A 56,783-nucleotide genomic window follows, 5' to 3' on the forward strand; every position below is an offset into this window, starting at 1 on the left:
GCTGCGCGGCTCGTACGCGGCCCTGGCGCACCCGGCGATCATCGACCATCTGGTGGAACTGGGCGTCACCGCGCTGGAGCTGATGCCGGTGCACCAGTTCGTGAACGACCACCGTCTCGTCGACGCGGGCATGAGCAACTACTGGGGCTACAACACGATCGGTTTCTTCGCCCCGCACAACAGCTACGCGTCGTGGGGAGACCGGGGCGAGCAGGTCCTGGAGTTCAAGACGGCGGTCAAGGCCCTGCACGAGGCGGGCATCGAGGTCATCCTCGACGTGGTCTACAACCACACCGCGGAGGGCAATCACCTGGGGCCGACCCTGTCGTTCCGGGGGCTGGACAACCAGTCGTACTACCGCCTCGCCGACCACCCCAAGTACTACATGGACACCACGGGCACCGGGAACTCGCTGCTGATGCGCTCCCCGCACGTGCTCCAGCTCATCATGGACTCGCTGCGGTACTGGGTGACGGAGATGCGGGTCGACGGGTTCCGCTTCGACCTCGCGGCGACCCTGGCCCGGCAGTTCCACGAGGTGGACCGGCTGTCGTCGTTCTTCGACCTGGTGCAGCAGGACCCGGTGGTCAGCCAGGTGAAGCTGATCGCGGAGCCCTGGGACGTGGGCGAGGGCGGCTACCAGGTGGGCAATTTCCCGCCGCTGTGGACGGAGTGGAACGGAAAGTACCGGGACACCGTGCGGGACATGTGGCGGGGCGAGCCGCAGACCATCGCGGAGTTCGCGGGGCGTCTGACGGGCTCGTCGGACCTGTACCAGGACGACGGTCGCCGCCCGCTCGCCTCGATCAACTTCACCACCTGCCACGACGGCTTCACGCTGCACGACCTGGTGGCGTACAACGAGAAGCACAACGACGCGAACGGCGAGGGCAACCGGGACGGCGAGAGCCACAACCGGTCGTGGAACTGCGGCGCGGAGGGCCCCACCGACGATCCGGACGTGCTGGCGCTGCGCGAGCGGCAGATGCGCAACTTCATCGCGACGCTGATGCTGTCCCAGGGCGTGCCGATGCTCAGTCACGGCGACGAGTTCGCCCGCACCCAGAAGGGCAACAACAACGCCTACTGCCAGGACAACGAACTGGCCTGGGTGCCCTGGCCCGGCCCGGACGCCGACGGGGACGGGGAGGGCACGCTGCTGCAGTTCACGCGTGCCATGGTGGCGCTGCGGCGCGAGCACCCGGTGTTCCGGCGGCGGCGCTTCTTCCACGGCCGGCCGGTGCGGGGCACGCACGACGAGCTGACCGACATCGCGTGGTTCACCCCGGACGGTGAGGCGATGACCCAGGAGGACTGGGAGGCGGCGCACGCGAAGGCGCTGACGGTGTTCCTGAACGGTGAGGCCATCTCGGAGCCGGGGCCGCGCGGCGAGCGCATCACCGACGACTCGTTCCTGCTGATGTTCAACGCGAGCGCCGAGACCCTGGACTTCATGGTTCCGGCGGACCACGGGCGGCAGTGGCAGGTCGTGGTCGACACCGCGCGCGAGGACGGCGTGCCGCCCGGCACGGGCGCCAAGCACGGCGCGGGCGAGTACGTCACGCTGATCGGCCGGAGCCTGACGGTTCTTCAGCGTCCCGCGTGACGCGGTTCGTCGTACCTCTTGCGGCGGTACGCCCCGGTGCGGGTCGGGTGCGTACCGCCCAGGAGAGCCCGGCGCACAGCAGCGCCGCGCCGACGGCCACGGCGAAGGCGGCGGGCGGGCCGCTGCTCTCGGCGAGGCGGCCCGAGACGGCGAGCGCGAGGGCCTGCCCGGCGACGATGCCGCTCATCAGGAAGGCCATGGATTCGGCCAGTCGGGTGGCGGGGACGACGCGTTCGGTGAGTCCGAAGATCGTGATCATGTGCGGGGCGAGCGCGATGCCGACGACGACCACGACGACGTACAGCTGCCACAGGCTGCCCACGAACACGAGCGGCACCGAGAGGACCACCAGGGCGGCGGTGGCGATGCGCCAGCGGGTGTGCAGCCCGATGCGGGCGGGGACGGCGGCCATCGAGAGGCCGGCGACGGCGCTCATCACTCCCATGGCGGCATAGACGAGTCCGGCCTGTTCCGGGTGGCCGAGGTCGTCGGTGAGGGCGGTGATGCCCGCCTGGCAGGCGCCGAACATCGCTCCCTGAAGGGCCATCGCCGTGCGCAGCGCGTAGACGGAACCGCGTGCTCTCGTACGTTCGACGGAGGCGGCGCGCGCGGCCGGGCGTAGCAGGGACGCCGTCGGATGCAGGGCGAACCAGGTACCGCAGACGGCGAGGAGCCCGGCGGCGACGAGGAGGGCCGCGGCGGGGTGCGCGAGGGCCACGGCGAGGCCGACGAGGGCGGGGCCGAGGACGAACGTGACCTCGTCGAGGGTCCCTTCGAAGGACAGCACCGTGCCGACGAGGCGCTCGTCGGCGTCCTCGCGGCGGGCGAGCGCCAGGGTGCGGGTGCGCGCCATCGGGCCGATCTGCGGTACGGACGCACCCGCGACGACGGCGATCAGGGCGAGCGGCAGGGTGTCGGCGCGGGCGAGCGCGGCGAGGACGAGAGCGGCGACGGAGAGGGCGTTGAGAAGGGTCGCGCAGAGCACCACGGGGCGCTGTCCGCGCCGGTCGGCGGCGCGGCCCAGCACGGGTCCGCCGACGGTCTGCCCGGCCGCCAGGGCGCCTCCGACGAGACCCGCGGTGGCGAGGCTTCCGCTCGTCTCGGCGACCAGCAGCAGGGTGCCGAGCTGGCACATCGCGAGCGGCAGGCGGCCGAGGAAGGAGACCAGGGGCAGAACGGGCCCGGTGAGGGCGATCGCCTCCCGGTAGCTCTCGCGGTACGTTCCCCAGGCGCCCGGAACGCGCCCGCGACGCCTCTTCCGCTTCTTCGCCGCCGCCCTGTTCTCTTTGTTCTCTTTCCTCGTGGCTCTGCTCTCTCCGGCCATCAGGTGAAATTAGCGCCGTGCCCGCGAGACGGTGCATGGGCCGATGACACAGAAGCCCCGAATACGGGTACGTAGCTTCGCATGACGCCGACCTCCACCTATCGCCTCCAGCTGCAGCCCTCCTTCCCGTTCTCGGCCGCCGAGGAGACGGTGCCGTACCTGGCCGCCCTCGGGGTCTCGCACCTGCACCTGTCGCCCGTACTGGAAGCCGTGCCCGGCTCGACGCACGGCTACGACGTGGTGGACCACGCGCGCGTGCGCGAGGAGCTGGGCGGCGAGGAGGGGCTGCGGTCGCTCTCGCGCACGGCCCGTGCCCACGGCCTGGGCCTGGTCCTGGACATCGTCCCCAACCACATGGCCGTCCCCGCCCCTGAACACCTCAACGGACCGCTGTGGGAGGTGCTGCGGGAGGGTCCGGCCTCCCGCTGCGCCGACTGGTTCGACGTGGACTGGGAGGCGGGCGGCGGGAAAGTGCTGTTGCCCGTGCTCGGCGGCCGGCTCGGCGACGAGCTGGAGCACCTGCACGTCGACGCCGAGGAAGGGGTGCTGCGCTACTTCGACCACGCCTTCCCGTTGCGCGAGGGCACCGAGAAGCTGCCGCTGCCGGAACTGCTCGACGCCCAGTTCTACCGGCTGGCGTGGTGGCGACTGGCCCGCACGGAGCTCAACTACCGCCGGTTCTTCACCATTTCGGACCTGATCGGGGTGCGGGTGGAGAATCCGGAGGTGTTCGCCGCCTCGCACGCGAAGATCCTGGAGCTGGTGCGGGACGGGGTCGTGGAGGGGTTGCGGATCGACCACCCCGACGGTCTCGCCGCGCCCGGGGACTATCTGCGGCAGCTGTCCGAGGCCACCACGGACGCGGTGGACGGCTCGGGCCGCACGGTGTGGACGGTGGTGGAGAAGATCCTCACCGGCGAGGAGCGGCTGCCCGCCGACTGGCCGGTCGCCGGGACGACGGGGTACGACGCCCTGCACAGGATCGACGGGGTGTTCGACGACCCCGTGGGGGCGGACGAACTCACCGATTTTTACCGCGCGTTCGCGGACCCGCTCGGCGACCGGGGCGGCTACTGGGCCGCCACGACCCGACGCGCCGCATACCGTGTCCTCACCCACGAACTGGCTTCCGAGACGGCCTACTTGGTGCGCACCGCGGCCCGGATCTGCGCGGCGGACCCGGGGTTGCGCGACCATGCTCCGTGGGCGCTGCGCACCGCCCTGCGCGAGCTGCTCGTGCGGATGCCGGTGTACCGCCCGTACGTCGCGGCGGGCGGGCCCACGCCGGAGGAGGCGGAGGCGACGCTGCCGCTCGACGCGGTCCGGGAGGCGAAGGCGGTGTTCGCCGTGCCGGAGGAGGCCGACGCGGTGGACGTCGTGCGGGAGCTGGCGCTCGGGCGGCTGGGCTCGGGCCCCGACCACCGGGCGTTTTGCGCGCGGTTCGCGCAGACCTCCTCGGCGCTGCGGGCGAAGTCGGTGGAGGACACCGCGTTCTACCGGTACGTACCGCTGCTGTCGGCGACCGAGGTGGGCGGGGACCCCGGGCGGCCCGCCGTCACACCCGAGGAGTTCCACGCGTTCTGTGCCCGGCTGGCCCGGGACTGGCCCGCCACCGGGACGGTCCTGACCACGCACGACACGAAGCGCAGCGGGGACGTACGGGCACGGCTGGCGGTGCTGACGGAGTGCCCGCGGGAGTGGGCGGGACTGCTGGAGCGGGTGGCGGGCGCCGCGGTGCCGCCGGACCCGCACGCGGCGTGGGTGGCGTGGCAGAGTGCCGCCGCGTTCCCGGAGGCGGGCGCTGACCGGCTGGTTCCGGCGCTGCTGAAGGCGGCGCGCGAGGCGGGACTGCACACCAGTTGGACGGAGCAGGACGCGGCGTACGAGCAGGCGCTGGAGACGTTCGTGCGGACGGGGCCCGGCGGCTCGGTGCGCTACGAACTGTCCCTGTTCTCACGTGAACTGGCCCCCTTCGTGCGTGCCAACGTCCTGGGCGCGGCGCTGGTGCACCTCACGATGCCGGGGGTGCCCGAGCTGTACCAGGGCACGGAGCGGGAGTACCTGGCCCTGGTCGACCCGGACAACCGGCGTCCAGCCGTGTTCGACGTCGCGGCGCTCGCACGGGCGGACGGGAAACCGGGTCCGTTCGGCGCGAAGGTGCCGGCCGGGCTCTCGGACGAGAAGCTGGCCCTGACGGCGGCGGCACTGCGGCTGCGCCGTGACCGCCCCGACGTCTACGGCGAGACGGCGACGTACACCCCGCTGTCCGCCCGTGGCGCGTCCGCCGGCCACTGTCTGGCGTTCGTCCGCTCCGGCGAGGCGATCACCGCGGTCACCCGGCTGTCGCGGCGACTGGCGGAGGCGGGCGGCTGGCTGGACACGGTGCTGGAACTGCCGGAGGGCCGGTGGGCGGACCGGCTCGGGGAGGGACGGGAGTTCGCGGGGGCGGTCCTGCTGGCGGAACTGTTCGCGGAGCGTCCGGTGGCGCTGCTGGTGAGGGCGGACACCGCCGCCTGAGGTACGGGACCGCCGCCCGAGCAGGGCGGGGGCCGGACTGCGTACGGGAGACGACCGGGTCAGGTCACGGACAGGCGGAAGGACATCCTGCCGAAGCTGACCTGGTCGCCGTCGTTGACGACGGCGGCCCCGGTCACGCGGCGTCCGTTCACGCAGGTGCCGTTGGTCGAACCGAGGTCGCGGAGGATCCAGATGCCGCCCTGCTGCATCAGTTCGGCGTGCCTGCGGGAGACGGTCTCGTGGCTGAGCCGCAGGCCGTTGCCCGCGTCGCGGCCGATGCGCAGCGGGATCGGCCCCGGCTCGGGGAACAGCAGCTTGGGGAGCCGTTCGGTCGTCCACGCCCGGCGCAGTCGCACGGTGAACGCGGAGGCACGGCTGACCGCGGTGAACATCTTGCGGGACCAGCGCCCGTCGGTGTCCAGGTCGCTGGTGAGGGCCGCGAGTTCGGCGGACTGGCGGGCGGCCAGGGCCAGTTCCATCCGGTGCAGGAAGGTGTCGTGGGACAGCTTGCCCTGGGCGGCCCCCTCGCGCAGCACCGCGAGCGCGCGGTCCCGCTCGGCGTCGGAGAGCCGAGCCGGGTACGTGTGGGGCTCGTAGGAGGGCGTCACAGGGAGATTGTCGGGCCGAGGGGGCTGAGGTGTCCAGCAGACAGGGCGTTCCCGCCCGGGGCGGGGGGCGGCTGCCCGTCGGCCGACGGAAAGGCGCGGTCGTCGGCAGGACGACCGCCGGACAGTGGCGGACAGCGGGCGGACCGCCGCCGACGGGCGGTTGGAGGGGAGCCGGAGGGCAGGGGGAGGAGGGCCGCCGTCCGTCCGACGCGACTAATCGGGTTCGCCGACTCGGGCGGGTTGTTATCGTCCGTTCGCCGATGTCACCCGCACGGTCCGTGCGGGCGTCCCGTTCGTGGCTCGGCTCCCTCACTCGCACTGGAGCACTGTGTCCATAGCTTTCCGCCCGCTCGCAGGTCCCGAAGAGCTCGACCTGTTCTGCCGGCTGTCCTACTCCCTCGACCACGAACTGGCCGACGACCTGGCGCAGGAACGCCGCCGTCCGTCCTGGATGTGGGTCGCGGTGCGCGAGGGCCGGGTCCTGGCGCGGGTGGCCTGGTGGTCGGGCAGGGGCGGTGACGCCCCGCTGGCCCTGGACTTCTTCGATCTGGACGACACTCTTCCGGAACCGGAGCGCAGCGGGATCGGGCGGGAACTGTTCGTCCGGGCTGCGGAGGCGGTCCTTCCGAAGGACGTCGGCACGTGGCCGGAGTACGGACGTTACCTCCCTGCCGACTGGCGCGAGAACGGGGCCGAGCGCGACCTCGTCGAAGCCCGGATGAGGATCCTGGAGTCGACCGGCGCCCGGCTGCTGGTGGAGCGTCTGCGGCTGGAGTGGCGGCCGGGCACTCCCGTCGCCGAGCCGTCGGGCCGTCTCGTGTTCCGCCCGGTGGCCGATCGCGAGGACCTGCTCGCGGTGATGACCCCGGTGATGGAGGGGACCCTCGACGCGCACGGCCTGGCCGATCTCGCGTCCGGGATGGACCGCCGGCAGGCCGCGGAGCTGCACTACGACGACGAGTTCGCGCACTTCACGTCGCCGCGGTCCTGGTGGCGGATCGCCGAACTCGACGACGGCGGCGGCCCGGTGGGCTTCGTGGTGCCGGCCCGCAACAACTACCACCCGATCATCGCGTACCTCGGCGTACTGCCCGCCCACCGCGGCAACGGCTACATCCACGAGATCCTGGCCGAGGGAACCCGCGTCCTGGCCGCCGAGGACGTGCCGCGCATCCGTGCGGCGACCGACCTGGGGAACGTGCCGATGGCCGAAGCATTCGCGCGCGCCGGTTACGTGAACTTCGAACGGGCACTGAATATGTCCTGGGGCCTGCCGGGCTGACCGGGCTCGTCGCGGCCCACGACGGAGAGGGAGCCGCCAGTGCTGTTCGAGGTGTGGGCGCCAGAGGCACGGGAGCGGGTCGAGCTGCACCTGCCGGGCGAGGACGCCGGTACGACGTACGCCATGCAGCGCGATCCCGTACGGGACGGCTGGTGGACCGTCCGCGCCCCGGCGTCCGACGGCAGCCGCTACGGGTTCGCGCTGGACGGCGGCCCGGTCCGGCCCGACCCGCGTTCGCGCCGCCAGCCCGACGGCCCGGACGGGCCGAGCGCCGTCGTCGAGCACGGCAGGTACGACTGGCGCGGCCCGTGGGAGGGGCGGGGGCTGCCGGGCGCGGTGCTGTACGAGCTGCACGTCGGCACCTTCACGCGCGAGGGCACCTTCGACGCCGCGGCGGGGCGGCTCGCGCACCTGGTGGAACTGGGGATCACCCATGTCGAGCTGATGCCGGTGTGCCCGTTCCCGGGAACGCACGGGTGGGGCTACGAGGGGGTGTCCCTGTGGGCGGTGCACGAACCCTACGGCGGCCCCGAGGGGCTGAAACGGTTCGTCGACGCGGCGCACGCCGCCGGGCTCGGGGTGGTCCTCGACGTGGTGCACAACCACCTCGGCCCGTCCGGCAACTACCTGTCCCTCTTCGGCCCGTACTTCACCGAGACGCACCACACCCCGTGGGGCGCGGCGGTCAACCTGGACGCGCCCGGTTCGGACGAGGTACGCACGTACCTCCGCGAGAGCGCGCTGTCCTGGCTGCGGGACTACCGGCTCGACGGCCTGCGGCTGGACGCCGTGCACGCCCTCGCGGACACCCGGGCGCTGCACTTCCTGGAGGAGCTGTCGACGGCCGTGGACACGCTCTCCGGCGAGCTGGGCCGGCCGCTGTTCCTGATCGCCGAGTCGGACCAGGGCGATCCGCGCACCACCACCCCCCGCGCGGCCGGCGGTCTCGGCCTGCACGCCCAGTGGAACGACGACTTCCACCACGCCCTGCACACCGCCCTCACCGGCGAGTCCCAGGGCTACTACGCCGACTTCGCGGCCGATCCCCTGCGGGCGCTGACGAAGACCCTGACCCGGGCGTTCTTCCACGACGGCACGTACTCGACGTTCCGGGGGCGCACGCACGGCCGTCCGGTGAACCGCGCGACGACGCCGGCCCACCGCTTCCTGGGGTACGCGCAGACGCACGACCAGATCGGCAACCGGGCGCTCGGCGACCGGCTGTCCGCCTCGCTCTCCCCCGGGCTGCTGGCCTGCGCGGCGGCGCTCGTCCTGACGAGCCCGTTCACGCCGATGCTGTTCATGGGCGAGGAGTGGGGGGCGCGCACGCCCTGGCAGTTCTTCACCGACCACACCGATCCGGAGCTGGCGGAGGCGGTACGCAACGGCAGGCGACGGGAGTTCGGCGCGCACGGCTGGGCGGAGGACGACATTCCGGACCCGCAGGACCCGCGTACCCGCGAGCGGTCCTGCCTCGACTGGTCGGAGCCTGACGGCGAACCCCACGCGCGCCTGCTGGCCTGGTACCGCGAACTGATCGCGCTGCGCCGTTCCCACCCGGACCTCGACGACCCGGACCTGGCGGCGGTACGGGCGGCGCACGCGACGAACGGGGCGGGCCGCTGGGTCGCGTACCGCAGGGGCGACCTCCGGGTCGCGGTGAACCTGGCCAAGGATCCGGCGACGATCGGCCTGGGCCGCAACGGACGTTGCCGGGTGCTCGCGGCTTGGGAGCCGGTGCAGGCCCCGGGCACGGACGGGGTGCTAGTGCTGCCGCCGGAGTCGTGCGTGGTGCTCGGCAGCTGACCCGTCCCCTTCGCGTCCGCGCCGTGTGCCGCACCACGGGGGCCGGACGGTGGGAGGCCCAGGTCGCCGCTACGGGGACGTCTCCGAGCGGCGACCTCGGCCGCAGGGCTCCGCTCTCCTCCCAGGGGTGGCCGCCGCCCCACGGGAGCCGCGCCCCTCAGCGGTGGCCGCCGCCCCAGGGGTAGAGGGCGAGCACCAGGACGAGCGCCGTGACGCCGAGGACGACCAGGGTGGCGAACCAGTCCCGGCCGGCGCCACGTCGTCGCCCCTCGGGCCAGGCCCGCCAGCCGTCGGGCTGGGCCGGTACCGGTTTCCGGCGGCGGCCCCAGCGCCGCCCCCGCCGCCGGGCGGCCTCTTCGTCCTGGAGGCGCAGCCTTTCGGCGACCATGCGGGCGCGGGCGGACGGCTCCTTGGGGGCGTCGGCCCGGATGCGGGACTCGCTGTCGCGCTCGAACTGTTCCCACACGTCGTCGGGCAGTGACGGCTCCGGCTGCTCCCTGCCGGTCGGGGTGCTGTCGCTCACGGCAGGGTCCTTTCGCCAGGAGAGGGAGGTGTTCGAACGAAGATGCGGAAATTCTATAGCGGGCCACTGACAAAGGGCAGGGAGATGTGCGCACGGGACGGGAAGGGGACGTCTCTCCCCCTTTCGTCTCAGCCTTCCGGAGTCCTCCCGTCTCAGCCTTCCGGAGTCGCGGGCGGCGGTCCTGTGCTCTCCCGCGGTTCCAGGTGCGGCAGCTCGCCCTGGAGGCTGCGCACCGGGGCGCCGTCGACGACGGCGAGCAGTTCCTGCGCGGCGAGACGGCCGAAGGCCGGGGTGTCGCGCACCAGGGCGGTGAGGCGGGGGTGGGTGACGCGGCACAGGGCCGAGTCGTCCCAGGCGACGATCGACAGGTCCCCGGGCACCGCGACGCCGCGCCCGGCGGCGACGGAGGCCCCCGCGACGGCCATCACGTCGTTGTCGTAGACGATCGCGGTGGGGCGGGTGTGCGGCGGCCCGTCCAGGATGCGGCGGGTTGCTTCGGCGCCTTCCGCGTCGGAGTAGTCGGTGGCCACCGAACGCACCTCGCTCCCGTCGAGGCCGCGGCGGGCCGCCTCCGCACGCAGCGAGAGGATGCGGCGCTCGGTGTGGGCCAGGCCCCGCATCCCGGCGACGTGCACGATGCGGCGGTGGCCGAGGGAGTGCAGGTGGTCCAGTACGGAGGCCATCGCACCGGCGTCGTCGGCCCACACGTTGGACACGGGCAGGGGGGCCCGGTCGCGGCTCTCGTCCGCCTCCAGTCCGCCGACGACCACGGCGGGCAGGCCCAGTGAGGCGAGCAGGGCGGGGCGGGGATCGTCGATGCGGGGGTCGACGACGAGGACGCCGTCCACGCGTCGCTCCGCCCACCACCGGCGCAGCACGGCGAGTTCCGTGCCGAGGTCCTCCACCACGAGGAACAGCAGGGCGACCTGGCGTGCGGAGAGCGCTTCCTGGATGCCGGAGACGAGCTGGAGGAAGAAGGACTCGACGCCCAGGGTGCGGGCGGGGCGGGCGAGGACGAGGCCCGCGCAGCCGGCGCGTTCGCCGGAGAGTGCGCGGGCCGCGCTGTTGGCCTGCCAGCCGAGTTCCTCGGCGACCCGCCGCACCCGTGCGCGGGTGCCGGGCGAGACGCCGGGGCGGTCGTTGAGCGCGAAGGAGACCGCGCTCTCGGAGACGCCGGCCCGGCGCGCGATGTCCTTCATGGTGGGCCTGCGCGTCGGCCGGGGCCGGATGCCGTCACCGGGCTCGGCAGCAGCGGTCATGGGACGGGGGTCCTCTCGGTGGCGGGGAAGGTACGGAGGGGCGAGGAGGTCGGGGGTGCGTGAGGGCAGGTGGTTCGCCGGGGGTGAGTTACTCGTACGTCGACGGCGGCGCGGTGGCCGAAACGACCCCGGCCGACCGCCTTGACCAGCAGCGTTGGTTGCCGGTCCGGGTGTCGGCGGGCGGTGGCGGGGTGAGATGGGCTTCGCCCGCACCGTCCGCCGCAACGTCCACGGCCGGCGGCCGGGGTCCCGGCAGGCGCCGACCACCGTACGGGGAAACCAGGATGGCCCCACACCGCAGGTCGCTGCGCGAAGTGTTCGATACGTGGACGGCGAGCGACGCACTCGTCCCCGCGACGAGGCGCAGTGGATTCGCGGCACGGACACCTCGATGCCGGGCGGAGGAACGAGGGTGTCCGAGGCGCCGTCGCGGCCGGGGCTGCTCGGGACGGTCACCGTCGGGTCCGGTCCCATGCGGCCCGCTCAGGTTCCGCGACGACCATGTCTGCCCGGAGACACGGCCTCGCGGGAGAGCGGTTCGCAGGCAGCGTCCACTCCCGCGCAGCCCCCTGCCGAGTCCTCCCGCAGCCTCCCAGGATCCCGCCACCCGGTCTCCCGCCTGATCCCCCACCCCGCCCCCGCCCCTCCCCGCCCTCGCGCCCGCCCCCGCGGAGGGACGGCGCTAAACCGCATTAGTGATCAGCGGGAAAGCCCTCGGCTAAAGCGCATTAGTGCGAGAAAGGATTACCGCGCGCCGTGCGGGCTGTCAACTCCCCGCTCAACCGCTTTAGTCGAGCTCACGGAAGCACAAAAACCAACGTGTGCACGCCTGTTGACGTATTGGTCTTCGCCGTTCCATCGTGTGTTCCGCAATCCGGCAGCGCGGCCGGTGCGAAGAGGAGGAACGACGATGTCCCGAGGGCGCCCGTCCCGCATCTCCATCGCCACCGCCATGGCGACAGCCCTGTTGTCGACGTCCGCCTGCGGCATGGGCGGCAGCGGCGATGACAACGATGCCAAGCAGCCCGAGAGGTCGGGCGAGGTGTCCGGCCGGATCACCTTCCGCACGCTTCAGCTCAAGCCGACCTTCACCACGTACGTCCAGGGCGTGATCGACGCGTTCGAAAAGAAGCACCCGGGTGTCAAGGTCAAGTGGGAGGACGTGCCGGGCGAGGGCTACAACGAGAAGCTCGTCGCGGACGCCCAGGCCGGAGCCCTGCCGGACGTGGTCAACCTCAACACCGACTCCTTCCAACTGCTCGCCGACCGGGGGATGCTCGCCGATGTCGCCAAGCTGGACCCTGCGGTGCAGAAGGAGTACGTGCCCGGCGCCTGGGACCAGTACAAGCTCCCCTCCAGGGACGGCGTGTTCGCCTACCCCTGGTACGTGACGCCGGAGATCCTCACGTACAACAAGGAGCTCTTCGCCAAGTCCGGACTGGACGTGAACAAACCGCCGACGACGGTGGAGCAGTTCTTCGACTACGCCGAGCAGATCACCGAGAAGTCCGGCGGCGCGTACACGGCGTTCATGGCCGATCCCAAGTCCCGGCTGCCCGGCGACTGGCAGAAGATGGGCGTGCCGATCCTCAACGGCGCCAAGGACCGATTCGCCTTCAACACGCCGAAGGCAGTGGGCTGGGTCGAGCGGATGAAGGAGCTGTACGCCAAGGGCGCGATGCCCAAGGAGTCCCTGACGAAGTCCGACGACATCAGCCAGCTGTACGGTGCGGACAAGCTCGTCTTCGGCCCCGGCTCCCCCGGCTTCATCCGCGACGTGAAGCAGAACGCCCCGAAGGTGTACGCGAAGACGCAGGTCGCCGGGGCGGTGACCGGGGTGCTGGGCCACATCGGCATCTACACCCAGTCGCTGGGCGTCCGCAAGGACACCAAGTCCCCCGACGCGGCGGCGGAGTTCGCGAAGTGGGTGACGAACGGGCCGAACCAGGTCGCCTTCTCCAAGGAGGTCGCGATCTACCCGTCGAACGCGAAGGGCCTGGCCGATCCGTACTTCTCGGACAGGGGCGACGGCAAGGACCCGGAGACCCTGGCGCGGGCGATCGGCGCCGAGTCGCTGAAGGAGGCGCAGCTCGACGCGAACACGCCCGTGGAGTGGACCAACCAGATCGGCGACGCGGTGGTCCGCGAGATGCAGAAGGCGATCAAGGGCGAGGTGGACGCGAAGACCGCCCTGGGAACGGCGCAGGAAGAGGCCGACAAGATCCTGGCCCAGCAGGCCGGGCCGAAGCAGAAGTAGGCGGCGCGGGAACATGTCGTCGCAGATCACGGGCCCGGGGACGCACCTCGGCCAGGACCCGGGAACCCGGGTCGAAGAAGAGGCCGCAGGCCCCGGTGCCGGACCGGACGGGCGCGCGACCCGGCGACTCCAGCGGGCCATGGGCACCGAGACCGGTCTCGTCCACCGCCGCTGGTGGACGCCGTACCTCTTCCTGCTGCCCGGCCTCGCCCTGGTGGTGCTGTTCAGTCTCTGGCCCTTCCTCAACACGGTCGTCCTGTCCCTGACGGACTCGCAGATCCTGCGCGGCGGATCGTTCGTGGGGTTCGACAACTACGTGCGGGCGGTGGCGGACGACACGTTCTGGCTCGCCCTGTTCAACAGCGTGCTGTACACGGTCGTCGTCGTGCCGTGCCTGGTGTTCCTGCCGCTGGCGCTCGCCGTCCTCGTGCAGAAGAAGATCCCAGGCATCGGCTTCTTCCGGTCGGCCTTCTACACGCCGGTGATCGCGTCGGCCGTCGTCGTCGGCCTGATGTGGCAGTGGATCCTGCGCAGCGACGGACTCGTCAACACCGTCTTCGTCGAGCTGCGCCTGATCAGCGAGCCGATCCCGTTCCTCACCGATTCCACGATGCTGCTCGTGTCGGCGATGATCGTGACCGTGTGGAAGGGCCTGGGCTACTACATGGTCTTCTACCTGGCGGCGCTCGGGAACGTGCCCGCCTCGCTGTACGAGGCGGCGGCGATCGACGGCGCGGGTCCCGTCCGGCGGTTCTTCAGCATCACCGTGCCGACCGTGAAGCCGATGATGCTGCTCGTCGGGACGCTGTCGGCCATCTCCGCCCTGCGCGTGTTCACCGAGATCTACATCCTGGGCGGCGAGAGCGGCGGTCCGGGCGGAGGCTCCCGGACGCTGCCGTTCCTGATCCGCCAGGTGGGCCTCGGATTCGCCGGCGAGACGGGGTACGCGGCGGCCATCTCCATCCTGTTGTTCCTGCTCACGCTGGTGTTCAGCCTGCTGGGGCACCGTCTCTCGAAGGGGGACGAGAGGTGAGCACCTCCACCGCTCCCACCGAGCCGCCGAAGGCCCCGGCACGCCCCAGGCGTGACAGCCGACGCGCACTGGCCGGACTGTCCGGCCGGTACCTGACCCTCTGCCTGATGCTGGTCGTCCTGATCGGCCCGATCGCCTGGCAGCTCCTGACCTCGCTGAAGGGACGCGGCGAAAGCGTCTACGAGGGCGTCCTGCCCAGCGATCCCACGCTCGACAACTACGCCCGGGTCGCGGAGGCCTTCCCGCTCTTCCAGTACGTCGGCAACACGCTGATCGTCGCCGCCCTCGCCATCACGTCGAACTGCCTGTTCGCCGCGATGGGCGGATACGCGCTGTCGCGGGCGGGGTGGCGAGGACGCAGGACGGTGTTCACGGTGCTCGTCGCGACGCTGATGTTCCCGTTCGAGTCCGTGATGATCTCGATGTTTCTGACGGTCCGTGAGATGGGTCTCGTGGACACGCTGATCGGAGTGTGGCTGCCGGGCGCGGTGTCCGTCCTCAACCTGATGATCATGCGGGCCGCGTTCCTCGCCGTACCGAAGGAGGTGGAGGAGGCGGCGGTGCTCGACGGCGCGAACGAGTGGCAGCGGTTCCTGCGCGTCTTCCTGCCGAGCGCCAAGGGCGCGCTGGCCGTGGTGTGCATCACCAGCTTCATGGGGGCGTGGGACGACTTCCTGTGGCCGCTGATCGTGCTGACGAACAGCGACAACTACACGCTCCAACTGGGCCTGAAGACCCTCGCCGGCGCCACCACCGTCAACGACCAACGGCTCATCGCGGCCGGCGCGATGGCCGCCCTGCTGCCGATGATGCTGCTCTTCTTCGCACTCCAGCGGTACTTCTTCAAGGGTGTCGGCGACGGCGCCGTCAAGACCTGACCGGGAGGCCCGTGCCGATGGATGCCGTACGTCCACAACCGCGCTTCGGCGCCAACTACACGCCGTCGGTGGGCTGGTTCCACCACTGGCTGGATTTCGCACTCGACGAGGTGAAAAGGGACTTCGACTCGCTGGCCGCCCTCGGCCTGGACCATGTGCGGGCCTTCGCCCTGTGGCCGCTCTTCCAGCCGAACCGGACGCTGGTCCGGGAGCGGGCCGTGGAGCAGCTGGGGCAGCTCGTGGACGCGGCGGGCGAACGGGGCCTCGACGTGACGGTCGACGCCCTCCAGGGGCACCTGTCCAGCTTCGACTTCGTACCGTCGTGGCTGACCACGTGGCACCGGCGGAACATGTTCACGGACGCGGACGTGGTGGACGCCGAGGCCCGGTACGTCGAGACGCTGGCGGCGTCGCTCGCGGAGCGGCCCCACTTCCTCGGCATGACCCTCGGCAACGAGGTCAACCAGTTCTCCGACCGGCCGCACCCGGACCCGGACCCCTGCACCTACGAGCAGGCCGGGCGGTGGCTGGAGCGGCTGCTCGCGGCGTGCGAGCGGGGCGCGCCCGGCAAGCTGCACGTGCACTCGGAGTACGACGCGGTGTGGTTCCGGTCGGGACACCCGTTCACACCCGCGCACGCGGCGCGGCTGGGCGGCGCGACGACCGTCCACTCGTGGGTGTTCAACGGGACGGCCCAGCGGCACGGGCGGGACGGGGCGGCGACGGTCCACCACGCGGAGTACCTGATGGAGCTTTCGCGGGCGTGGGCGACGGACCCCGCACGGCCCGTGTGGCTTCAGGAGGTGGGCGCCCCGGCCCCGCTGATACCGGCCGAGCACGCCGCGCGCTTCGTGACCGCGACCGTCGAGAACGCCCTCACCTGCGAGGACCTGTACGGGGTCACGTGGTGGTGCTCGCACGACGTGTCGCGCGAACTGGCGGACTTCCCCGAGCTGGAGTACGGCCTCGGACTGCTCACCTCCGATCGGAAGGTGAAACCGCAGGGCCGGGCGGTCGCGGAGCTGGCCGCGCGGGTACGGGCGGGCGAAGTGCCCCCGCCGGTACGGCGGACCACCGCGCTCGTCCTCGACGTCGGCCCGGACGAGTCGACCGCGGCGGGCCGGCCCACGTGCGCGCCGGGCGGGGCCTTCTGCGAGGCGTGGGCGAGGTTGGCGGCGAGCGGCGTCCGGGCGGGAGTCGTCCTGGCCGGACGGGCCACCGATGCGGGGTACCTCGCGGAACGGGGGATCTCGGACGTGGTGGCGGTGAGAGACGTGCGGTAGCCCGTGCGGGCGGCCGGGGGTTGCGGTTGTCCGCGGCGCATGCCCTCCCCGGGCGGGCAGTCGGTTGCGGTCGCCTGCGGCGCATGCCCTCGCCGCCCCTTCCCGGAACTGCTCGCCGCAGGGCGGGGGTTCTTCCCTGCGGGCGCACGGAAGAGCGCCCGCAGTTCCCCGCGCCCCCCCACGCAGCCCTGCGCCCCCTGCCTCACCCCCGGTAGCCCTCTCGGGCGACGGGGCCGCCCGCCCCCGCCGGGCGCGGGGGTACCTCCTTGCACGAGCGGAGCCGAGCACTCGGGGGAGGGCGGGCAAGGGCCCCACCCGAGGTGCACCCCCAACCCCACGCCCTCACCACGTCCACCTGCCACCCCCACCACTCCCCCAACCCCTGGAGATCCCATGCCCCTCCCCCGCCGCACCCTCCTCACCGCCGCGGCCACCGCCACCGCCCTCCCCTTCCTCCCCGCCACCCCCGCAGCCGCCGCCGAGCCCCCCGCCCCCTCCCCGCGCTCCGCGCCCGAGGACCCCACCACTCTCCAGCCCTACGCCAGTTACTGGTTCCCGGACACCTTCCCGGAGGGCAGGGAGCCCGACCCCGGCGCCACCTGGCGCAGCCTCAAGACCTGGCGTGCCGACGCCGACCCCGACCTCCCGTTCAACACCGCCACCGTGCCGCTCGCCGCAGAGCGCCGGTTCACGCCGCCGCCCGCCAACCCCAGCGCCCGCGCCGACCAGGCCAGGATCTCCGCTCTCGTCTCCTTCGGCGGGACCGCCCGCAACCCCTCCCAGGGCGCCCAGGGGCCCAGGGCCGCCGACTTCTACGCACTGACCCACTGGGCGTACCTCGAAGAGCTGGTGTTCTGGGGCGGTTCCTCGGGCGAGGGCATCATCCTGGCGCCGAACGCCCCCGTCGTCGACGCCGCCCACCGCAACGGCGTCCGCGTCCTCGGCAACGTCTTCCTGCCGCCGGTGGCCTACGGCGGAAGCCTGCGCTGGACCCGCGATCTCGTCCAGCGGGACGCCTTCGGCCGCTTCCCGCTCGTCGCGAAGCTGATCGAGGTGGCACGGGCGTACGGCTTCGACGGCTGGTTCCTCAACGGGGAGACCGACGCGGGCGGCGACGCCCGGCTGGCGGCGGAGTTCGTGGAGTTCGTCGCCTCCCTCCGGCGTTCCGCACCCGATCTCTCGATCACCTGGTACGACGCCTTCACCGTCGAGGGCCGGGTGGGCTGGCAGGGCGCGCTCAACGACAGGAACGCCCCGTTCTTCCGGCATTCGCGCACGATGTTCGTCGACTTCCGCTGGTCCCCGGCCCGGCTCGCCGAGTCCGCCGCCTACGCGAGGCGCCTGGGCCGCTCCCCGTACGAGCTGATGGCCGGGGTCGACGTGGAGGCGAACGGGTGGAACACCCGCGAGGACTGGGACGCCATCGTCCCGGCCACCCGCGACCACGTGGTGAGCGTCGGCCTCTACCGCCCCGAGTGGACCCTCCACTCCCTCCCGTCCGCCTCGCGCACCCCGGCCGCGTTCCACGCCCGGGACGACCAGTTCTGGACCGGCGAGCGCACCGATCCCACCGCCCCCGGCGGGCCCGGCGCCTGGCGGCCCGCCGCCCAGTACGTCGCCGACCGCTCCACTGTCACCTCGCTCCCCTTCGCCACCTCCTTCAACACCGGACACGGCGCGGGGTGGTACGAGGAGGGGGTCCGTACGTCCGACGTCCCGTGGAACCACCTGGGGCTCCAGGACCTCCTGCCCTCCCGGCGCTGGATCGTCCGCACCGCGGGCGCCCGCCCGGGGGTGGGGTTCGACTTCGAAGCCGCCTGGCGCGGCGGCAGCAGTCTGCTGGTGTCCGGGGAGTCCGTCCCGGTGGAGCTGGACCTCTTCCGGACCCGGATGCGCGTGGCGACGGCCGTGGTGGAGTTGGTGCACCGGGCGGACGCGGGCGGGCCCCGCGGCGTCGAGGTGACCGTGACCGGTGCCGACGGCGGGGTCCGTCACCTGCGTACCGCCTCCGTCCGTACCGTCAACGGCTGGACGGTCTCCACCGCCCGCCTCCCCCGCGGCTCCGTCCACGCCCTGGGCGTGCGGCTCACCGGCGGGAGCGGACCCACGGCCTGGCGGCTCGGCGCGCTGTCCGTACGCAGCGACAGCCGGCCCGCCGCCCCCGACCGGCCCCGTCGGGCACGCGTCACCGACCACCGCGCCACCTCCCCGCGCACCGCCGAGCTGCGCCTGCGCTGGCAGCCGGTGCGCGGCGCACGCCACTACGAGGTGCACCAGGTCCTCCCGGACGGCGCCCGGCGTTTCCTCGGCGGCACGGCGGGCAGCGCCTACTACGTCCCCTCGCTGCACCGCGCGACGGACAGCGAGCAGCGCACCACTCTCGAAGTCCGGGCGGTGGGCGACCTGTTGGTCTCCTCCCCGCCCGCTCCCCTCACCCACTCCTGGTAGCCGGCACCACCTCACACATACGGAGCCGCCCTCATGCACGACGACCGCAGCATCGTGGAGCACCGCCTCCGGCGGGTGCTCGCCGACCGCATCCGGCCCGCCGTCCACTCCCAGTCCGTCCCCCTGACCGTCGAGCGCTGGGAGGCGCCGGGCGAGCCGGTGCCCGTCGCCGAGGGCCTGGCCGCCGAGTACCGGCCGGCGTCCGCCGGGGAGGCGTGGGGTCCGGCCTGGGGCACCACCTGGTTCCGGGTCTCCGGCCGGGTGCCCGCCGAGTGGGCGGGAAGGACCGTCGAGGCCGTCCTCGACCTCGGCTTCGACCGGAACATGCCGGGCTTCCAGTGCGAGGGCCTCGTCTACCGGCCCGACGGGGAGGCCGTGAAGGCGCTCAACCCGCGCAACGACTGGGTGCGGATCGGCGGCGCACCTGTGGCGGGCGGCGAGGAGGTGCTGCTGTACGTGGAGGCCGCCTCGAACCCGATCCTCGTCGACCACGCCCCGACCCACGAAGGGGACAGGCTCACCGCACGGCAGGACCCCCTGTACCGCGTCGCGCGCATGGACCTGACCGTCTTCGAGACGGAGGTCTGGGAGCTGGTCCAGGACTTGGAGGTGCTCGGCTCGCTGATGCACCAGCTGTCGAAGGAGGACGCCCGCCGCTGGGAGGTCCTGCGCGCGATCGAACGCTGCCTGGACGCGGTCGACCTCACCGACGTCCCCGGCACCGCCGCCCGCGCCCGTACCGAGCTCGCCGGGGTCCTCGCCTCCCCCGCCAACCGTTCCGCGCACCGGATCAGCGCGGTCGGTCACGCGCACATCGACTCGGCCTGGCTGTGGCCGCTGCGCGAGACGGTACGGAAGGTGGCACGCACCTCCTCCAACATGGTCAACCTGATGGACGACCACCCGGAGTTCGTCTTCGCGATGTCGCAGGCCCAGCAGCTCGACTGGATCAAGGAGCACCGGCCGGAGGTGTTCGCGAAGGTCAAGAAGAAGATCGCGGACGGGCAGTTCGTGCCGGTGGGCGGCATGTGGGTGGAGTCGGACACCAACATGGTCGGCGGGGAGGCGATGGCCCGGCAGTTCCTGTACGGCAAGAAGTTCTTCATGGACGAATTCGGCATCGAGACGAACGAGGTCTGGCTGCCGGACTCCTTCGGATACACGGCGGCGATGCCGCAGCTGGTGAAACTGTCGGGGTCGAAGTGGTTCCTCACGCAGAAGATCTCGTGGTCGCAGGTGAACAAGTTCCCGCACCACACCTTCTGGTGGGAGGGCATTGACGGCACCCGGGTCTTCACGCACTTCCCCCCGGTCGACACCTACAACTCCGACCTGGGCGGCGCGGAGATGGCGCACGCGGCCCGCAACTACCGCGAGAAGGGACGGGCTTCGCGCTCACTGGTGCCCTTCGGGTGGGGAGACGGCGGCGGCGGTCCCACCCGGGAGATGCTGGCGCGGGCGAAGCGCCTGCGGGACCTGGAGGGTTCGCCCAGGGTGACGGTGGAGAAGCCCTCCGCCTTCTTCGCCGAGGCGGAGGCCGAGTACCCGGACGCACCGGTGTGGGCGGGTGAGCTGTATCTGGAGCTGCACCGGGGCACGTACACCTCGCAGGCGAAGACCAAACAGGGCAACCGGCACAGCGAGTCGCTGCTGCGCGAGGCGGAGCTGTGGGCGTCCACGGCGGCGGTACGCGTCCCCGGGTACACCTATCCGCAGGCCGAGTTGGAGCGGATCTGGAAGACGGTGCTGCTGCACCAGTTCCACGACATCCTGCCCGGTTCGTCGATCGCCTGGGTGCACCGCGAGGCCCGCGAGACGTACGCCCGGATCCGTACCGAACTGGAGTCGATCACGGTCGGCGCGCAGACGGCGCTCGCCGGGCGGGGCGAGGAGTCCCTCGTCTTCAACCCGGCCCCGCACCGTCGGCGTTCCGTCCCGGCCGGCGGCGCGGTCGCCGCTCCCGCACGTACGACCAAGGCCGTCACGGCGACCGCGCGCGACGGCGGTTTCGAGCTGGCCAACGGGCGTCTGCGGGTGAACGTCGACAGCCGGGGTCTGGTGGTCTCCGCGTACGACGTGGAGGCCCGCCGGGAGGCCGTGGCACCGGGGCTGGCGGCGAACCTGCTCCAGATCCACCCGGACTTCCCGAACATGTGGGACGCCTGGGACATCGACGAGTTCTACCGGCACAACGTGACGAATCTGGACGGGGTCGACTCGCTGGACCTCGCGGCGGCGACGGACGAGTCCGCGACGGTGGTCGTCACGCGTTCCTTCGGGGACTCGTCCGTCACGCAGCGCCTCACGCTGCGTTCCGGCGCGAAGGTCCTCGACATCGAGACGGACGTCGACTGGCGCGAGACGGAGAAGTTCCTGAAGGCCGCCTTCCCGCTGGACGTGAAGGCGGACCGGTCGGCGGCCGAGACGCAGTTCGGGCACGTCTTCCGGGCCACCCACACCAACACCTCCTGGGAGGCCGCCAAGTTCGAGATCTGCGCGCACCGCTGGATCCAGGTCGAGGAGCCCGGCTGGGGTGCGGCCCTCGTCAACGACTCCACCTACGGTCACGACGTCACCCGCGACGTACGCGCGGACGGCGGCCAGACCACCACCGTCCGGCTGTCCCTGCTCCGCGCCCCGCGCTACCCGGACCCGGAGACCGACCAGGGCGTCCACCGGCTGCGTTTCGCGCTGGCACCGGGCGCGACGGTCGTCGACGCCGTCCGCGAGGGCCACTGGATCAACCTCCCGGAGCGCACGGTCACGGGCGCGAGCGGCACACCCGTCGAGCCGCTCTTCTCCGTGGACGACGACCGCATCGTCGTCGAGGCGGTCAAGCTCGCCGAGGACGGCGGCGGCGACGTGGTCGTCCGGCTGTACGAGGCGGCGGGCGGCCGGGCGGTCGGCACGTTGACGGTCGGCTTCCCGGCGGCCTCGGTCACGGAGACGGACCTGCTCGAACGGCCCCTCGCCGACTCCCCGTCGTACGAGCTGAGTGCGGCGGGAGGCGTGCAACTGACGCTGCGTCCGTTCCAGATCCTGACGCTGCGGGTGGCGCGGGCGCGATAGCTTCGAACGGCGTGGGCGTCGCCCCGGTCGGGGCCCCGAGGAGGGGCCCCGACGCGTCACTTCGCCCGGCCCAGCTCCTTGCGGAACAGCTCCAGCACGTTGCCGCCGAGCACCTTGCGCACGACGTCCTCCGGCACGCCCCGCGTCAGCAGCGCCTCCGTCACCAGCGGCAGACCGCGCGGCCCGGACAGCCCCGGCAGCGAGAGCCGGAAGCCCTCGGGGATCTCCTCCTCGCAGCAGCGCGGCAGCGTGTCGTGGTCGACCTCCTCGATGAAGTCGGCGCCGATGCCGACATGGTCCGGGCCGACCACGTCCAGCACGTGCAGGAAGTGGTCGGCGAGCCGGTCCACCGTCTGCTCGGCCGGGTCCTTCGCCACGAACTCCGGGAAGAAGTTCACGCAGACGGTGCCGCCGGTGGCGGCGATGCCGCGCAGCTGGTCGTCGGTGAGGTTGCGGTGATGGTCGCGCAGGGCTCGCGCGGAGGAGTGGGTGGCCATGACGGGCCGGGTCGCGAGTTCCAGGACGTGGGCGACGCCGGAGGCGCCGAGGTGCGAGACGTCGTAGAGCATGCCGAGGCTCTCCATGATTTCCAGGGCCTCCACCCCGGCCCCGGTGAGCCGGCTGCCGGTGGCGTCCTCGCCGCTGCCGTCCGCGAGCGGGGTCCGGCTCCAGTGGGCGAGCGAGGCGACCCGTACCCCCAGCCGGAAGAGGGTCGGGAACAGCTCCACGCTCGCGTCCACGCCCGGCGCGCTCTCCAGGGCGAGGACGAGGGCGATCCTCCCGGCGGCGTGCGCGGCGTCGATGTCGTCGCCGTCCAGACACAGGCGTACGGAGTCCTGATTGCCCTCGGCGATCGTGTGGGCGCACTCGATCATGCGGAGGGTCTGCCGGAGAGCGCCCTCGGGGCGGTAGGCGTCCCCGATGAAGACCGGGAGGACCTGGAGGTCGACCCCGCCCTCCCGCAGCTGCGGCAGCCAGCGTTCGCGGAAGAAGGCCGCCCAGCGCTTCGGAGGCCGGGCGGTGACGGCTATGAGGAGGTCGTTGTGAGCGTCTGCGACGACGGCGTGGTGGTGCAGTTCGAGGGACACGGGAGCCAAGGTTAGGCGCGCCGGGCAGGTGCGTCGACGGGGATTTCTCACACCGCCCTGACCTCCGGTTCTTACCACCAAAACGGCTCTGACCTGCAAAAACACCGCTCGGCTGAATTCCGTGCGCGGCCTTGATCATGAGGCTCGGAGAGGTAGGGTCGGGGGTCTCCGACACCTCGTACGCCTCCCGGGCAGCTCTGTGCCCCGGGCCGCTTCGCCGTGCCGTACGCCCAGCAGCCCCTCCCCCTCGACGGAAGGCACGTACCCGTGGCCGATCAGCCGTTCACGCACCTGCACGTTCACACCCAGTACTCGCTCCTGGACGGTGCGGCCCGGCTCAAGGACATGTTCAAGGCGTGCGGCGAGATGGACATGTCGCACATCGCCATGACCGACCACGGCAATCTGCACGGCGCGTACGACTTCTTCCACCAGGCGAAGAAGGCGGACATCACCCCGATCATCGGCATCGAGGCGTATCTCGCCCCGGAGTCCCGCCGGCACAACAAGCCGGTGAAGTGGGGCGCTCCGCACCAGAAGGGCGACGACGTCGCGGGCGCGGGCGCGTACACGCACATGACGATGTGGGCGCGGAACGACACCGGTCTGCACAACCTCTTCCGCGCCCAGTCCCGGGCCAGCCTGGAGGGCTTCTTCCGCAAGCCGCGCATGGACCGGGAGCTGCTCCAGGAGTACGGGGAGGGCCTGATGGCCACCACCGGCTGCCCGTCCGGCGAGATCTCCACGAAGATCCGGCTCGGACAGCTGGACGCGGCCGTCGAGGCGGCCGGCGAGTTCCAGGACATCTTCGGCAAGGAGAACTTCTTCGTCGAGCTGATGGACCACGACATCGACATCGACCGGCGGGCCCGCGCGGGCCTGCTGGAGGTCGCGAAGAAGCTCGACGCGCCGTTCGTCGTCACCAACGACTCGCACTACACGTACGCGCACGAGGCCGCCGCGCACGACACCCTGCTGTGCATCCAGACCGGCTCGAACATCTCCGACACGGACCGCTTCAAGTTCGACGGCTCCGGCTACCACCTGAAGACGGCCGCGGAGATGTACGCGATCGACTCGTCCGACGCGTGGCTGGAGGGCTGCCGCAACACGCAGCTCCTCATCGCGGACCGGGTCGACACCTCGGGCATGTTCGAGCCGAAGAACCTGATGCCGAAGTTCGACGTGCCCACCGGGTACGACGAGGTGTCGTGGTTCCGCGAGGAGGTGCGCATCGGCATGAACCGGCGCTTCAACGGCCACGTGCCCGAGGACCGCCAGAAGCTCGCCGAGTACGAGATGGGCATCATCATCGAGATGGGCTTCCCCGGGTACTTCCTCGTGGTCGCCGACTTCATCATGTGGGCGAAGAACAACGGGATCGCGGTGGGTCCCGGCCGTGGCTCGGCGGCCGGTTCGATCGTGGCGTACGCGATGGGCATCACCGACCTCGACCCCGTGCCGCACGGCCTGATCTTCGAGCGCTTCCTCAACCCGGAACGCGTCTCGATGCCCGACGTCGACATCGACTTCGACGAGCGCAGGCGCGGCGAGGTGATCCGGTACGTCACCGAGAAGTACGGAGCCGACAAGGTCGCCATGATCGGTACCTACGGCACCATCAAGGCCAAGAACGCGATCAAGGACTCCGCCCGCGTCCTGGGCTACCCGTACGCGATGGGCGACCGCATCACCAAGGCGATGCCCGCCGACGTCATGGGCAAGGGCATCGACCTCAACGGCATCACCGACCCCAAGCACCCCCGTTACAGCGAGGCGGGCGAGGTGCGGGGGATGTACGAGAACGAGCCCGACGTCAAGAAGGTCATCGACACCGCGCGCGGCATCGAGGGCCTGGTCCGCCAGATGGGCGTGCACGCGGCCGGCGTCATCATGTCCAGCGAACCGGTCATCGACCACGCCCCGGTGTTCTCGCCGAAGAACGACGGCGTCGTCGTCACCCAGTGGGACTACCCGAGCTGCGAGTCGCTCGGCCTGCTGAAGATGGACTTCCTGGGCCTGCGCAACCTCACGATCATGCAGGACGCCCAGAAGGCCATCAAGGCGAACAAGGGCATCGACCTGGAACTGCTCTCCCTGCCCCTGGACGACGGTCCCACGTACGAACTCCTCGCGCGCGGCGACACCTTGGGCGTCTTCCAGTTCGACGGCGGGCCCATGCGGTCCCTCCTGCGTCTGATGAAGCCCGACAACTTCGAGGACATCTCCGCCGTGTCCGCCCTGTACCGGCCCGGCCCGATGGGTATGAACTCCCACACGAACTACGCCCTGCGCAAGAACAAGCAGCAGGAGATCACGCCCATCCACCCGGAGTTGGAGGAGCCGCTCTCCGAAGTGCTCGGCATCACCTACGGGCTGGTGGTCTACCAGGAGCAGGTGCAGAAGGCGGCGCAGGTCCTCGCCGGCTACTCGCTCGGCCAGGCGGACCTGCTCCGCCGGGCGATGGGCAAGAAGAAGAAGGAAGTCCTCGACAAGGAGTTCGTCCCCTTCCAGAAGGGCTGCCGGGAGCGCGGCTACTCCGACGAGGCGATCCAGGCGGTGTGGGACGTCCTGGTGCCCTTCGCGGGCTACGCGTTCAACAAGGCGCACTCGGCGGCGTACGGCCTGGTGTCGTACTGGACCGCCTACCTGAAGGCCAACTACCCCGCCGAGTACATGGCCGGCCTCCTCACGTCCGTCAAGGACGACAAGGACAAGATGGCGCTGTACCTCAACGAGTGCCGCCGCATGGGCATCAAGGTGCTGCCGCCGGACGTCAACGAGTCGGCCGGCAACTTCACCCCGCAGGGAGACGACGTCATCGTCTTCGGCCTCACCGCCGTCCGCAACGTCGGCCAGAACGTCGTCGACTCGATCGTCAACTGCCGCAAGGCCAAGGGGAAGTACTCCTCCTTCCCCGACTACCTCGACAAGGTCGAGTCGGTCGTCTGCAACAAACGCACCACCGAATCCCTGATCAAGGCGGGCGCCTTCGACGCCATGGGTCACACCCGCAAGGGGCTGTCCGGCGTGTTCGAGAACATGGTGGACGCGGTCGTCCAGGTGAAGCGGAAGGAGGCCGAGGGCCAGTTCGACCTCTTCGGCGACCTCGGCACGGACGGTCCCGACGACTCCCCCGGCTTCGGCCTGGACACCCCGATCGGCGACGTCGAGTGGGACAAGTCGTTCCTGCTCGCCCAGGAACGCGAGATGCTCGGCCTGTACGTGTCCGACCACCCCCTCTTCGGCCTGGAGCACGTCCTGTCCGACAAGGCCGACGCGGCCATCGCCCAGCTCACCAGCGGCGACTTCTCGGACGGCGCCGTCACCACCATCGGCGGCCTGATCACCGGCCTGCAACGCAAGATGACCAAGCAGGGCAACGCCTGGGCCATCGCGACGGTGGAGGACCTGGCGGGCTCCATCGAGTGCATGTTCTTCCCCGCCACCTATCAGCTCATCTCGACGCAACTCACCGAGGACACCGTGGTGTTCGTCAAGGGGCGCCTCGACAAGCGCGAGGACGTCCCCCGCCTGGTCGCGATGGAACTCCAGGTCCCGGACATCTCCGACGCGGGACGCGACGCCCCGGTCGTCCTCACCATCCCCACCGTGAAGGTCACCCCGCCCATGGTCGGCAAGCTGGGCGAGATCCTCTCCCACCACCGGGGCGACACGGAGGTCCGCATCAAGCTCCAGGGGCCGCGCAAAACGACGGTCCTGCGCCTGGACCGCCACCGGGTCAAGGCGGACCCGGCCCTCTACGGGGACCTGAAGGTACTGCTGGGACCGAGCTGCCTGCAGTAGGACGCATACGGGCACACAGAGGGGCCCGCACAGCACGGGCCCCTTCTCCCCCGGGGAACGCGCGGCCTCGGCCCCGCGGCCCCCTCGCCCGTCCGACGCGACACCCCCGCGATCACTCCGTCCGGCGCGATCACTCCGTCCGGCTCGCGATCAGCCGCGCGCACTCCATCGCCCCGCTGTGCGCGGTGTCCACCTCGACGTCGTACCGCACGCCCTCGTGCACCGGCTCGGCCTGCCCGGCGGCCATTCCGGCGGTACGGCCCCCACGGCCCGCCTCGCGTGCCGCCGCCACCGGGGCCGCGCACCGCACGCCGACCCACAGCACCTCGACGTCGTCGCCGATCGCCTTGAGCCACCGCGCCTGGGACGCGCCGCCCCCGAGGAACACCTCGTCGACGACGACCGGCGCCCCCGCCCGCGCCATCGCGACGACACCCGCGATCCACGCCTCCTCCAGGCGCCGGAACTCGGCCCCGACCGCCACCGTGCCGTCCGGCGCGAACCCGATCCCCGCGTCCCCCTCCCGCAGGGAAGCGGGCAGGGCGTCCACGAAGGTGTCCACGCCCAGGGACAGCCACGAACCCGGCAGCACCTCCTGGAGGCACCGGACGATGCTGGACTTCCCGGAGCTGGAACCACCGTTGAGAACGATCATCTGGGTCTTCATCGGGCCACGGTAGACCCCCGCGAGCCGCACCGGAGCGGGGACCCCGGCGCGCCGAAGCGGCTCGCACGGCGGCGGCCCGCGGGGTGCCGTTGACCGCCGTCACGCCCCCGAGAGGCCGCGTCCGTCGGGTCCGCGGCGCATCGCCGGGCCGTCGTGCGGGTCGTGTCACCCCTTCCGGGCATGAATATGCGCCAAAGGGCAGCAGGCGGCCCCGGGATCTGCTGGTATGGGTCCGGTCACGGGCGGAAGTGATCTTGGGTTGCGGTGTGCGGGGTAGGGGCCGGGGCGCGGTGTACGGCACCCTTACGGTTGCCGTCCCGAGTCCGACGCCCGACCCCGCACCACGCCACACGCGCCACGTACCAAGGGAGCGAACACACCGATGAGCCTGGCCCAGCTTCACTACACCGCGGCCTCCGGGTTCACGGCGGTCAGCCCCGAGGTCCCGCGCACACTGCTCGACGAGGCCGAGGAAGTACTCGCCGCCTTCCCCGCCTCCGCCTTCTCTCTCACGCAACTCTCCGACGGCAGCCGCCTGTTGAGCCGCACCACGACGGACCCGGAGACCGGTGCCGCCCACACCCACGCCGTCCACCTCCCGGCCGGAACCCGGCTGCCCGGGGGCGCGCTGCCGGTCACCGCGTGGGACTCGCCAGGTTGGGCCCCGCTCGCTCCCGCCTCCGGTTCGACCCCCTCCCCCCTGGAGGTCCTGACCCCGGCGGCGGGGTTCTTCGACCGGGAAGGGCTCGCCGACTTCGCGACGTGGCGCGGCCCCCGTCTGGCGGGCGTGCTCGCGGACGTCCGACGCCTCTGCGAGGATCCCGGGGCGGAACAGGTGGTGCTGATCGAGGAGGAACCGGCGGACATCGCCCGCTGGGTGGCGGTGGTGGGCGCGGCCCTCCCGCGCGAGCACGCGCACGCGCTGACCTTCACCACCTACGCGGAACGTCCCGAGCACGCCCTGCAACAGATCATCGGCACCTCACCGGACGTGGTGTTCCCCGCGGCGGAGTTCCGCGTGCACGGCTCCGGGGCCTCCGGCGTCTGCGAGGACGCCTGGGCCGTCGTGGCCGCCCAGGTCTGGCTGGCCGGCCGCCCCGAGCTCTTCAAGCGCGCCGCCGCGCAACCCTCCTTCCATGAAGGCGAGTTCGCGGCGGGGCCGCTCGCCGCGACGGCCCTCAGTGCCGGGGTCCCCCTCGACTCCCGGGGCCGCACCGCGGCCGCCGCCTGGGCGTGGGAGCACGCCGACGGGCTGGACGCGGGCGACTGGCCCGCCCTGCTCGGCGCGCTCTGCGCCCCGGTTCCCGGCTCGCGCCCGGACGGCGAACTGGCCGCGCTGGACCGCCTCGCGGCGCGCATCGACGGCAAGGTGGCGGCCGAGACGCTGGCTCCGCTCACCGCCCTGCTCGCCTCGGTGGACGACGACCCGGCCGCCGTCCCCGAGCTGGCCCGCAGGCTCGCCCACGAACTCCTCGCCGATCCGGACCGGGCCCGCGGCGCCGCCGTGCGCGAGGCGCTCGCCCAGCACAGTTCGCTGCACGCCCAGCTGCTCGTCCACCTGGACGAGTTGGCCCCGGACAATCCGTTCTCGCTGGTGCGTCTGCTGCACACAGCGGACCTGGTGCCGGGCGTGCCGGAGGGCCTGCCGCACCTGCGCATGTGCGCCGCGTACCCGGAGCCCGGCACGTCACGGACGGCCACGGAGGACCGCGAGTCGACCCTGCACACGGTGCTGCGCGCCGCGGGGGTCTCCCCGATGGTCGAGCCGCTCGTCCTGCGCACCGGTTTCCGGCTCGTCTGGCCCGGCGACCTTCTCCCCACCCCCCAGGAGGCCCGCTGGATCCTCGGCGAGACGGGCTCGGACGCGCACCGCACGGCGGGCACCTACCAGGAACTGATCCGGGCCGCTCTCGAAGGTCCCCCCGACGACCCGGACGTCACACCGCTGGCCGCCGACCTGATCCGCTGTTTCCCGCACGAGATCGACGCCCGTGAGCTGGGCGCGCTGCGTCTGCTGGTCTTCGCCGAGTCGCTGGCCGAGGGGCGGGCCGGAGCGGGCCCGGTGGCCACTGCGCTCACCCTGCGTTCCGCGGCCCACCCGGTCGAACCGCCGGTCCTCACACGGGTGTTCACCCTGCTGGCGCGCGACCTGCTCGCCGAGCAGCGGCCCCCCGGCGAGCTTTCCGCCCTGGCCCGCTCGGCCGACCCCGACCTCCTGGGCGCGTATGCGGCCACCGCCCGCAGCGCTCCCCAACTGGAGCGGCTGCGCACCGCCCCGTCGTACGCCGCCGACTGTTTCGTCGCCTGGACCTCGCACGTCGGCGCGAGCCCGCTGTGGGACGACACCCGTGCCGCGCTGCTGGAGGACGTGCTGCGTCCGGCGCTCCAGCACATGACGAGCCGTGAGATCGCGGCGGCCGAGGAGCATTTGAACCGTGCCGGCGGCAGCCACGCCTCGGACTTCCGCGCCTGGCACCGTCCGTCGGGCGGCACCCTGGGGAGGCTGGCGCGACGCTTCGGACGACGCTGACGAGCAGTCATGTCACGGACGACGGACCTCGGAACGCACCCCGCCCCCGTACCGGGTCGACCGATTCACGGGGGCGGGGCTGTCACCGCAGTGACAGTCGACTCAAGGACCGACGGGGCAGTGGCGCCGCCTCAGCGGTGTTCGTGTCAGTGGCAGTTGACGTTCTCTGCCTTGGTGCGTTGTCCCTTGCCCTTCCAGGTGCACGAGTCCACGCTCCTGCCCGACGCGTTCAGCAAGGTGGCGGTCTCCGTGCCGCTGTTGTTCCAGACGTACGCGGCGCGGCCCTTGTAGCGGTGGTCCCAGTGCACGTTGGCGGCCGTGTTGCGTCCGCTGCCCGTCCGCAGGGTCACCGTCTTGCCCGCGCCGAGCGAGAGGGCGCGGAAGGTGTACGTCCAACCGGCCCTGTCGCGTACTTTGTAGCCCTTGAGCTGGACCGCGTACCGGGTCCCGTTGTGAATCTGGACGTACTCCGAGTTGCGGCTGGCAAGCGAGCCGTTGTCCGCGCCCGGCCCGTTGTACTGGATCCACCCGAAGTGGACGCCCCCCTGGTGCCTCGGTGCCGCCTGGGCCGGAGCCACCGCACACACGAGCAGCCCGGCCACTCCTGCCGCGACCGGCACAGCCGCCCGTATGCCGTTCCCACGAAACATTCAAACCCCCATTCACGAAACCCACACGTTGCGGGCTTCGGAACCACATGTCACCACAAGGCGGCTCGCGCAGAGGGCGTTTCGGCAAAGAGGCGCTCCTGAGCGACAAAGAGGGCCCTTGCGGGTGACGCCTGCGCAGCTCCGCGCGTGCCCCAGCGGGGTCGACGAGTTCGGCGGCGGGGAGAAACCCGGCCCCGTGAGGGCCGTCCGTCCCCCGTCGGCTAGTACCGGGCCGGCCCCCGTACGTCGAACCGGATCGGCGTGCCCGGCACGGCCTGGGCCGCCGACGGGAGGTGGTCCTCGGGCACCACGCCGATCACCGGGTAGCCGCCGGTCACGGGGTGGTCGGCGAGGAAGACGACGGGCAGGCCGTCCGGGGGCACCTGGACGGCCCCCGACACCATCCCCTCGCTGGGCAGCTCGCCGTGGCGGGACCGCGTGAGGGCGGGACCTTCCGTGCGCAGGCCGATGCGGTTGGCGGACGGGGAGACGCGGTAGCCGGCACCGGCGAGAGTGCGCAGCGCGTCGCCGGTGAACCAGTCGTGGCGAGGGCCGAGGAACAGCGGAAGGACCAGTTCGGCGGGCGGAGCCTGCCAGGGCACCGAGTCCGGCGCGGGCGGTACGGCGTGCGGAGGACCGAGAGGGAGCACAGCCCCGGCGGCGAGGGGGGCGGGTCCGAGGCCGGAGAGCAGATCGGTGGAGCGGCTGCCCAGAACGGGCTCGGCACACACCCCGCCCGCGAAAGCAACGTACGTACGAATTCCTGCCGTTGGTCGGCCGATGTCGAGGAGCGCACCGTCGGCGACCCGCACCGGGGCGCCCCAGGGGGCGGGGCGGCCGTCGACCCGCACGGGTGCCGGCGCGCCGGTCACGGCGACGGTCACCGGCGTACGGGCACGGACCCGGACCGTCACGCCGTCCAGGGTCGTCTCCAGGACGGCGGCCTCCGCAGGGTTGCCCACGAGCCGGTTGGCCAGCCGGTGGGCGGGCGGGTCGAGCGCTCCGGAACGGGGAACGCCCAGGTGGGCGTGGCCGGGGCGGCCCGCGTCCTGCACGGTGGTGAGGGCTCCCGGGCGTACGACTTCCAGGACCGCGAGAGTTTCCGGAGTTTCGGCGGTGTCCTCGGTGCTCAACGGCCGGCCTCCTCGGTGAAGCGGACCCGGGTGCCGGGGGCGAGCAGGGCCGCTGGTTCCCGGCGCGGATCCCACAGGACGACGTCGGTGGTGCCGACGAGCTGCCAGCCGCCGGGGGACGAGCGGGGGTAGACCCCCGCGTACTCCCCGGCGAGGGCGACCGACCCTGCGGGGACGGCGGTACGCGGGGTGGCCCGGCGCGGCAGGTGGAGGGCACCGGGCAGTCCGCTGAGGTAGCCGAACCCGGGTGCGAACCCGCAGAAGGCGACGCGGAGTTCGAGTGCACCGAGAGTTTCCGGGACCCGGTCGGGCGACATGCCCCAGCGGTCGGCCACCTCGGCGAGATCGGGGCCGTCGTAGCGGACCGGGATCTCGATCAGCGGGCCCTCGTCCGCGGTGAGTGGCGGGATGTGCCAGGTGCGGATTTCGGCGGCGAGGGCCTGCGGGTCGGCGAGTCCGTCGAGCAGCACGGTCCTGGCGGCCGGGACGATGTCGCGGACCTCGGGCAGCACGCCGGCGGCGCGTCGCCGCAGCAGCTCCGCGTGAAATGCCTGCGCCTCGGCGAGACCGGCCAGCTCGACGAGCAGGGCACCGGGGCCCATGGGGCGGACGTGCAGGGGAGCGGACGAGGTATCGGTGGTGTGCGTACCGCCGGTGCTCATGCGAGAGCCTCCCGCTGCTTGCCGTCAGAGGGCGGCATGGCCGCTTCCGGCAGGCCGGGGGCTCCTGCGACCCGAAGGACCGCCTCCGGACTGCCTGCACGCGGCGGTGAGACCCTTCCGCGCGCGGCGGGTGCCGACGCGCCCCGTCGGCGGACTCGGGCAGAGCGCCTCGACGCCGAAGCCGAAGCTCCATGCTCGGTCACGCGAACGCCTCCAGCCTGGCTCCCGCGCGCAGCAGTTCGTCCCGTACGCGGCCGGCGAGTCGCGCCGCGCCCGGGGTGTCGCCGTGCAGGCAGAGCGAGCGCGCCACAACCGGGACGCTCTCCCCGGTCAGCGCGGTGACCGCCCCCCGCGTGACCATCGCGACCGAATGGGCGACCACCGCATCCGGGTCGTGGATCACCGCGCCTGGCTCGCGGCGGGGCACCAGGGTGCCGTGCGCGGTGTAGGCGCGGTCGGCGAACGCCTCGCCCACCGACCTGAGTTGCTGCCTCCCGGCCTCCGCGAGGAGTTCCGAGCCGGGGAGGCCGAGGACGGGGAGGTCGCCGCCCGCCATCCGCACCCCAGCGACGACGGCGGCGGCCTGCTCCGCGTCGGCGACGGTGCGGTTGTAGAGCGCGCCGTGGGGCTTCACGTAGGCGACACGGGATCCCGCCGCACGGGCGAAGACCTGCAACGCGCCGATTTGATAGGCGACTTCGGCCGCGAGTTCGTCCGGCGGGACGTCCATCGCGCGCCGCCCGAAGCCCGCCAGGTCGCGGTACGACACCTGCGCGCCGATCCGCACCCCCCGCTCGGCGGCCAGCTCGCACACCCGGCGCATCGTCACGGGGTCGCCCGCGTGGAAACCGCAGGCGACGTTGGCGCTGGTGACGACGGAGAGCAGGGCTTCGTCGTCGGTGAGGGTCCAGCGGCCGAAGCCTTCACCGAGATCGGCGTTGAGGTCGATCGCGCCGACCGGCTCCGGCTCGGCCGGTCCTTCCGCTGTGCCGGTCATGCTCGCTCCTTGGCCTGGGCGTCGAGTGTGTCGAGGATCAGTTGCCGCGAGTCGGCGAGATAGCTCGCCAACTCCGCCTCTGCGTTCTTGAGTTGTGCTCTCTGTATCAACTCGACGATGGTCCGGTTGCGTCCCACGAAGGGTTCGTGGAGGTGGGCCGGGGAGGGCATCTCCTGGAACACCAGGCGGAGTTCGGCGAGGATCGCGCTCATGTAGGAGTCGGTGCGCGGGCTGCCGGCCAGGGCGGCGAGCGCGCGGTGGAAACGGATGCCCGCGTCGGCGACGTGCGGCCAGTCACCGCTCGTGGCGGCCTTCTCTCCCTCCTCCACCGCCCGCAGCACCTCGGCGAGGAGTGGCCGCGATGCCTGGCCCGCCGCCCGTACGCCTGCCGTCTCCAGGGCACACCGCACCGCGTAGATGTCCACGATGTCGGCCGGGCCCGGGGTCCGTACGAACACGCCCCGGTTGAACTCGTGCACCACCAGCCGCTCGTGCACCAGCAGCCGGAATGCCTCGCGCACGGTGTTGCGCGAGACGCCGTACGCCTCGGCGAGCGACGCCTCGGGCAACTGCTCGCCGGGCTTCAGGCCGCCCTCGGCAATGCGGTCGCGCAGGGACGCGGCGACGCGCTGGGCGGTGCCGGTGCCGGGTTGCGCACCGGCGGCTTCGCTGAGCTTCACGGTTCCTCCTCGCTCGTTCGCCGTTCCACGTCCTCGGCGCACTCCATGGTCAGCAGTATCGCGTCCGCCGGAAGACCGTACTCCGGAAAGCATTGTGTGATTGTTGAGCAATACCTTACTGTCACCGGAATCCGCTAGTCCGTTGTTCGGCACTCGGCGTCCGGCAGTCCGTACCCCGCCGGAGCTACCGAGGGACCGCAGACGGACCCAGACCGACTGACTGGAAGGCGGGCGACTCGTGATCGTCCTTCTCGGCGTCGTCGTGGTGATCGCAGGTTTCGCCACCCGACGCAATCCCCTGCTGGTGGTCGGCGTCGCCGGCATAGCCACCGGCCTGCTCGGCGGCCTGTCGCCGCGCGAGGTGCTCGCCTCGTTCGGTGAGGGCTTCGCCTCCAGCAGGTCCGTGACGATCTTCGTGATCACGCTGCCGGTGATCGGCCTCCTGGAGCGTTACGGACTCCAGGAACAGGCCCGCCGCCTCATCTCCCGCTTCACCAAGCTCACCACGGGCCGCTTCCTCACCCTGTATCTCGGCCTGCGCCAGCTCACCGCCGCGCTCGGCCTCGTCAGCCTCGGCGGCCCGGCGCAGACCGTGCGTCCGCTCGTCGCCCCGATGGCGGAGGCGGCGGCCGAGAAGAAGTACGGGACGCTGCCGGAGAAGTGGCGCGAGAAGGTGCGTTCGCACTCCTCGGGCGCCGACACCGTGGGTCTGTTCTTCGGCGAGGACTGCTTCCTCGCGATCGGCTCGATCCTGCTCATCACGGGCTTCGTGAACACCACGTACAACCAGCACCTCGAACCGCTGCACCTGGCCCTGTGGGCGATCCCCACCGCCGTCTGCGCCTTCTTCATCCACGGCGCACGCCTGCTACGTCTCGACCGCCAGATGGCCCGCGAGCTCAAGGCCGGCCCCGCCGCCGATGCCGCCGCCGCCGAACAGGAGACGGCCAAGTGATCAAGGCAGAGTGGTTCTACTGGCTCATCGGCGCCGTCTTCCTGGTGATGGCGGCGCAGATGTTCGTGGACCGTACGAACCCGAAACGCTTCGGCACGGCCGCCTTCTGGGGCCTGCTCGGCGTCGGTTTCGTCTACAGCACCGGGGTGGTCGACGAGTCGCTGCCCGCCGAACCCCTGGGCGTCCTCGTCCTGGTCATGATCCTGCTGGCGGGCTGCGGCTTCACCGGACGCGGCAAGGTCAGCACCACCACCCCGGAACAGCGCACGGCCTCCGCCGTCCGCTTCGGCAGCAGACTCTTCATTCCGGCGCTGACGATTCCGGTCGTGGCGATGCTGTGCGCCACACTGCTGAAGAAGATCCACATCGGTGGGCAACCGGTCTTCCAGCAGGGCAGCGAGACCATCCTGGGGCTCGGCATCGGCGCGCTGGCCGCACTCGGCGTCGGAATGTTCCTGCTGCGCGAGAAGCGGATCAGCCTCCCCGTCCATGCGGGCCGCCACATGCTGGAGGCCATGGGCTGGGCGATGCTGCTGCCGCAGTTGCTCGCCGTGCTGGGCTCGATCTTCCAGGAGACGGGGGTCGGCGCACAGGTCGGCAAGATCACCGAGGCCGTGCTGCCGAGCGGAATGATCTACGTCTCGGTCCTCGTCTACTGCCTGGGCATGGCCCTCTTCACGGTCATCATGGGCAACGCCTTCGCCGCGTTCCCGGTGATGACGGCCGCCATCGGCTGGCCGGTCCTCATCCAGTCGGGCGGCGGCGACCCCGCCGTGGTCCTCGCGGTCGGCATGCTGTCGGGCTTCTGCGGCACGCTGTGCACACCGATGGCGGCCAACTTCAACCTGGTTCCGGCGGCACTGCTGGAGCTGAAGGACCAGTACGGACCGATCAAGGCCCAGATCCCGACGGCGGGTGCGCTGCTGGTCTGCAACATCGCCGTCATCTCACTGTTCGCCTTCTAGCCCGCGAAGAGGAAACCCCATGCCCACCCTCCCCCGCGTCCTGCTCACCGGCTTCGAGCCCTTCGGCGGCGAGGACGTGAACCCGTCCTGGCAGGCGGTCTCCCTGGTACGGGACGCCCCGCCCGAGGGCGTCGAGCTGCGCGCCGTACGGCTCAGCTGTGTCTTCGGCCGCGCCAACGACGAACTCCGCGCAGCGGTCGCCGACTTCGCCCCCGACCTGGTCCTGTGTGTCGGCCAGGCGGGCGGCCGCCCGGACCTTACCGTCGAGCGCGTCGCCGTCAACGTCGACGACGCCCGCATCCCGGACAACGCGGGCAACCAGCCCGTCGACGAGCCGGTGGTACCGGGCGGTCCGGCCGCGTACTTCGCCCCGCTCCCCGTCAAGTCCTGCGTGGCGGCGGTACGCGCGGCAGGCCTGCCCGCCTCGGTCTCGCAGACCGCAGGCACCTTCGTCTGCAACCACGTCTTCTACGGCCTGGCCCACCTCGCCGCCACCGAACGCCCCGGCCTGCGCGGCGGTTTCGTCCACGTCCCGTACGCCCCGGAACAGGTCACGGCCCGCGCGCTGCCCTCCCTCCCCGTCCCCTCCATGGCGGACGGCCTGCGCGCGATCATCACGGCGGCACTGACGACGGAGACGGACCTGCGGGTCGCGGAGGGGGCGACGCACTGAGCACCGCCCCAGGCTGACGGCCGCTGCTCAATGGAGGTCGATCTCAGCGCGTACGGTCTTGCCGCCGGGCTCCCGGTCGTGCACGGACCACCGGTCGGCCAGCGCCTCGACCAGCAGGAGGCCGCGCCCGGAGTCCGCGTCGGATCCGGGCGCGGGGAGCGTTCCCGGTGCCGGAGGCCGCCGCTCGCCGCGCGCGTCCGACACCTCGATGCGCAGGAGGGCGTCCGTGGAGTGGTCGAGCTGTACGAGGCGCAGCTCGAAGTCCCGCCCCCGCACCCGCCCGTGGGTCACCGCGTTCGCGGCCAGCTCGGCAACGATCTGCGCGACGGCGTCGGACACCTCACTGCCGTACGGAATGCCCCAGGCGTGGCACTGGTGCAGAGCGAGCTGCCGGGCGAGACGGGCACCGCGTTCGGTCGGGCTGAGCAACTGCGCGAACGTACGTACGGTGACTGCGTCCTGCTGGGTCGGAAGTGACGTCATGGGCTCAATGTGGCGGTGGCCGAGCACAGTTCACCAGATCAGCGACCCGTACGCTGCGGCAGCGTACGGGTACGCACCGTAGACGTGAGTAGTAACAGGCCGTAACCATGGCTCTGTTGATGATGCGCGGGGAGACGTACGGCGCGAGAGGTGAGCGGGATGACGTACGACACGGACGGTGCGGAGAACGGCGGCGAACCGGAGAGCACGGACAGCCTCAAGGCGTTCGGCGAGGTCGTCAAGGCCTTCAGGAAACGGGCGTGCCTCACCCAGGAGCAGTTCGCCCCCTTGGTCCGGTACTCGCTGCCGACCGTCGCCTCGATCGAACAGGGACGGCGCTTCCCGCCGGGGGCGTTCGTGGAGCGGGCGGAGGAGGTGCTGGATGCGTTCGGGGTGATCAGGGGCGCGGCAAAGCATCTGGCGCGGAAGCCGGGGCTGGCGAAGTGGTTCCGGCAGTGGGCGAAGCTGGAAGAGACGGCGATCAGTCTCTACACATACGAATGCCGCCTGATTCCGGGCCTGTTGCAGACGGAGGGGTATGCGCGGACGCTGTTCAACAACCAACTGCCACCGATGTCGGACGCTGTGATCGACGAGCTGTGGGAGGGCCGCGCTATGCGGCAGCGCCTGCTCCGCGAGCGGCCCAACACAGCATTTAGCTTCATCCTGGAGGAGCACCTGTTCCGCCGCCATACCGGCGGCAGGGAAACGACCCGCGACCTCATCGATCATCTTCTGGCACTCGCCGAACAACGCAATATCGAGGTCCAGATCATGCCGCTGGAGCGGGCCACCCACGCCGGGATGGCCGGCCCGATGCAGCTCCTGGAAACGCCGGACAACAAGCAGCAGGCATACTGCGAGGGGCAGCGCGGTGGCCTGCTCGTCACTGAGCCCAACGAGGTCAGCGTGCTTCACATGCGGTATGCCAGGATGCGTTCACAGGCTCTTACCCTGGAAGAGTCCTTGAGCCTGTTGCAGCGGATGCGAGGAGAAACATGAGCACCACCGAGCTCGCGTGGTTCAAGAGCAGCTACAGCGGCGGCGATGGCGACAGCTGCGTGGAAGTAGCCCTCTCCTGGCACAAGTCCAGCTACAGCAGCAGTGGCGACGGCGACTGCGTCGAAGTAGCCACCTGCCCCACCACCGTCCACGTCCGCGACTCCAAGCTCACCGACAGCCCCGAGCTGACCCTCTCCGCCGCCGCCTGGACCTCCTTCCTCGCGCACGCCTGAACCGGTCGGGACCGTGGAACAGGCCACCCCTCACGCCAGCGGCAGCGCGCCCCGCGTCTCCCCGGCCGGCCGGCGGCCCAGGATGCGGCGTTCCTCCGCGCGGATCGGCATGTCGTTGATGCTCGCCTCGCGCCGCCGCATCAGCCCGAGGGCGTCGAATTCCCACAGCTCGTTGCCGTAGGAACGCCAGTGCCCGCCGTCCGCGTCCCGCCATTCGTACTGGAAACGGACGGCGATCCGGTCGTCGCCGAAGGACCACAGCTCCTTGCGCAGGGCGTAGTCCAGTTCCCTGCGCCACTTCGCGGCGAGGAACGCGCGGATCTCCTCGCGCCCGTGCAGGAAGGTGCCGCGGTTGCGCCACACCGAGTCCTCCGTGTAGGCGAGCGCCACGCGGTCGGGGTCACGCGTGTTCCACGCGTCCTCGGCGGCCTGCACCTTGGCCAGGGCGTCGGCCTCGGTGAACGGCGGTACCGGAGGGCGCACGCGCGCGGCCGGAAGGGCGTGCGGGTCCCGTGCGGCGCTCATTCCTCCCACCCCGAGTTCTGGATGACGGTCACGAAGTCGGTGCGGACGAAGCCCGGGGAGAAGTGGGCGAGCACATCGGACTTGACGTTGCCGAACGCGCTGTGGGGGCGGTGCGCGATGCCCTCGGTGAAGGCTTCAAGGATGCGGCGCTTGAAGTCGGGCCGGGGGAGCGCGGCCACCACGGCGTCCCGCTGTGCGTCGTCCACCTCGTCGAACCCGAGTCCCAGGACATCGACTTCGACTCCCGCGGTGACCAGGGCTACTTCCGGCTCCATCCGATGCGGGATCTCGGGAGTGGTGTGCAGGGCGATCGCGGTCCAGGCGAGCCGTGCGCGTTCGGGTGGCAGGCCGTGCCGCAGCAGGAAGTCGTGCGCCGCCTCCGCGCCGTCGATCTCGAAGCGCTGCCGGGACGCGGAGTACTTCCGCGTGAGTCCCAGGTCGTGGAAGAGGGCTGCCACATAGAGGAGTTCCGGGTCGAAGGCCAGCTGCCGGTATCTGCCGCGCAGCGCCCCGAAGAGGAAGACGCGGAGGGAATGGTCGTACAGGAGTGGGCCTGCGGTGTCGCGGACGAGGTCGCTCGCTTCCCTGGCGAGTGCGCTGTCGGGGATCTCGATGTCGGCGATGCGTGTGCTCATGGTCGGCTCCTCTGCGGTTGCCGCGGCCCGTCCGTTGGCGGGTACCGCGTTGCCTCCACCCTGCCGCTCGCACGCCGTCCGCCCCATGTCCGTCCGGCCAGGAATCCCACACATCCGGACATCGCGTGCCGCTAGCCTGGGAACATGAGCAGAGACCGCAACACCCACCCGCGGACCATCGGCGTGCTCGCCTACGACGGTGTGAGGCTGCTCGATGTCACCGCTCCGCTGGAGGTGTTCGGTACCGCGGCCCTTCTGGGCGCGCGCTACTCGGTGGTGCTGCTCTCCGCGCACGGCGGGCCCGTCACCACCTCCTCGGGGACCCGGTTGCTCGCGGACCCCGTCGACGGCCTGGCCGGACGGCTGCACACCCTCGTCGTGCCCGGCTCCCCCGCCCTGCCACGGCAGATGCCGGCCGGGCTCCTCGACACCGTCCGCGCCTTGCACTCGTGCTCCTGGCGCACCGCGTCCGTCTGCACGGGTGCCTTCGCACTCGCCGAGGCGGGACTGCTGCGGGGCCGGCGCGCCACCACGCACTGGCGGTACGCCCACGCGCTGGCCCGGCGCCACCCCGAGACGGAGGTGAATCCCGACGCGATCTTCGTGCGGGACGGCCGGATCTACACCTCGGCAGGCGTGAGCGCCGGACTCGACCTCTCGCTGGCCCTCGTCGAAACCGACGAGGGCCCCGACCTGGCCCGGGAGGTTGCGCGTGACCTGGTGGTCTTCCTTCAGCGTCCGGGCGGGCAGTCACAGTTCTCCGTCGTCGCCCGTACCCCCGCGCCCCGCCGCGGTTCGCTCGCCGCGCTGCTCAGGTCGATCGCCGCGGACCCGGCGGCGGACCACTCGCTGCCGGAACTCGCCCGCCGGGCCGGCCTCAGTGCCCGCCATCTCACCCGGCTCTTCCACGAGGAGGTCCGCGACACGCCCGGCGGCTACGTGGAGTCGGTCCGCCTGGAGGCGGCCCAGACCTTCCTCGACCAGGGCGAGAGCGTCACCTCCGCGGCCCGCCGCAGCGGCCTGGGCAGCGACGAGACCCTGCGCCGGGTGTTCGTGCGCCACCTCGGGGTGACCCCCTCGGCCTACCGGGCACGCTTCCGGACCTCGGCCCCGGCGGCCCCTGAGCCCTGATGCACGGCTCGCGCCAGAACGCAAAGATGCCCGCACAGAACTTCCTGTGCGGGCATCGAGCGACGTCAGCCGGTGAAGGCCAGCCCTTGGTCGGCGTCAGCCCTCGACCGGCGTCAGCCGCAGCGAGATCGAGTTGATGCAGTACCGCTGGTCCGTCGGGGTCGGGTAGCCCTCGCCCTCGAAGACGTGGCCCAGGTGGGAGCCGCAGCGGGCGCAGCGGACCTCCGTGCGGACCATGCCGTGGGAGGTGTCGGAGATCAGCTCGACGGCGTCCGTGTCCTTGGGGTCGTAGAAGGACGGCCAGCCGCAGTGGGACTCGAACTTGGTGGTGGAGGTGAAGAGTTCGGCGTTGCAGGCGCGGCAGGAGTAGACGCCGGTGGTCTTCGTGTCCGTGTACTCGCCGACGAAGGCGGGTTCGGTGCCGGCCTGGCGCAGGACGGCGTACTCGGCCGGGGTCAGTTCCTCGCGCCACTGCTCGTCGGGCTTCTCGATGTCGTACGGCATGACAGGTGTCCCCTTCTTGCTCGGTGCTGCGCGTGGCCTACTTCTGCGCGTGGCCTACTTCTGCGCGAGGCGGTCCAGGATGTGGGGTCCCAGGTCCGTCACGTCGCCCGCGCCCATGGTGAGAACCACGTCGCCGGGGCGGGACATTCCCGCGATCACGTCCGGGACGGTGGAGGCGTCGGAGACTGCCGTCACCTCGGCGCCCGCCTCCTTCGCCGCGTCGATGATCACGGCGCTGGTGACACCGGGGATCGGGTCCTCGCGGGCCGGGTAGATGTCGAGGACGACGGAGGCGTCCGCGAGGGCGAGTGCCTCGCCCATCTCCGTGCCGAGTTCCTGGGTGCGGGAGAAGAGGTGGGGCTGGAAGACGACCAGGAGGCGCGAGTCCGAGGAGTCGGAGGCGGTGGCTCCGCGCATCGCCTCCAGGTCGGCGGTCATCTCGGTGGGGTGGTGCGCGTACGAGTCGACGACCTGGACGCCCTGCTCCTCGCCCTTGAGCTGGAGGCGCCGCTTGACGCCGGTGTACTTGCCGAGCGCGGAGGCGAGGTTGTGCGCGGGCAGGCCGAGCGCGACGCCCGCGGCGAGGGCGGCGACCGCGTTGTGCGCGTAGTGCGCGCCGGGGACGGAGACCGTGAAGGTGAGGAACTTGCCGTTCATCAGCACGGTGACCTCGCTGGACAGGCCGCGCGGGGTGATCTTGTGGACCCGTACGTCGGCCTGGGCGGAGTCGCCGTAGGTGACGACGTTGAGGAGGTCGTTGCCGTGCAGGCGCTGGGTCAGTTCGACCGCGCCCTGCTGGTCGGCGTTGATCACGAGCGTGCCGCCGGGGACGATCTTGCCTGCGAAGGTCTCGAAGGACTCGTAGATCTCGTCCATGGAGGCGTAGTTGGCGTGGTGGTCGAGTTCGACGTTGAGGACGATCGCGACCTGGGGGTCGTACTTCTGGAAGCTGCGGTCGCTCTCGTCGGCCTCCGCGACGAAGATGTCGCCCTCGCCGTGCAGCGCGTTGGTGCCGGGGCCCGCGAGGTCGCCGCCGATGGCGTACGAGGGGTCCAGGCCCATCTCGGTGAGCGCGACGGCGAGCATGGAGGTGGTGGTGGTCTTGCCGTGGGTGCCTGCGACGGCGATGGCGCGCGTGCCGTCCATGAGGGAGGCGAGCGCGTCGGAGCGGTGGACGACGGGGATGTCCAGCTCGGCGGCGCGGACGAGCTCCGGGTTGTCGTCGCGGATCGCGGACGACACCACGACACTGGTGGCGTCGTCCGCGAGGTTGCCCGCCGCGTGCCCGATGTGGACGGTGACGTCCAGCTCGCGCAGGGACTGGGCGGTGGCGGACTCCTTGGCGTCGCTGCCCGCCACCTTCGCGCCGCGCTGGGCGAGGATCTTCGCGATGCCCGACATTCCGGCGCCGCCGATGCCGATGAAGTGCGGTCGGTCCAGGGCGGTGGGGATGCCGGGTGCCATGCGTTCTCCAGGATCTAGCTTCTTGGCGGGAGGCCCAGCCTATTCGCTGTGCGAGAAGAGCTTGAGCACCGGTACGCCGACCTTGTGGCGCGCCCTGGACGCCCAGTCGCGGTGGAAGAACTCCTCCACGTAGTGGGGCGCCGTCAGGACGATGACCTCGTCCGCCCCGGTCTCGTCCACCACCGACTTCAGCACGTCGAGGGGGTGTTCCTCGACGAGCCTGCCGACTGCTTCGCTGCCCGCCGCGCGCAGGGCCTCCAGGGAGGCGTCCAGGGCGGCCTGGGCCGGCAGCCTGGCGTGGACGCCCTCGGGTTCGTCGCCCTCCTTGACGGCCTCTTCGAGTTCGCCGAGTGCGACGTCGTCGATGGCTCTCAGCAGGACGTCGGCCTGGTCGCCACGCGGTTGCATCAGCACCAGGAACGAGACCGCCTCGTCGCCGTGCAGGGTCGTGACGAACTCCACGTCGGTCGCGGTGAGGAGCTTCTCGATCATCAATACGCTCGTGAACATCTCCGGCGCCCTTTCTCCTTCTCCGACCCGTACCCGTACGCCTGTGCGCACCAGCTGCTGCGAATCCTTGCGGCAGGCACCCTTCCCCGTGCCGTGACGAGCACCGCGAGGTAAGTGTGCCCAGCGAGAGCTAACCGGAACGACAAATTCCGCCGTTTGTCGACTCCGGACGGCGCACCGGCCCGGTGATCACCCACGGCATCAGTCCCGACGGTACTGGGTGAACAGGAACCCGGCCTCCTCCAGTACGGACGACAGGGCGAACCGGTCGGGAACCGCGAGCCCCGGCCCGTCCGCGATCCGCTGGGCGCGGCCCGCGGTGAGCATCGGCGACACGGTCAGACACAGCTCGTCGAGCACGCCGTCCGCGACGAACCGGGCGAGCAGACGCGGGCCGCCCTCGGTGAGCTGCCGGGTGAGCCCGCGCTCGGCCAGGGCCCGCACCGCTCGGCCGGACTCCACCCGGGCGCCGTCGCCGCAGACCAGCACTTCGGCTCCGGCCTCCCGAGCGGCCTCGACGCGGTCCGGGGGCGCGGTGGCCCCGGTCAGCAGCAGGGTCGGCACGAGTGGCGAGGAGAAGAGCGGAAGCGAGAAGTCCAGGTCGCAGCTCGCGGTGACGACGGCGATCGCGGCGGCCGGCCCCTGCCCGGCCGCCGCGCGGCGGGCGGCGAACGCCTCGCGTGCGCGGGCGGGCCGGTAGCCCTCCTGGCGTACCGTTTCCGCACCCACCACGATCACGTCCGCCAGGCCGCGCAGGGTGCCGAAGACGCGCATGTCCGTGGCGGAGGAGATCGGCTGGGAGCGGCCGTCGTGCTGGGCCGCTCCGTCGAGCGTGGAGACCATGTTGGCCCGCAGCCAGACCTCGCGGTCCGGGGGGTACGCGTAGGCGTCGGCCAGCTCGTCGAGATCCCACTCCCCCACGGGGGAGGGGCGTGTTTCGTCGGTCACAGGGAACAGGCGTCGCATGGAGGGCAGTGTGGCACGGAGCTTAGGGTGGACGGTTGTGTCGTCCTCCTCACTGCCGCCCGCACCGAAGTCCGCCGCCGCGTCCCAGCCCGGCGCCTCGGACCCATCCGCCGCGTCCCGGCCCGGCGCCGCGGATCCCGCTGCTTCCGGGCCCGGCGCGCCGGATCCCGCCGCCGCGTCCGGGTCCGCCGCGCCCCGGTCCCCCGCTGCCGGAGCCGCCGCTTCGGGATCCGCCGCGTCCGGGTCCGCCGACGCGGGCTCCGGCGCGATAGCGGGGGCGCACCCGCTCTCGCTGTGCGCCCGTGAGCCGCGCGTCCCCGCCGATCGGCTCGTCGCCGAGATGGTGCCGCCGCCGCGCTTCGACTCCGTACGGTTCGACACGTACGTACCGGACCCGAACCAGCCCAGCCAGACCGAGGCGGTCCGGGTGCTGAGCGACTTCGCCGCCGGGCTCGGGGGCGCCCCGGACACCGGGAAGCGACGCTGGTTCGCGAAGAAGGCGCCCGCGAGGCCGGCCGGGCCGCGCGGGGTGTACCTGGACGGCGGGTACGGCGTCGGCAAGACCCACCTCCTCGCCTCGCTCTGGCACGCGACGCCCGCCGAGCCGTCGCTGAAGGCCTTCGGCACGTTCGTGGAGCTGACCAACCTGGTCGGCGCTCTCGGCTTCCAGCAGACCGTGGCCACGCTCAGCGGTCACCGGCTGTTGTGCATCGACGAGTTCGAGCTGGACGATCCGGGTGACACGGTGCTGGTCTCCTCCCTGCTCAGCAGGCTGGTGGAGGCGGGGGTGGCGCTCGCCGCCACCTCCAACACGCTGCCGGGCAAGCTCGGCGAGGGCCGCTTCGCCGCCGCGGACTTCCTGCGCGAGATCCAGGGGCTGTCCGCGCACTTCCGGCCGCTGCGCATCGACGGCGAGGACTACCGGCACCGGGGCCTTCCTCAGGCGCCGCCGCCGTACACCGACGCGCAGGTCACCGAGGCCGCGCACGCGACCGGGGGCGCCAGCCTGGACGCCTTCCCGGCGCTGCTCGACCACCTGGCGCAGGTGCATCCGAGCCGGTACGGCGCGCTGACCGACGGGCTGACGGCGGTCTGCCTGACGGGGGTCACCCCCGTGCCGGACCAGTCGACGGCGCTGCGGCTGGTCGTCCTCGCCGACCGGCTGTACGACCGCGAGGTGCCCGTGCTCGCGTCCGGGCTGCCGTTCGACGAGCTCTTCAGTGACGAGATGCTGAACGGCGGCTATCGGAAGAAGTACTTCCGGGCGATCTCCCGGTTGACGGCGCTGGCGCGAGACGCAAAGGGGCTCGTGGCGCGGTAGGCCGACGGCGCGTCGGGCCCGGCGGCGCAGTAGGTTCGGTGGCGTAGGGCATTTTCCGGTTTCCGAAGGGATTCACCATGGCCACCACCCGTCACGCGCACACCGTCTGGACCGGCAGCCTCATGGAGGGCGAGGGCACCGTCTCCCTCGACTCCTCCAAGGTCGGCAGCTACCCCGTGTCCTGGCCGTCGCGCGCCGAGGAGGCGAACGGCAAGACCAGCCCCGAGGAGCTGATCGCCGCCGCGCACTCCTCCTGCTTCTCCATGGCGCTCTCCCACGGCCTGGCCGGCGCGGGCACCCCGCCGGAGCGGATCGAGACCTCCGCCGAGGTGACGTTCCAGCCGGGCACCGGCATCACCGGCATCCACCTCACCGTGCGGGGCGAGGTGCCCGGACTCGACGAGGCCGGCTTCGCCAAGGCGGCCGAGGACGCGAAGGCCAACTGCCCGGTCAGCCAGGCCCTTACGGGTACGACGATCACGCTGAGCGCGTCGCTCGTCTGAGCCGACCGGATTCTCCGGGCGTCCGTACGGACGAACCCCTGGGGCTGTTGTGGCCCGCACTGTTCACGTGACACCAGTTGCGTGGTACACACGTGCGGGTCACATTCCTGTCCGCCAGCAGGGAGTTGCCTCATGTCCTCGACCTCGTCCGAGATACCGACCGGGCCGTCGCCCGAGACCGCGTCCGGATCCTCGCCCGACCCGTCTCCCGACACGACACGCCGTCAGGCCCTGGCCCGTGCGGGTGCGTTGGGGGCCGGCATCGCGTTCACCGGCGCCCTCTCCGAAGTCTTCGCGGGTACGGCGCTGGCCGCACCCCGGGGCGGCGGCCGCAGACGCGCCGGATACGGCCCGCTCGTCCCCGACCCGAAGGGACTGCTCGACCTCCCGAAGGGGTTCCGCCACCGGGTCCTCTCCCGCGAGGGCGAGCCGATGCGCTCCGGCGAGGGTCCGGTGCCCAGCAACCACGACGGGATGACCGCCCTGCGCGGCCGTCGTGGACGCGTCCACCTGGTCCGCAACCACGAGAACCGGATGTCCGCCGCGTTCGGCGTCCCCCCGGTCAAGGGTCTGACCTACGACCCGGCCGCCAAGGGCGGCTGCACCACGCTCACCCTCGACGGCCGCGACAACGTCCTCGACGAACGCGTCGGCATCGCCGGTACGGCCGTCAACTGCGCGGGCGGGCCCACCCCGTGGAACACGTGGCTCACCTGCGAGGAGAACGAGGACAAGGCCGGTACCGCCGGCTACACCAAGGACCACGGCTTCATCTTCGAGGTCGACCCCGCCGATCCGCACCGCACCGGCGCGGTCCCGCTGACCGCGATGGGCCGCTTCCAGCACGAGGCGATCGCCGTCGATCCGCGGAGCGGAATCGTGTACGAGACGGAGGACGCGTTCGCGCGCCCCTTCGGCCTCTTCTACCGCTTCCTGCCCAGGAGGCCGCTGGGCGGCGTCGGTTCGCTGCGCGCCGGGGGCACGCTGGAGGCCATGCGGGTGCCGGGCGTGCCGGACCTGTCGGCCGTGCACGAGACCGGACGCAGCTTCCGCGGTGTCGAGTGGGTGCCGGTGCCGGATCCGCTCGCGGCCCACACCCCCGTCCGCCACCAGGACTTCGGGCCGAAGGGCATCACCCACGCGCAGAAGCTGGAGGGCTGTTACTGGGGCGACGGCGCCGTCTACTTCGTCTCCAGCTTCGCCCGCTCAAAGGAGGGCTCGGCGCGCGACCACTTCGGCCAGGTGTGGAAGTACGAACCGCACCGTCGGCGTCTGACGCTGGTCGTCGTCTTCGGTCCGGCCACCGACATCCAGTTGCCCGGCGAGTCCCCGGACAACATCTGCCTCGCGCCGAGCGGCGGGCTGATGGTGTGCGAGGACGGGGACGGGGTACAGCACGTGTACGGCCTGACCAGGCGCGGTCAGGTGTACGCGATGGCCCGCAACCGGCAGAACCTCGGAACGCCCGAAGCGCCGGAGTGGGGCGAGTTCGCGGGCGTCACGTTCTCGCCGGACGAGTCGACGATGTACGTGAACTGCTACACGCCGGGAACGACGTTCGCGGTGCGGGGGCCCTGGGCGGACTGAGGGCTCCCGGGGGCGGGGCGGCGCGGCCGGTGAGCGACAGGTGTGCCCCGGCGTCCGCCTCGCCCCGCTCGCCCCCCTCCCGTACCGGCGCGCGATCGGGTCAGGGGGCAGGCCGCGTAGGGACCGATGCGATACGAGAAGAGGTGTGCAGTGCCCCAGCAGGACGAGCAGAGCCAGGGACCCCGTCCGGTGGGGCCCGCTGTCCCGCCGACATCGGTGAGCGACGCCCTCCGCGTCCCGGTCTCCTCCCCCGTCGCCCTCGCCTCGTACGCCTCCGACGCCCTCCCGGTCGGTCCCCGGGAGAAGTCCGCGGGGGTGGCCGCCACCGCGGCGCTCGCCCCGCGCCTGGGCAGACTCCAGGAACGGCTGTACGCCGCCGGCACCGTCGGCGACCCCCGGCGGCTGCTGCTGGTCCTCCAGGGCATGGACACCAGCGGCAAGGGCGGCACGGTCAAGCACGTGATCGGTCAGTTCAACCCGTCCGGCTGCCGCATCCGCGCCTTCAAGGCCCCCACCGAGGAGGAGCGCGCGCACTCCTTCCTCTGGCGCATCGCCAAGGCGCTTCCCGAGGCGGGCGAGATCGGCATCTTCGACCGTTCGCACTACGAGGACGTCCTGATCGGCAGGGTGCGCGGGCTCGCCCCTCCGGAGGAGATCGAGCGCCGCTACGACCACATCAACAACTTCGAGCAGTCGCTGGCCGGGAGCGGGGTCACCGTCGTCAAGGTCTTCCTGCACGTCGGCCACGACCGGCAGAAGCGCCGCCTGCTGGAGCGTCTGGACAACCCGGACAAGCACTGGAAGTTCGATCCCGCCGACATCGAGGACCGCGCCCTGTGGCCCGCGTACCAGGAGGCGTACGAGCGCGCGCTCCAGCGCTGTTCCTCGCCCGCCTCCCCCTGGTACCTGGTCCCCGCCGACCGCAAGTGGTACCGCAACTGGGCGGTGAGCAGCCTCCTGCTCGAACACCTGGAGGCGCTGGACCCGCAGTACCCGAAGGCCGACTTCGACGTGGCGGAGTGCAGGCGGCGGCTGCTGGAGAGCCCCTGACCGGTGGGGAAGGGGCCCGGGGAAGGGGCCCTACGGGGTCGGCCGGACCACGAGCAGGGCGCGGTCGTCGGGGTAGTCGTCGCCGGGCCGGTGGTCGAGGAACAGCCGGCACAGGTCGTGCACGTCCAGGCCGGTGCCTGCGCGGGCGGCCCGGGTCAGCCGGTCCAGGCCCACGTCCAGGCCCTCCCCCCGGCGTTCGATGAGACCGTCGGTGTAGAGCAGGAGGGTCTCGCCCTCGCCGAGGACGGTCGAGCCCTGGCGGTAGCGGGCGTCGGGGATGGGCCCCAGGGGCGGGGAGATGGGACCGTCGAGAAAGCGGCTGGAGCCGTCGGCGGCGAGGACGAGCGGCGGAGGGTGTCCGGCCTTGACGTAGGTGAGCGTCCGGGACGGCCGGTGGTATAGCAGGTAGGCGGCGGTGGCCATCTGGCCGGGGTGGTAGAGGTGCAGGTACTCGCTCAGCTCGGTGAGGACCTCCTCCGGGCGGGTGCCGCAGCGCAGGACGAGTCCGCGCAGCACGGCGATGATCTGTGCCATGACGGCGGCCTGGGGCAGGCCGTGGCCCGCGACGTCGCCGATCGAGAGGCCGATGTGGTCCTCGTCGAGGTGGTAGACGTCGTACCAGTCGCCGCCGACGCGCACCATGTCGCTGGCCGGCGCGTAGGCGGTCGCCACCTCCAGGCCGGGTACCTCCGGCAGTTGGGGCAGGAGGCTGAGCTGGAGGCGTTCGGCGACGCGGTGCTCGTGCTCGTACAGCCCGGCGCGGTGGACCGCCTGCGCGATCTGCTGGGCGACGGCCGTCAGGTGTTCCGGTTCGGGGGGCCCGCTCGTCCCGGGGTGGACGTTCAGGGCGCCCAGCACGGCACCGTCGGCCTTCAGGACGATCCGTGCCGCGGAGGCGGCGGCCACGGCCGGTGCGCCGTCGGCGGGAAGATCGAGGTCGTTCCAGTCGCGCCCGGTGAGAGCGCCCCGGTCCTCATCGGGTGCCAGGGCGGGCACCAGGTGCTGGGAGTGCAGTTCCAGGCTCACGCCCTCGACGTCCAACGCGCGCGCGGCGGTCCTCGCGACGGCCTCCGCGACCTCGGCCAGGGTCGCCGAGGACGCCAGCGCCTCGGTCAGCCGGTAGAGGCGCTGGAGCCGGGCGCGGGCGGCCTGCTCGGCGATCAGCAACCCCTCGCGCTGGGCCTCCGCGGTGCGGCGGATGGCGATCTCCCGGTTGAGCGCGGTGACCTGCTGGCTGAGAACGGCGAAGCGGTCGTCCTGGCCGAGGCGCCGCAGGGTCAGCTGCACCACCGGGCCGGGTCCCTGCCACCAGGTGGCGCGGACGCCTTGGCAGCGGAACCTGGCCGGACTGCCGTCGCTGCCCTTCAGGGTGAGTGCGCCCGGCAGCGGGCTGCCGCTGCGCAGCCAGTTGCGCAGGTGGCCCGTCAGGACGCCGGCGTCGTCCTGGGCGAGTCCGTAGAGGTTCGCCCCGGCGCGCAGTTCCGGGACCGCGGCGGTGGCGGCGGGGTTCGCGGCCAGGATCGTGCCGTCTGCCGCGCACAGGGTGACGGGGTGGGGCAGGGTTTGGGTGATGGCCTCGAAAAGGCCAGGGCTCATGCAGGCACCACATCAGCGGGAGGGGCGGCCGGCAGGTCCGCGTCGCCGAAGTACTCGCGTCCGTCCGCCGGACCGCCGGCCGGGGTCAGGTGCACGACGACCCGGCAGCCGGCGTCGCCGCGCGCGATGGTCTCCTGGAGTTCGACGCGGGCGTAGCCGAGGTTGCGGGCGGCGATCGTGCCGAACACGTTCGACGTCATCATGCACATCGACTCACGGCCCAGGACCTTCTCGGCGAACGGGCAGGCCCGGTTGCCCAGGACGATCTTCGTGTCGTCCTGCTCGATGACGTGGAAGTCGCCCTTGATCCGCCGCTTGAGGTCCACCAGCGCCTCCGCGACCTGCTCCGCGGACAGCCGGTCGACGCCGAGCGCCCTCAGGTACATGTCGTCGATCTGATTTCCCACCGCCTGCCCCACCAGGCTGATGTAACCGGACGCCTCCTCCATGCCGACGACCGCCTCCAGCGAGGTCGCCAGCTCCCGCACGAGCGTCCTCAGGAACACATCGCGGTCGAGGTCGATCTGCGCGTTCACCGGATGGCCCACAGCGCCGCCTTTCGTCGCCCCGTCGCACCGCGCGAGCGCCCGGCACCATTCAGCCTAGAGGCTCCGCCCGCCTCGGGGCGACCCGCTCGGACGTACTGCGGTCCACCCGGCGGGCGCCTCCCGGGCGCCTCGGCGCACAGCGAGGACCAGCTCCGGCCGGTCCCAGCACACGGCGGGCGGGTTCGCGGGGACCGTACCGACGGGCTCGGCGCCCACGCTGCGGTAGAAGCCCTCCGACGGCGGGTGCGCGACGACGCGCACCTCGGTCAGGCCGGCCGCCCGCGCCCGGTCCGTGAGGTGCGCGGCCAGCCGGCGGCCGATACCCAGGCCCTGGGCGTCGTCGGCGACGAACATCAGGTCCAGCTCGGGCGGATCGAGGATCAGCGCGTAGAAGCCGAGCACCCGATCGTCGTCGGCCGACACCGCCGCGTAGACCTCGTGGGTCTCGATGTAGTCCGGCCCGACCCGGTAGCCGTCGACCATCGGCGCGTAGGGGCCCTCGTAGGCGCGGGAGGCGCGGACGAGGCGGGTGAGGCGCTTGGCGTCGCGGGCGGTGGCACGGCGCACGGAGACGGCGGGGGCGCGTGTCGGGGGTGGGGTCACTGCGCGAGTATCACCCATCCCTGGGCGGCCGTGCCGTTTCCCTGAGCTTCGCATCTCATCGGATACGTTCCGTGAGTGACCACTTTTGTACGAAGAATGATCGCGGCGGCGGTACTGGGCGCGGCTCTCACGGGGTGCGGGAGCGGGGCCGCGCACGACGGCGGAGGCGGTGCGGAAGCCCGCCGCACCCCGACCGCACCCGCACCGTCGGAGTCCGCCGCGCCCCCGCGCTCACCCGCCGCCCCGGCCCCGCCGACCGTCGCCGCGGGACCCGAGGGGCTGACGCCCGTCTTCGAGCGGGCCCGCAAGGGGAACGCCGAGAAGGTCGTCGCGCTCACCTTCGACGCGGACATGACCGCCGACCAGGGTCCGCGCGCGGCCCGCGGCGAACGGTTCGACAACCCCCGGCTCGTCGCCGCGCTGCGCACCCTGAAGGTGCCGTCGACGATCTTCATGACCGGACGGTGGGCCGAGGAGTACCCGGACCAGGCACGTGCGATCGGCACCGATCCGCTCTTCGAGATCGCCAACCACTCCTACAGCCACCACGCCTTCAAGTCCCCCTGCTACGGTCTGCCGACGGTCGCGCCGGACGCGATGCGCGCGGACGTGGACCGGGCGTTCGCCGCGTTCCGCAAGGCGGGGGCACGGAACGTGGTCCCGTACTTCCGCTTCCCCGGCGGCTGTTACGACGACCGAGCGCTGAAGAACCTGGGGCCGGCGAAGGTGACGGCGGTCCAGTGGGACGTGGTCAGCGGGGACGCCTTCGCCACGAACGCCGACGCGGTGGCGGAACAGGTGCTGGCGGGAGTGCGGCCCGGGTCGCTGGTGGTCCTGCACTGCACGCGCAGCGCGGCCCCCGTGACGGAGCAGGCGATCCGGCGGATCGTGCCGGAGCTGCGCGAGAAGGGCTACCGGTTCGTGAAGGTGTCGGAGCTGATCGGGCAGCGGTAGAGGGGCGGGGAGCGGCCGTCTACGGGCGCCGCGCCGCCCTGCCGGCCGGGGTGACCGCCATCGCCGCCGCCCAGCCGCTCGTCCGCCGCCACCCAGCCGCTCGTCCGCCCCGCAGGGCCGTCGACCGGCCCCCTACGTTCGGCCCCACCGCCTCAGCCCCGCCGGGCGGCCAGCACGCGGGTCAGCCCCGCCGGGCGGTCAGTGCGCGGGTCAGCCCCGCCGGGCGGCCAGCGCGCAGGTCAGCCCCGCCGGGCGGTCAGTGCGCGGGTCAGCCCCGCCGGGCGGCCAGCGCGCAGGTCACCGCGGTCGCGGCCCCCGCGAGCAGCAGGGCCGCGGCCGACGGCAGCAGCGCGAATGCCACCGTCCCGCTGTCCGAGCCGCTGACCAGGCCCGTCACGGCGCTGCGGGCAGGTGAGCCGGCGGTGACCAGAGCGAGCAGCGCACCGAGCGCCGTGAGCGCGACGGCCCAGCCGGTGGCGCGCAGCAGCGGCCGGTTGCAGAGCGCGCCGACGGTCGTGCCGACGAGCGTGCAGGCGAGCACGGCGAGCAGGCCCGCGGCCACGGCCGCGAGCGGAGGGACCTCGACCGAGCCGCTGGTGCTGGTCCGTCTGCTGATCAGCACGATGACCACCGTGCCGATCGTCCCCGCCACGGCCGTGCTCCCGAAGGCGGTGAGCAGGGCGGCGAGGTGGACGCGGCCGGGGCCGACGGCGGCCGACGCGCAGTGCCGGGCGGCCGGCGGCTCGTTGGTGACGCAGACCCGCACGAGCCAGGCGGCGACCGGCAGCAGGGCGGCGGCTCCGTAGCCGAGCGAGTCGAGGACTGGCTGGCCGCTCTGGATGCCGACGGCGAGGACGGCGACGTACAGGAGCCCGGGGGCGAGCCACCTCTGCGACCGGGCGAGCAGGGCGAATTGGTAGCCGAGCAGGGCCGTCACGCCTGGTTCCGTTCCCGTACCGGCGTCGGCCGCTGCACGTGGTCGGACGCGGGAGAGACCGCTCGTACGTGGTCGGACGCGGGAGAGACCGCTCGTACGTGCCAGGCGGGCCGGGCGCCGAGGAGGGCCCGCAGCACCCCGTCGGAGTGCACCGACGCCACCGTCAGCTCCGTGGTCCCGTCCGGGCCCGCGGTCACGGACGGCGTCCCGGGGAGCCCTGCGGGGGCGGTCGCCCCGACCGGTCCGACCGCCACGATCCGCACCCGCGGACCCGCACTCTCCTCGGGCGAGGGGGACCCGGCGGGAACGAGGCCGTGCGCCTCCAGCCGGTACGCCGCGTCCACCGCCCCCGCGAGCCGTTTCGGATCGTGGTCCACGAACGCCACCGTCGCGCCCGCCGCGACGCGCTCGGCGACGGCCCGGTCCAGCTCGTCCCGGGCCGCGGTGTCGAGCCCGGTCCACGCCTCGTCGAGCACGAGCAACTGCGGTGCGGCGACCAGGGCCTGGGCGACGGCGACCTTCTGCGCGGTGCCCTTCGACAGCGCGGAGAGCGGGGTGCGGGCGTGTCCCGCGGCGCCGAACCGCTCCAGCCACTCCCCCGCCCGCTCCTCGGCCTCGCTCCGCCGCAGCCCGTGGATCCGGCCCAGACGCGTCACGTAGCCGAGAGCGGTGAAGGGCAGCGCGCCGGGGAAGCGTTCGGGAACGTACGCGACCCGCCGCGGGCGTCCCTCCACCCGCCCCTCGCTCGGGGCGTCCGTTCCGGCCAGCATCCGCAACAGGGTCGACTTTCCTGTGCCGTTGGTGCCGTGGAAGCGCACCAGGGTGCCGGGACGCAGCTCCACGTCGATCCCGCGCAGCACCCATGCGCCGCGCAGGCCGTACCGTCTGCCGACGCCGGTCAGTTTCAGTGTGCCGTCGCCTTCTGCGGGGTGAGCTCGCTGGGCCGCACGATGACGAACCCCTCGCCCTGGAGCACGAGCTGAACCGCCTCGCCGGAGCCGCCGCGGATCATCGAGCCGATCGACTGCGAGCGGTGCAGGGAGGTGTTGAGCTGGGCGCTCCAGCCGACCACGGCGTCGGTGTCGACGTACACGGGCATCTGCGGGGTGACGGGGATGACCAGGGGGCTGCCGTCGCAGACGACGGCGAGCTTGCCGGAGCCGGTGAAGAGGCTGTTGAACAGACCGCCGCCGGTCATGCCCGCGCCCTTCACCATCTTGATCTCGTAGGAGAGCGTGGCGTCGAAGCACAGCACGTTGCGGCCGTTGACGGTGAGGGCGTCGCCCTGCTCGATGTCGACGATGAAGCAGTTCTGCGCCTCGTGGGCGAACCACGCCTCGCCCTGCCCGCGCACGGCCATCAGCGGCAGGCCCTCGCCGGTGACGGCGCGCTTGAGCATGCCGCCCACGCCCTGCCCCTTGCGCTCGAACTGCAGGTTGCCCCGGTAGGCGATCATCGCGCCCTGCCGGGCGTGCATCTCGCCGTTGACGGCGTACTTCACCGACTTGGCGTTCTGGAGGGTCATGCCGGGGGCCTGCGCCGGCTGAGCAAGGTTCTCTGCGGCAAAAAGATCGCTCTTCATACGGGACATCCTGGCGTGCCGGAGAGCGGTCCGACAAGGAGTTCCCCGGCGGGTTCGGGTCTGGACCCTGGCAGACTTGGCCGGATGAGCAGCCAGGACAGTCCCGCCCCCGCCGATCTGCGCGACGCCGCGCCCCAGTACGTACTCCCGCTGGTCGTGCACATCGAGAAGGCCGACCCCCCGGCCCGTACCGACGCGCTGGAGACGGCGGCGCGCGCCGTGCTGGTGATGCTGTCCGACGCGCGGTCGCAGGGCGACGGGGAATGGGCGCAGGCGGTACGGGACTGGCAGGACGCCCGGATCCGCAAGGTGGTGCGGCGGGCGCGCGGCGCGGAGTGGCGCAAGGCGTCGGGTCTGCCGGGGATCACGGTGACCGGCCGCCCGGATGCCCCGGACGCGGCGGAGGTACGGGTCTTCCCGCCCGTCCCCCTCGACGGCTGGCCCAAGGAGCTGGCGAAGCTCCAGGTGTCGGGGACGGAGCTGGACGACCCCCGGGAGCCGGACGCACCCGATCCGTCCGGGCCCGTGCTGTGGATGAGCCCCGGCCTGGACATGTCGGCGGGCAAGGCGATGGCGCAGGCCGGGCACGGCGCGCAGCTCGCCTGGTGGGACCTCTCCCAGGAGGACCGGGACGCGTGGCGGGAGGCCGGCTTCCCCCTGTCCGTACGGACGGCTCCGGCAGCCCGGTGGCCCGAGCTGACCGCGTCCGGACTGCCGGTGGTCCGTGACGCGGGCTTCACGGAGATCGCGCCGGGCTCCTGCACGGTGGTCGCCGACCATCCGGCGCTGCGACGCCTCGCCCGTCCCCTCTGACCCGTCGGTTTCCCGGACCGCTTTGGTCACCGCTGAACGCGTCGCGTACCTCACACGTACCCGTGAATGCCGCCAAGTTCCTGAAGGATCAAGGAGCTTGGCGGTTGATTCGACGTCGTACCGCAGCACCCGCACCTGTCGCCTCGTCCGTACGTCTCGCAGCCCACCACGCGAAGCGCCACGTAAGGCAGCACGCTCAGCGCCCCGGGAGTCACCTTGCCCTCCACCCACGGTCTGTTACGCCGCGTCAACGGCACCGTCCTCATCGTCACCGCCCTGCTCGCCACCCTCGTCGCGCTCGTGTTCCCCCTCTGGTCGTACGCCGACCGCTCGGGCACCGGCCAGGCGAACCTGGCCGCCTCCACGGTCGGCACCAAGTGGGGACCGCTGTCGGCCGCCGACCGGGACCTGCTGGTCAAGGTGCGGCTCGCGGGGCTGTGGGAGCTGCCGGCCGGGCAGCAGGCCATCGAGCGGGCGCCCAGCCAGTCGGTCAAGGCGGCCGGTGACCACCTCGTCGTCGGCCACACGGACCTCGACGCGCGGGCCCGCTCCGTTGCGTCCCAGCTCGGCGTGGAACTGCCGAACCAGCCCACCGAGGAGCAGCAGGGCTGGCTGCGGGAGCTGACGGCGGCGACCGGACCCACGTACGAACGCCTCTTCGCGAACCTGCTCCGCCGTGCCCACGGGAAGGTGTTCGGCGTCATCGCCCAGGTTCGCCACAGCACCCGCAACGCCCTGATCCGCCAGCTCGCGGACGCCTCGAACCAGACCGTCCTCGACCACATCACCATGCTGGAGGGCACCGGGCTGGTCGACTTCGACGCCCTTGCCAACGAGGCGGCGGACGGTGCGACCGCCAGCCCCGCCGGTCCGCCCCCGCCGGTTCCCGGCGCACCGCTCCCGGCCCCCGTCCCCGCGGTCCCCACCGGCACCCAGAGCTTCACGTCACTGCCCTCCGCGCCGCCGGTCGGCGAGATCGGCAGCCCGGCCGTGAGGTGAGCACCGGGAACCTCAAATCAACCTCTGAACCTCCCCCCAAGTGGGTTCGCCGTCGCCCGCCGGGGCCATCACCCCGGCGAACGACACGGATCGGACGACGGGGGACGTCATGGAACACGGAGCAGTACCGCTCGGCA

The 56,783-nt window shown here is 72.0% G+C and carries 50 protein-coding genes (2 of these 50 running past the window's edge); 26 read left to right on the forward strand and 24 right to left on the reverse strand.

The features are described from left to right. Positions 1-1,606: the 3' portion of a glycogen debranching protein GlgX gene (gene glgX / locus ACQPZG_RS08100; RefSeq protein ID WP_433545152.1), read on the forward strand. 521 nt of this gene lie to the left of the window's left edge; 1,606 of the gene's 2,127 nt are visible here — the last part of the coding sequence; the start codon falls outside the window, past its left edge; it ends in the stop codon at positions 1,604-1,606. On the opposite strand, the gene ACQPZG_RS08105 is transcribed toward glgX, so the two are convergent. Continuing rightward, positions 1,560-2,930 (reverse strand): MFS transporter, encoded by a 1,371-nt coding sequence (locus ACQPZG_RS08105; RefSeq protein WP_433545153.1) that lies wholly within the window; start codon positions 2,928-2,930, stop codon positions 1,560-1,562. The two genes, glgX and ACQPZG_RS08105, sit on opposite strands and share 47 nt — an antisense overlap. 81 nt (positions 2,931-3,011) lie before the next feature. Here ACQPZG_RS08105 and treY point away from each other — a divergent pair, with 81 nt between their 5' ends. Next, complete coding sequence (gene treY, locus ACQPZG_RS08110; protein WP_433545154.1) at positions 3,012-5,447, forward strand: malto-oligosyltrehalose synthase; 2,436 nt, start codon at positions 3,012-3,014, stop codon at positions 5,445-5,447. A 59-nt stretch (positions 5,448-5,506) separates the two neighbouring features. On the opposite strand, the gene ACQPZG_RS08115 is transcribed toward treY, so the two are convergent. Continuing rightward, the gene (locus tag ACQPZG_RS08115) at positions 5,507-6,055 is read right to left on the reverse strand and encodes an FHA domain-containing protein (protein ID WP_433545155.1); all 549 of its coding nucleotides are present in this window, start codon (positions 6,053-6,055) and stop codon (positions 5,507-5,509) included. 334 nt (positions 6,056-6,389) lie between these two features. Here ACQPZG_RS08115 and ACQPZG_RS08120 point away from each other — a divergent pair, with 334 nt between their 5' ends. Both ACQPZG_RS08120 and treZ read left to right on the forward strand, forming a co-directional pair. Then, positions 6,390-7,337 (forward strand): GNAT family N-acetyltransferase, encoded by a 948-nt coding sequence (locus ACQPZG_RS08120; protein ID WP_433549307.1) that lies wholly within the window; start codon positions 6,390-6,392, stop codon positions 7,335-7,337. A 39-nt stretch (positions 7,338-7,376) separates the two neighbouring features. Beyond that, positions 7,377-9,143 (forward strand): malto-oligosyltrehalose trehalohydrolase, encoded by a 1,767-nt coding sequence (gene treZ, locus ACQPZG_RS08125; RefSeq protein WP_433545156.1) that lies wholly within the window; start codon positions 7,377-7,379, stop codon positions 9,141-9,143. A 157-nt stretch (positions 9,144-9,300) separates the two neighbouring features. On the opposite strand, the gene ACQPZG_RS08130 is transcribed toward treZ, so the two are convergent. Both ACQPZG_RS08130 and ACQPZG_RS08135 read right to left on the reverse strand, forming a co-directional pair. Further along, a complete protein-coding gene (locus ACQPZG_RS08130; protein ID WP_433545157.1) occupies positions 9,301-9,666 on the reverse strand; it encodes a hypothetical protein in 366 nt (121 codons plus the stop codon). 152 nt (positions 9,667-9,818) lie between these two features. Beyond that, complete coding sequence (locus tag ACQPZG_RS08135; RefSeq protein ID WP_433545158.1) at positions 9,819-10,925, reverse strand: LacI family DNA-binding transcriptional regulator; 1,107 nt, start codon at positions 10,923-10,925, stop codon at positions 9,819-9,821. 910 nt (positions 10,926-11,835) lie between these two features. Here ACQPZG_RS08135 and ACQPZG_RS08140 point away from each other — a divergent pair. The 6 genes from ACQPZG_RS08140 to ACQPZG_RS08165 all read left to right on the forward strand — a co-directional run bounded on the left by ACQPZG_RS08140 (position 11,836) and on the right by ACQPZG_RS08165 (position 21,893). Continuing rightward, positions 11,836-13,182, forward strand: a complete 1,347-nt coding sequence (locus tag ACQPZG_RS08140) for an ABC transporter substrate-binding protein (protein WP_433545159.1) — start codon at positions 11,836-11,838, stop codon at positions 13,180-13,182. Positions 13,183-13,195: 13 nt separating this feature from the next. Next, the gene (locus tag ACQPZG_RS08145; protein ID WP_433545160.1) at positions 13,196-14,215 is read left to right on the forward strand and encodes a carbohydrate ABC transporter permease; all 1,020 of its coding nucleotides are present in this window, start codon (positions 13,196-13,198) and stop codon (positions 14,213-14,215) included. Beyond that, the gene (locus ACQPZG_RS08150; RefSeq protein WP_433545161.1) at positions 14,212-15,093 is read left to right on the forward strand and encodes a carbohydrate ABC transporter permease; all 882 of its coding nucleotides are present in this window, start codon (positions 14,212-14,214) and stop codon (positions 15,091-15,093) included. Before ACQPZG_RS08145 ends, ACQPZG_RS08150 begins: the two co-directional genes overlap by 4 nt. Positions 15,094-15,110: 17 nt before the next feature. Beyond that, positions 15,111-16,376, forward strand: a complete 1,266-nt coding sequence (locus ACQPZG_RS08155; RefSeq protein WP_433545162.1) for a glycoside hydrolase 5 family protein — start codon at positions 15,111-15,113, stop codon at positions 16,374-16,376. 393 nt (positions 16,377-16,769) lie between these two features. After that, the gene (locus tag ACQPZG_RS08160; protein WP_433545163.1) at positions 16,770-18,824 is read left to right on the forward strand and encodes an endo-beta-N-acetylglucosaminidase; all 2,055 of its coding nucleotides are present in this window, start codon (positions 16,770-16,772) and stop codon (positions 18,822-18,824) included. A 33-nt stretch (positions 18,825-18,857) separates the two neighbouring features. Then, on the forward strand, positions 18,858-21,893 hold the full coding sequence (locus tag ACQPZG_RS08165; RefSeq protein ID WP_433545164.1) for an alpha-mannosidase: 3,036 nt from the start codon (positions 18,858-18,860) through the stop codon (positions 21,891-21,893). A 56-nt stretch (positions 21,894-21,949) separates the two neighbouring features. On the opposite strand, the gene ACQPZG_RS08170 is transcribed toward ACQPZG_RS08165, so the two are convergent. Then, positions 21,950-22,981, reverse strand: a complete 1,032-nt coding sequence (locus ACQPZG_RS08170; protein WP_433545165.1) for a dipeptidase — start codon at positions 22,979-22,981, stop codon at positions 21,950-21,952. 267 nt (positions 22,982-23,248) lie between these two features. On the opposite strand from ACQPZG_RS08170, the gene dnaE reads away from it, so the two are divergent. Next, positions 23,249-26,788, forward strand: a complete 3,540-nt coding sequence (dnaE, locus tag ACQPZG_RS08175) for a DNA polymerase III subunit alpha (protein ID WP_433545166.1) — start codon at positions 23,249-23,251, stop codon at positions 26,786-26,788. A gap of 130 nt (positions 26,789-26,918) precedes the next feature. On the opposite strand, the gene cpt is transcribed toward dnaE, so the two are convergent. Beyond that, entirely contained in the window at positions 26,919-27,455 is a 537-nt protein-coding gene (gene cpt, locus ACQPZG_RS08180) for a chloramphenicol phosphotransferase CPT (RefSeq protein WP_433545167.1), read from the reverse strand. A gap of 382 nt (positions 27,456-27,837) precedes the next feature. Between cpt and ACQPZG_RS08185 the strand changes: the two genes are divergently transcribed. Then, positions 27,838-29,985 (forward strand): GTPase-associated protein 1-related protein, encoded by a 2,148-nt coding sequence (locus tag ACQPZG_RS08185; protein ID WP_433545168.1) that lies wholly within the window; start codon positions 27,838-27,840, stop codon positions 29,983-29,985. Between the two features lie 146 nt (positions 29,986-30,131). Here ACQPZG_RS08185 and ACQPZG_RS08190 read toward each other — a convergent pair whose 3' ends face one another. From ACQPZG_RS08190 to ACQPZG_RS08210, 5 genes are all read right to left on the reverse strand, one after another. Beyond that, on the reverse strand, positions 30,132-30,635 hold the full coding sequence (locus ACQPZG_RS08190) for a lamin tail domain-containing protein (RefSeq protein WP_433545169.1): 504 nt from the start codon (positions 30,633-30,635) through the stop codon (positions 30,132-30,134). Positions 30,636-30,856: 221 nt separating this feature from the next. Then, entirely contained in the window at positions 30,857-31,768 is a 912-nt protein-coding gene (locus ACQPZG_RS08195; RefSeq protein ID WP_433545170.1) for a biotin-dependent carboxyltransferase family protein, read from the reverse strand. After that, positions 31,765-32,430, reverse strand: a complete 666-nt coding sequence (locus ACQPZG_RS08200) for a 5-oxoprolinase subunit B family protein (RefSeq protein ID WP_433545171.1) — start codon at positions 32,428-32,430, stop codon at positions 31,765-31,767. The genes ACQPZG_RS08195 and ACQPZG_RS08200 overlap by 4 nt, the downstream gene beginning before the upstream one ends. A gap of 199 nt (positions 32,431-32,629) precedes the next feature. After that, positions 32,630-33,427 carry a LamB/YcsF family protein gene (locus ACQPZG_RS08205; RefSeq protein ID WP_433545172.1) on the reverse strand — a complete coding sequence of 266 codons (798 nt, stop codon included), beginning with the start codon at positions 33,425-33,427 and terminating at the stop codon, positions 32,630-32,632. Then, positions 33,424-34,107 carry a GntR family transcriptional regulator gene (locus tag ACQPZG_RS08210; RefSeq protein WP_433545173.1) on the reverse strand — a complete coding sequence of 228 codons (684 nt, stop codon included), beginning with the start codon at positions 34,105-34,107 and terminating at the stop codon, positions 33,424-33,426. The genes ACQPZG_RS08205 and ACQPZG_RS08210 overlap by 4 nt, the downstream gene beginning before the upstream one ends. Positions 34,108-34,345: 238 nt before the next feature. Here ACQPZG_RS08210 and ACQPZG_RS08215 point away from each other — a divergent pair, with 238 nt between their 5' ends. The 3 genes from ACQPZG_RS08215 to pcp are packed head-to-tail and all read left to right on the forward strand — an operon-like array spanning position 34,346 to position 36,700. Beyond that, on the forward strand, positions 34,346-35,062 hold the full coding sequence (locus ACQPZG_RS08215; RefSeq protein ID WP_433545174.1) for a DUF969 domain-containing protein: 717 nt from the start codon (positions 34,346-34,348) through the stop codon (positions 35,060-35,062). Further along, the gene (locus tag ACQPZG_RS08220) at positions 35,059-36,027 is read left to right on the forward strand and encodes a DUF979 domain-containing protein (protein ID WP_433545175.1); all 969 of its coding nucleotides are present in this window, start codon (positions 35,059-35,061) and stop codon (positions 36,025-36,027) included. Before ACQPZG_RS08215 ends, ACQPZG_RS08220 begins: the two co-directional genes overlap by 4 nt. A 19-nt stretch (positions 36,028-36,046) precedes the next feature. Continuing rightward, positions 36,047-36,700 (forward strand): pyroglutamyl-peptidase I, encoded by a 654-nt coding sequence (gene pcp, locus ACQPZG_RS08225; protein ID WP_433545176.1) that lies wholly within the window; start codon positions 36,047-36,049, stop codon positions 36,698-36,700. A gap of 27 nt (positions 36,701-36,727) precedes the next feature. Here the strand turns inward: pcp and ACQPZG_RS08230 are convergent, their stop codons facing one another. After that, positions 36,728-37,183 carry an ATP-binding protein gene (locus ACQPZG_RS08230; protein WP_433545177.1) on the reverse strand — a complete coding sequence of 152 codons (456 nt, stop codon included), beginning with the start codon at positions 37,181-37,183 and terminating at the stop codon, positions 36,728-36,730. A 159-nt stretch (positions 37,184-37,342) separates the two neighbouring features. On the opposite strand from ACQPZG_RS08230, the gene ACQPZG_RS08235 reads away from it, so the two are divergent. Beyond that, a complete protein-coding gene (locus ACQPZG_RS08235; protein WP_433545178.1) occupies positions 37,343-38,185 on the forward strand; it encodes a helix-turn-helix domain-containing protein in 843 nt (280 codons plus the stop codon). Then, entirely contained in the window at positions 38,182-38,418 is a 237-nt protein-coding gene (locus ACQPZG_RS08240) for a DUF397 domain-containing protein (protein WP_433545179.1), read from the forward strand. Before ACQPZG_RS08235 ends, ACQPZG_RS08240 begins: the two co-directional genes overlap by 4 nt. A gap of 30 nt (positions 38,419-38,448) precedes the next feature. Here ACQPZG_RS08240 and ACQPZG_RS08245 read toward each other — a convergent pair whose 3' ends face one another. Both ACQPZG_RS08245 and ACQPZG_RS08250 read right to left on the reverse strand, forming a co-directional pair. Beyond that, a complete protein-coding gene (locus ACQPZG_RS08245) occupies positions 38,449-38,943 on the reverse strand; it encodes an SgcJ/EcaC family oxidoreductase (RefSeq protein WP_433545180.1) in 495 nt (164 codons plus the stop codon). Further along, positions 38,940-39,578, reverse strand: a complete 639-nt coding sequence (locus ACQPZG_RS08250; RefSeq protein WP_433545181.1) for an HD domain-containing protein — start codon at positions 39,576-39,578, stop codon at positions 38,940-38,942. The genes ACQPZG_RS08245 and ACQPZG_RS08250 overlap by 4 nt, the downstream gene beginning before the upstream one ends. 144 nt (positions 39,579-39,722) lie before the next feature. Between ACQPZG_RS08250 and ACQPZG_RS08255 the strand changes: the two genes are divergently transcribed. Beyond that, positions 39,723-40,709: a GlxA family transcriptional regulator gene (locus ACQPZG_RS08255; protein ID WP_433545182.1), complete on the forward strand. Its 987-nt coding sequence runs from the start codon at positions 39,723-39,725 to the stop codon at positions 40,707-40,709. A gap of 96 nt (positions 40,710-40,805) precedes the next feature. On the opposite strand, the gene msrB is transcribed toward ACQPZG_RS08255, so the two are convergent. The 4 genes from msrB to ACQPZG_RS08275 all read right to left on the reverse strand — a co-directional run bounded on the left by msrB (position 40,806) and on the right by ACQPZG_RS08275 (position 44,153). Beyond that, positions 40,806-41,213, reverse strand: coding sequence for a peptide-methionine (R)-S-oxide reductase MsrB (msrB, locus tag ACQPZG_RS08260; protein WP_433545183.1), 408 nt, complete (start codon positions 41,211-41,213; stop codon positions 40,806-40,808). Positions 41,214-41,267: 54 nt separating this feature from the next. Further along, a complete protein-coding gene (gene murC / locus ACQPZG_RS08265; RefSeq protein WP_433545184.1) occupies positions 41,268-42,677 on the reverse strand; it encodes a UDP-N-acetylmuramate--L-alanine ligase in 1,410 nt (469 codons plus the stop codon). A 39-nt stretch (positions 42,678-42,716) separates the two neighbouring features. Then, positions 42,717-43,187 carry an indole-3-glycerol phosphate synthase gene (locus ACQPZG_RS08270; protein WP_433545185.1) on the reverse strand — a complete coding sequence of 157 codons (471 nt, stop codon included), beginning with the start codon at positions 43,185-43,187 and terminating at the stop codon, positions 42,717-42,719. Positions 43,188-43,388: 201 nt separating this feature from the next. Beyond that, complete coding sequence (locus ACQPZG_RS08275; protein WP_433545186.1) at positions 43,389-44,153, reverse strand: pyrimidine reductase family protein; 765 nt, start codon at positions 44,151-44,153, stop codon at positions 43,389-43,391. A gap of 268 nt (positions 44,154-44,421) precedes the next feature. Between ACQPZG_RS08275 and zapE the strand changes: the two genes are divergently transcribed. The 4 genes from zapE to ACQPZG_RS08295 all read left to right on the forward strand — a co-directional run bounded on the left by zapE (position 44,422) and on the right by ACQPZG_RS08295 (position 48,614). Continuing rightward, on the forward strand, positions 44,422-45,474 hold the full coding sequence (gene zapE / locus ACQPZG_RS08280; protein WP_433549308.1) for a cell division protein ZapE: 1,053 nt from the start codon (positions 44,422-44,424) through the stop codon (positions 45,472-45,474). Positions 45,475-45,551: 77 nt separating this feature from the next. Beyond that, entirely contained in the window at positions 45,552-45,977 is a 426-nt protein-coding gene (locus ACQPZG_RS08285) for an OsmC family protein (RefSeq protein ID WP_433545187.1), read from the forward strand. Positions 45,978-46,109: 132 nt separating this feature from the next. Beyond that, the gene (locus ACQPZG_RS08290; protein ID WP_433545188.1) at positions 46,110-47,564 is read left to right on the forward strand and encodes an alkaline phosphatase PhoX; all 1,455 of its coding nucleotides are present in this window, start codon (positions 46,110-46,112) and stop codon (positions 47,562-47,564) included. 189 nt (positions 47,565-47,753) lie between these two features. Then, positions 47,754-48,614 carry a PPK2 family polyphosphate kinase gene (locus ACQPZG_RS08295; protein WP_433549309.1) on the forward strand — a complete coding sequence of 287 codons (861 nt, stop codon included), beginning with the start codon at positions 47,754-47,756 and terminating at the stop codon, positions 48,612-48,614. Positions 48,615-48,644: 30 nt separating this feature from the next. Here the strand turns inward: ACQPZG_RS08295 and ACQPZG_RS08300 are convergent, their stop codons facing one another. From ACQPZG_RS08300 to ACQPZG_RS08310, 3 genes are read right to left on the reverse strand one after another with little or no spacing between them, the layout of a single operon-like run. Next, positions 48,645-50,210, reverse strand: a complete 1,566-nt coding sequence (locus tag ACQPZG_RS08300; protein ID WP_433545189.1) for a PP2C family protein-serine/threonine phosphatase — start codon at positions 50,208-50,210, stop codon at positions 48,645-48,647. Then, positions 50,207-50,758 carry a methanogen output domain 1-containing protein gene (locus tag ACQPZG_RS08305; protein ID WP_433545190.1) on the reverse strand — a complete coding sequence of 184 codons (552 nt, stop codon included), beginning with the start codon at positions 50,756-50,758 and terminating at the stop codon, positions 50,207-50,209. The genes ACQPZG_RS08300 and ACQPZG_RS08305 overlap by 4 nt, the downstream gene beginning before the upstream one ends. A gap of 54 nt (positions 50,759-50,812) precedes the next feature. Further along, positions 50,813-51,379, reverse strand: coding sequence for a GNAT family N-acetyltransferase (locus ACQPZG_RS08310; protein WP_433545191.1), 567 nt, complete (start codon positions 51,377-51,379; stop codon positions 50,813-50,815). Between the two features lie 78 nt (positions 51,380-51,457). On the opposite strand from ACQPZG_RS08310, the gene ACQPZG_RS08315 reads away from it, so the two are divergent. Further along, the gene (locus ACQPZG_RS08315; protein ID WP_433549310.1) at positions 51,458-52,315 is read left to right on the forward strand and encodes a polysaccharide deacetylase family protein; all 858 of its coding nucleotides are present in this window, start codon (positions 51,458-51,460) and stop codon (positions 52,313-52,315) included. A 268-nt stretch (positions 52,316-52,583) separates the two neighbouring features. Here ACQPZG_RS08315 and ACQPZG_RS08320 read toward each other — a convergent pair whose 3' ends face one another. From ACQPZG_RS08320 to ACQPZG_RS08330, 3 genes are read right to left on the reverse strand one after another with little or no spacing between them, the layout of a single operon-like run. Beyond that, positions 52,584-53,252, reverse strand: coding sequence for an ABC transporter (locus tag ACQPZG_RS08320; protein WP_433545192.1), 669 nt, complete (start codon positions 53,250-53,252; stop codon positions 52,584-52,586). After that, positions 53,249-54,112 (reverse strand): ATP-binding cassette domain-containing protein, encoded by an 864-nt coding sequence (locus tag ACQPZG_RS08325; protein WP_433545193.1) that lies wholly within the window; start codon positions 54,110-54,112, stop codon positions 53,249-53,251. Before ACQPZG_RS08325 ends, ACQPZG_RS08320 begins: the two co-directional genes overlap by 4 nt. A 44-nt stretch (positions 54,113-54,156) precedes the next feature. Next, positions 54,157-54,834 carry an AIM24 family protein gene (locus ACQPZG_RS08330; RefSeq protein WP_433545194.1) on the reverse strand — a complete coding sequence of 226 codons (678 nt, stop codon included), beginning with the start codon at positions 54,832-54,834 and terminating at the stop codon, positions 54,157-54,159. An 84-nt stretch (positions 54,835-54,918) separates the two neighbouring features. Here ACQPZG_RS08330 and ACQPZG_RS08335 point away from each other — a divergent pair, with 84 nt between their 5' ends. The 3 genes from ACQPZG_RS08335 to ACQPZG_RS08345 form a co-directional block, all read left to right on the forward strand. Further along, a complete protein-coding gene (locus tag ACQPZG_RS08335) occupies positions 54,919-55,647 on the forward strand; it encodes a peptidyl-tRNA hydrolase (RefSeq protein WP_433545195.1) in 729 nt (242 codons plus the stop codon). A gap of 234 nt (positions 55,648-55,881) precedes the next feature. Continuing rightward, the gene (locus tag ACQPZG_RS08340) at positions 55,882-56,646 is read left to right on the forward strand and encodes a DUF4142 domain-containing protein (protein ID WP_433549311.1); all 765 of its coding nucleotides are present in this window, start codon (positions 55,882-55,884) and stop codon (positions 56,644-56,646) included. Positions 56,647-56,755: 109 nt separating this feature from the next. Next, positions 56,756-56,783: the 5' portion of a multinuclear nonheme iron-dependent oxidase gene (locus ACQPZG_RS08345; protein WP_433545196.1), read on the forward strand. Its footprint extends 1,691 nt past the window's final position; only the first 28 of its 1,719 coding nucleotides appear in the window; the start codon lies at positions 56,756-56,758; its stop codon lies off the right edge, out of view.

The sequence above is a fragment of the Streptomyces sp. CA-294286 genome, assembly GCF_050947155.1.
Taxonomy (GTDB): domain Bacteria; phylum Actinomycetota; class Actinomycetes; order Streptomycetales; family Streptomycetaceae; genus Streptomyces.

Excerpts from the sequence above, each read along its gene's own strand:
- ACQPZG_RS08105 (WP_433545153.1), bottom strand. The coding sequence starts at position 2,930 with ATGGCCGGAGAGAGCAGAGCCACGAGGAAAGAGAACAAAGAGAACAGG.
- ACQPZG_RS08335 (WP_433545195.1), top strand. The coding sequence starts at position 54,919 with ATGAGCAGCCAGGACAGTCCCGCCCCCGCCGATCTGCGCGACGCCGCG.
- ACQPZG_RS08330 (WP_433545194.1), bottom strand. The coding sequence starts at position 54,834 with ATGAAGAGCGATCTTTTTGCCGCAGAGAACCTTGCTCAGCCGGCGCAG.
- ACQPZG_RS08165 (WP_433545164.1), top strand. The coding sequence starts at position 18,858 with ATGCACGACGACCGCAGCATCGTGGAGCACCGCCTCCGGCGGGTGCTC.
- ACQPZG_RS08290 (WP_433545188.1), top strand. The coding sequence starts at position 46,110 with ATGTCCTCGACCTCGTCCGAGATACCGACCGGGCCGTCGCCCGAGACC.
- msrB (WP_433545183.1), bottom strand. The coding sequence starts at position 41,213 with ATGCCGTACGACATCGAGAAGCCCGACGAGCAGTGGCGCGAGGAACTG.
- ACQPZG_RS08270 (WP_433545185.1), bottom strand. The coding sequence starts at position 43,187 with ATGTTCACGAGCGTATTGATGATCGAGAAGCTCCTCACCGCGACCGAC.
- ACQPZG_RS08160 (WP_433545163.1), top strand. The coding sequence starts at position 16,770 with ATGCCCCTCCCCCGCCGCACCCTCCTCACCGCCGCGGCCACCGCCACC.
- treY (WP_433545154.1), top strand. The coding sequence starts at position 3,012 with ATGACGCCGACCTCCACCTATCGCCTCCAGCTGCAGCCCTCCTTCCCG.
- cpt (WP_433545167.1), bottom strand. The coding sequence starts at position 27,455 with ATGAAGACCCAGATGATCGTTCTCAACGGTGGTTCCAGCTCCGGGAAG.
- ACQPZG_RS08135 (WP_433545158.1), bottom strand. The coding sequence starts at position 10,925 with ATGACCGCTGCTGCCGAGCCCGGTGACGGCATCCGGCCCCGGCCGACG.
- ACQPZG_RS08185 (WP_433545168.1), top strand. The coding sequence starts at position 27,838 with ATGAGCCTGGCCCAGCTTCACTACACCGCGGCCTCCGGGTTCACGGCG.
- ACQPZG_RS08190 (WP_433545169.1), bottom strand. The coding sequence starts at position 30,635 with ATGTTTCGTGGGAACGGCATACGGGCGGCTGTGCCGGTCGCGGCAGGA.
- ACQPZG_RS08200 (WP_433545171.1), bottom strand. The coding sequence starts at position 32,430 with ATGAGCACCGGCGGTACGCACACCACCGATACCTCGTCCGCTCCCCTG.
- ACQPZG_RS08230 (WP_433545177.1), bottom strand. The coding sequence starts at position 37,183 with ATGACGTCACTTCCGACCCAGCAGGACGCAGTCACCGTACGTACGTTC.
- ACQPZG_RS08205 (WP_433545172.1), bottom strand. The coding sequence starts at position 33,427 with ATGACCGGCACAGCGGAAGGACCGGCCGAGCCGGAGCCGGTCGGCGCG.
- murC (WP_433545184.1), bottom strand. The coding sequence starts at position 42,677 with ATGGCACCCGGCATCCCCACCGCCCTGGACCGACCGCACTTCATCGGC.
- ACQPZG_RS08250 (WP_433545181.1), bottom strand. The coding sequence starts at position 39,578 with ATGAGCACACGCATCGCCGACATCGAGATCCCCGACAGCGCACTCGCC.
- ACQPZG_RS08155 (WP_433545162.1), top strand. The coding sequence starts at position 15,111 with ATGGATGCCGTACGTCCACAACCGCGCTTCGGCGCCAACTACACGCCG.
- ACQPZG_RS08275 (WP_433545186.1), bottom strand. The coding sequence starts at position 44,153 with ATGCGACGCCTGTTCCCTGTGACCGACGAAACACGCCCCTCCCCCGTG.
- ACQPZG_RS08140 (WP_433545159.1), top strand. The coding sequence starts at position 11,836 with ATGTCCCGAGGGCGCCCGTCCCGCATCTCCATCGCCACCGCCATGGCG.
- ACQPZG_RS08310 (WP_433545191.1), bottom strand. The coding sequence starts at position 51,379 with ATGGGTGATACTCGCGCAGTGACCCCACCCCCGACACGCGCCCCCGCC.
- ACQPZG_RS08240 (WP_433545179.1), top strand. The coding sequence starts at position 38,182 with ATGAGCACCACCGAGCTCGCGTGGTTCAAGAGCAGCTACAGCGGCGGC.
- ACQPZG_RS08145 (WP_433545160.1), top strand. The coding sequence starts at position 13,196 with ATGTCGTCGCAGATCACGGGCCCGGGGACGCACCTCGGCCAGGACCCG.
- ACQPZG_RS08285 (WP_433545187.1), top strand. The coding sequence starts at position 45,552 with ATGGCCACCACCCGTCACGCGCACACCGTCTGGACCGGCAGCCTCATG.
- ACQPZG_RS08245 (WP_433545180.1), bottom strand. The coding sequence starts at position 38,943 with ATGAGCGCCGCACGGGACCCGCACGCCCTTCCGGCCGCGCGCGTGCGC.
- ACQPZG_RS08235 (WP_433545178.1), top strand. The coding sequence starts at position 37,343 with ATGACGTACGACACGGACGGTGCGGAGAACGGCGGCGAACCGGAGAGC.
- pcp (WP_433545176.1), top strand. The coding sequence starts at position 36,047 with ATGCCCACCCTCCCCCGCGTCCTGCTCACCGGCTTCGAGCCCTTCGGC.
- ACQPZG_RS08255 (WP_433545182.1), top strand. The coding sequence starts at position 39,723 with ATGAGCAGAGACCGCAACACCCACCCGCGGACCATCGGCGTGCTCGCC.
- ACQPZG_RS08315 (WP_433549310.1), top strand. The coding sequence starts at position 51,458 with ATGATCGCGGCGGCGGTACTGGGCGCGGCTCTCACGGGGTGCGGGAGC.
- ACQPZG_RS08300 (WP_433545189.1), bottom strand. The coding sequence starts at position 50,210 with ATGAGCCCTGGCCTTTTCGAGGCCATCACCCAAACCCTGCCCCACCCC.